Source organism: Kribbella sp. NPDC051952 (assembly GCF_040680855.1).
Lineage (GTDB): Bacteria > Actinomycetota > Actinomycetes > Propionibacteriales > Kribbellaceae > Kribbella.
The window spans coordinates 57417-113219 of the sequence record NZ_JBFAXQ010000023.1 but is presented as its reverse complement, the minus strand read 5'-3'; the positions used below and the strand labels follow the sequence as shown (position 1 = coordinate 113219).

Below are 55803 nucleotides of genomic sequence, written 5' to 3'. Positions count from 1 at the left end.
TCCGCGCGGAGGACCTGGTCGGGGAGCGCTGGATCTGCCAGCCGGCCGGATCGATCTGCCACGAGTGGCTGATCCGGACCATGCGCCGGGCCGGTGTCGAGCCGAACGTCGCCTACTCGGTCGCGGAGTACCAGACCCAGCTCGCCATGCTGGCCAACGGGATCGGCGTCGGCCTGCTCCCCCGGCTCGGCCGGGGCACGATCCCCGACGGCGTGGTCGTCGTACCCCTGCAGCCCGCACCCAGCCGTCGCCTGTACGCCGTCTGGCGCACCACCACGTCCCGCCGGCCGGCGATCTCGGTGACCCTGCAAACGTTGAAGGCCGCCTGGCCGGAGCGCGCTACCGCCTGATCAGCTGACGCGGTCGCCGACGAGGGCCTGGAGTTTGGTTTCGGTGTCCCCGTCGGCGGCGGTGTAGACCGTCGCCCGGAGCTGGCCGAGCTGGGACAACCACATGTTGACCGGCTCGATCCGCAGGACGCCGGCCTTCGCGTTCTCCAGCACCTTGATCCGGTTGCTCGGCGCGCCCACGTCGTACCGCTCCCACAACTCCGCGAAGTGGGTCGACCCGGCGAGCAGCCGTGCGACCAGGTCCTGCCAGGCCGGTTCGCCCAAGTGGTCGGCCATCGCCGCCCGGAAGCCCGCGACCATGTGCATCCGCATCGACTCCGACTCGATGAAGCTGCACCGCCACTCCCGCGACACGAACGTCACCCAGAGCATGTTCCGTTCCTCGACCGGGATCTCGCGCAGGTCCAGCACCACCTGGCAGTACGCCTGGTTGAACGCGAGGATGTCGTAGCGCGCGTTCAGCACCACAGCCGGGTACGGCGAGACCGCGTCGAGCGTCCGCTGGACCGAGTCGGGGATCACCGTGCACTCGGCCCGGGAAGGCCCGAACTGGACGCCGGCCAGGGTGAAGAGGTGGGTGCGCTCCTGCCGGTCGAGTCGCAGCGTGTTGGCGACCGATTCGAGCACCTGGACCGACACGTTGATGTCGCGCCCCTGCTCGAGCCAGGTGTACCAGGTGACGCCCACCCCGGCGAGCAACGCGACCTCCTCCCGCCGCAACCCCGGCGTACGTCGCCGCCCACCCGGCGCGAACCCCACCTCGTCCGGCTGGATCCGCTCCCGCCGACTCCGCAAGAACACCCCGAGCTCCCGCCGGGAAGCGGTGCGCGGAGGACTGTCGGTGGCGGCTGGGAGAGTGGTCATGGTTCCATCATGGGGTGTGTCCGAGCCTGGTTCCAGGTGGTGTGAATACCAGGATAACCAGGCTCTCACTACCTGGCTGCGATCGCGCGCAGGCTGGTGGGCATGACAGACCAGCTCCAAACCGCCACCACCCCGGTTGCCGTCCGGCCGCGTGCCGCGGCGTCGCCGCTGGGGCCGGTCGCGCTGACCACCCTGCTCTTCGGCGCGTTCCTGCCGATGCTCTCCTTCTTCATCATCAACGTCGCACTCCCGGCGATCGGCTCCGATCTGCGCGCCAGCTCCGGCGAGCTCCAGCTCGTGGTCGGCAGCTACGGCATCGCCAACGCGACCCTGCTCGTGGTCGGCGGTCGCCTCGGCGACGGCTTCGGCCGCAAACGCCTGTTCCTGATCGGACTGACCGGCTTCACCGTGATGTCGCTGATCTGCGCGATCGCCCCCACCATCGGCGTACTCCTCGCCGCCCGCGTCGCCCAGGGTGCCGCGGCCGCCGCCATGACTCCGCAGGTCCTGGCGTCGATCTCCAGCCTGCTCACCGGCGAACACCGCGCCCGCGCGATGGCCATGTTCGGTGTCGCCGGCGGCGCCGCGGCCGCCCTCGGCCAGATCCTCGGCGGCATCCTGGTCGAGGCCAACGTCTTCGACCTCGGCTGGCGATCGGTCTTCCTCGTCAACGTCCCGGTCGGCATCCTGGCCATCGCAGCCGCGGTCAGACTGCTCCCAGACACCAGGGCTGACAAGGCACAGCGCGTGGACCTCGTAGGTGCCGCACTGCTCGCGATAACGCTAGTACTGCTGCTCCTGCCACTCACCGAAGGACGTCCGCTCGGCTGGCCGCTCTGGACCTGGCTCTGCCTGGCCGCCACGATCCCGGCCGTAGCCATCCTCGGTCTTCACCAGCACCGCGCCGAGCGTTCCAACCAGGCCCCGCTGATCCCACCGACTGTCCTGCGGCTCAAGGCGATGCGCATCGGCCTCCTGCTCGCAGTGGCGTTCTTCACCACGTTCGGCGGCTTCATGTTCGTGTTCGCCCTCGCCACCCAGGGCGAGGCGCACATGTCCCCACTGGAAGGCGGTCTGAGCCTGCTCCCGATGGCAGTCGGCTTCCTGATCACCTCGATCTACGGCCCACGCCTGCAGGTCCGGTACGGCGCCGGCCTGATCCTGCGCGGGTGGATCATCCAGGCCGTCGGGTACGCCGTACTCGCGGTCGTCGCGCTCACCCTCTGGCCGGACGTGGACCCGTGGAAACTCGCCGTACCGATGCTGATCGCCGGCTTCGGCTCCGGCCTGGTCATGGTCCCGCTGATCGGCGTCGTACTCAGTCAGGTCCCGCCGTCGCAGGCAGGCCTCGGTAGCGGCATCCTGCTCACCAGCCAGCAGACCTGTCTCGCTCTCGGTGCAGCCACCGTCGGTACGGCGTACCTGGCACTGGCGGGCACCTCGTGGGGTCAGGGCAAGGCGCTCGCCGCGGTAGCGATCGCCATCACCGCGATCTCACTACTGATGACGCCGGTCACGCACCAGCTGCGGTCCAGTGGGAAGGGCGCGTAACCGCGTCCGGAAGTTTGGTGGAGAGGTCGCCGCGCGCGGCGTTGACCTGAGCCTGGGTGAGGAACAACGCACCCGTCAGGTCGGCGCCGCGCAGGTCTGCGTCCCGGAGGTCCGCGCCGATCAGATCGGCCTGCCGCAGATCGGCGTCGCGAAGGTCGGCGGCGATCAGGTAGGCACCACGGAGGTTGGCTTTCTGGAGGTCGGCGCCGCGGAGGCGAGCTCCGATCAGGTCCGCGCCGCGGCGGTCCTTCTTCTTGCTCTGCTTGCCACGGACGAGCTGGCTGGTCTTCAGCAACAGCTCGTTGACCACGGCGCGTTCCGCGATCACGTCGACCGTGGTCAGGTCCGCCGTACGACTCACGCTCTCGACGCGGTCGATCACCGCGAGCAGCTCAGGCTCGAAAGCCTTGTATTCAAGGGCTTCGGTCAAATACCAGAGCAGCTCGTGCAGCTGGCGCAGGATCGGTAGCGCGGCGAACATCTCGGCGCCCGGCTGCTCCCGCCAACTCGTGCCGGCCCGGCGGGAGATCTCCTGGCCGGCGCCGAAGCAGTCGTAGACCGTGCAGCCCTGGAAGCCCTTGCTGCGCAGGTCCCGATGGATGGTGCAGCGGAAGTCCTCGCTGAGATTGGGGCAGGCCTCACCGGCGGACTTGTCGATCGCGAAGTCCGCCGACCTGGTGAACGTCAGGGCGACGCAGCAGAGGCCGAAGCAACTGCCGCAGTCGGCCCGGAGGTCAGTTCTGTTCGGCAACCGTGTGGCCGGTGCGGCGCCAGCGGATGCCGGCCTCGATGAACTCGTCGATCTCGCCGTCAAAGACGCCCGAGGTGTTGCCGGACTCGTACTGCGTCCGCAGGTCCTTCACCATCTGGTACGGGTGCAGCACGTAGGACCGCATCTGGTCGCCCCACGAGCCCTGCACGTCACCGCGCAGCGCGTCGATCTGGGCCCGCTCCTCGGCCTTCTTCAGCGCGAGCAGCTTGGCCTTCAGGATGACCATCGCGGAAGCCTTGTTCTGCAGCTGGGACTTCTCGTTCTGGCAGGAGACCACGGTGCCGGTCGGGATGTGCGTGATCCGGACCGCGGAGTCGGTCGTGTTGACGCTCTGACCACCCGGACCGGACGAGCGGTACACGTCGATCCGCAGTTCCTCTTCGGGTACGTCGATCTCGTCGGTCTGCTCGAGCACCGGGACCACCTCGACCGCGGCGAACGAGGTCTGCCGGCGGCCCTGGTTGTCGAACGGCGAGATCCGGACCAGCCGGTGCGTGCCCGACTCCACACTCAGCGTGCCGTACGCGTACGGCGCCTTGACCCCGAAGGTGGTCGACTTGAGTCCGGCCTCTTCGGCGTACGACGTGTCGTAGACCTCGGTCGGGTAGCCGTGCCGCTCGGCCCAGCGCAGGTACATCCGCTGCAGCATCTCCGCGAAGTCGGCCGCATCCACGCCGCCCGCGCCGGACCGGATCGTCACCAGCGCCTCGCGTTCGTCGTACTCACCGGACAGCAGCGTGCGGACCTCGAGGGACTGGATCGCCTTGGCCAGCGAGCCGATCTCCTTCTCCGAGTCGGCCATGCTGGCCGCGTCGTTCTCCTCGCGACCGAGCTCGACCATGACGCCGAGGTCGTCGAGGCGGCTCCGCAGTGCGGTCACGCGCTCCACATCGGCTTGCAGGCTGGACAGCCGCGAGGTCACCTTCTGCGCGTTCGCCTGGTCGTCCCACAGGTCCGGCGCGGCGACGGCCTCACCGAGCTCGGCGATCTCCTTGCGCAGCGCGTCGAGATCAAGCACCTTCTCGATCGAGGTCAACGTCACGTCGAGTTGCTTGATCTCCGCGTCAAAATCCAGTCCAGCCACAACCAAGCAGCCTACCCGCTAGCCGGTAGTAGCCGTTAAGCCATTCCTGAGTACGTCGAACACCCCGGCGACCGATTTCTCCAGATCCTGCTGCGCTGCGGCGACCTGGTCCGCGCTCGCGTCGTCGGGAAGTACGCGCATCAACTCCTCCTCGAGCACCTTCTGCGCGGCCGCGTACTGCGCTGCGATCAGCCGGTTCATCAGGTGCTGCTCAGTGCGCTCGTCGAGGGCGTCGGTCAGCAGAGTCTCCATCTCGGCCGCGTTCAGCCGCCGACGGGCTTGCAGGGCAGGGCTGCTGTCGATCGTGTGGACGAACTGCTTCCAGGTCTCCAGATGCCCGACCTCCATCCGCTCCCGGATCTCGGCCAGGTAGTGGGCTTCCAGCACATCCACCGGATCCGCATCCGCCGGCGCCTCCTGGATCGCCCGCGCCGGACCGAGCCACCACCCGTGCTCGTCGAAGAACAGATCTTCCTTGGCCGGGAAGTGGTTGAACACCGTCTGTACGGCGACATCCGCCGCCCGCGCCACCTCGGCCACGGTCACCGCGTCGAACCCGCGCTCGAGGAACAGGCCGGTCGCGACATCTGAGATGGCCTGCCGCGTCTGCTGCTTCTTCCGCTCGCGCCGCCCGCTCTCCATTCGGCCTTCCATTCGACAGAGCCTAGGGCATGATGCTTTACTTCATCCAATCTTGTAGTCACTACATTTTTGGAGCACATCCAATGACAATTCTCGTCACCGGCGGCCGCGGCACGATCGCCCGCGCCATCACTGCCGGTCTGACCGCCGCCGGCCAGGATGTCCGAGTCGCCTCCCGTGAGGCTTCCGCCGTACCCGGATCCATCACGTACGACCCTGTGGATCCGTCGCCCGCTCTGGACGGCATCAGCCAGGTCTTCCTGTACTCCGACCCGCACTCGGCACCGGCGTTCGTCCGGGCAGCCGAGGCCGCCGGCGTCAAGCAGGTCGTCCTGCTCTCGTCGCTGTCGTCGCTGGGCGGTCCCGAAGATCCGCACGCGAAGACCGAGCGCGTCATCGGCAGCGGTTCGTACGCGACGACGTACCTGCAGCCCGGCGCCTTCATGAGCAACGCGAAGTTCTGGTCGCACATGGTCCGTGCAACCGGTCAGATCCGGCTGCCGTACCTCGACGCCGAGGAGGCGCCGATCCACGAGCAGGACATCGCCGAGGCCGCCCTCCGCGTCCTCCTCGACGGACCCGGCAACGGCCACGACGGCCGTGGCTACCCAATGACCGGCCCGGAGTCGATGACCCGACGCCATCAGATCGCGCTCATCACGGAGCTCACCGGCGCCACCATCGAGCCGGTCGACCTCACCCCGGACCAAGCCCGTGCGGAGCTGCGGATGCGCGACGAGGGCCAACGAGAAACCCTCCTCGCCTACTGGGCCTCCCGCCTCGGACACCCACAGCCGATCGAGCCCGGCGTCGAACAACTGACGGCCCACCCCGCCCGCAGCTGGTCCACCTGGCTCACCGACCACCCGGGCCTGTTCAGCTAAGGCAAAATCGAGTCGACGTAGCCGCCGTCTACTCGGAGGGCGCCGCCGGTGGTGGCGGAGGCCTGGGTGGAGCTCAGGTAGACGACCAGGTTGCCGATTTCTGGGGGCTCGATCAGGCGCTGGATGAGCGAGTACGGGCGGTGTTCCTTCATGAAGCGGCGTTCGGCCTCGTCCCAGGGAAGGTCCTCGCCGACCAGTTCGTGCGCGAAGTCCTCGACGCCCGGGGTGTGGGTGGGGCCGGCGATCACCGAGTTGACCGTCACGCCAGTACCGGCGGCTGTTTTCGCGTAGCCGCGGGTCACGGCGAGCAGGGCGGTCTTCGTCACGCCGTAGTGCACCATCTCGACCGGCGTCACCACGGCGGAGTCGCTGGCGATGTTCATCACCCGGCCGAAGCCGCGGTCCATCATCCCGGGCAGGTACATCCGGATCAGCCGGACCGCGGACAGCACATTCACCTCGAAATACCGGCGCCACTCGTCGTCGTCGATCTCCAGCACCGGCTTGGCCCCGAAGATGCCGAGGTTGTTGACGAGGATGTCCAGCTCGCCGACCTGATCCCGGAGCGCGTCCGCGCCCTCCGCCGAGGCAAGATCCGCTGCCACCGCGGTGACCTCGGCGTCCGGCACCTCCTTGCGCACCTGGTCCGCGGCCGCGTTGGTCTTGTCCGCCCCGCGTCCGTTCACCACCACCGCGGCGCCCGCCCGCGCCAGCTCGGTGGCGATCGCCAAGCCGATCCCCTGACTGGATCCGGAGACCAACGCCCGTCGCCCGCTCAGCTCGATCTTCATACCCTCATCCTCTCAGCGGATCGGTACGACGGCGGCCGCTTCCGACGCGATGTCACTCGAACCCGGCCAGCCAGGCGGTTCGAACGGCAGATCAACTGTCGACGTGAGGCGGACGGTGACCGTCGTACCGTCGACATCGGCCGACCAGTCCAACCCGTCGAAATTGTTGCTGGCAGCAACTTGGTCAAGGTACTCGGCGGTCAGGCGGCGGGCCTGGTCCGGGTCGAGCTCGGCGTTCCCGTCCGCCGCCGGTTGCGCGTAGATCGCCGCCAGCCCGTTGGCGGCCGCGAGCACCGCGCCGTCCGCGGTCGCGTCCAGCTCCCGGCGGACCAGGAACACCTTCGAGATGTCGGTCACGACCACGATCATCAACAGGATGATCGCGGTGAACCCGATGATCAGGACCGTCATCTGGCCCTGCTCATCCCGGCGCTTCATCAGTGTCCCTTGGCTTCGCGGTAGTCGCCGTACGGCTCGGTGTGCGAAGCACTCACGTGGATCGCCGGCGGTTCGCCGCCGAGCGCATCCGGGATCAGCGGGAGCCGCACCTCGGTGTCGAGCGTGACCGTCACCGTCGAGCCCGGCTCCAGGCAGGCGGCATTGCACGTGATCGTGAGCTGAGCGGGGGTGAGCTCCATCCCCTGGTCCTTCATCACCACCCGTGCAGCCTCGAAAGCCCGCGCCCGCGCATCGTCTTCCGACAATCCGTCCGGCACGATGATGAACGCCCGGCCGGCCGCCCGAGTCGCCGCGGTCGCGCCGTACGAAGCCCGCTGTACGTCGAACACCCCGAGCATCACGTAGACCAACGGAACCATCAGCAGGATCGCCAGCCAGGAGAACTCCACCACCGCACTCCCGCGCTCATCCCGCCGCCGCTTCACTCGCCGGTCTCCTTCACGGCGTGCCCCGCAACGCTGAACTCGATCCCGGGACCCCACAAACCCAGCGGCGGCATGTGCGCCTTGACGACCACCTGCACACCCGGCTGACCGTCGACATCGGTCTCCTCGGCCGACACCGAGTCGATCAACTGGTCCCGCACCACGCCGCTCACCAGCTCACGCGTCCGCGCCTCGCCGTCGGCGGGCCCACGGTCCAGCACCGAGGCGTACTGCGCTCCCTCGGACGCGGCGGCCGTCACCGTGTTCCGCACGTACAGGAACAGGCCGACCTGGAGGATGCCGAGGAACAACGGCACCACCAGCATCGCCACCAGAACGAAGTCGACCACCGCGGCGCCGCGCTCGTCGGGCTGGTCGGGCTGGTCGGGCTGGTCGCGTGAACGCCTCACTTGTTGGAGACGGAGTCCAGAGCCGTTTTCAGCATGCGCTGGAGCTGGTCGCCGGCAACACCCCAGATCAGCACGACCAGGCCGGCCGTCATCACGGTGATGAGCACCCAGCCGGGCACGTCGCCGCGCTCCTTGCGCGCCGGACGCGGCCGCAACAGCAGCGCCAGGAACAGTCTGGTGAGTAGTAGGGACATGAATTCTCCTCAATTCATCCGGCGATCAGCCGGATTCCGACAGCGCCTGGATAGAAGGCGAACGCGATGGTCACGGGCAGGACCAGGAAGACAACGGGGACCATCATGGCTACTTCACGACGGGCGCCGGACTCGATCAGTTCGCGCCGTCCCGCCTCACGAATGTCACCGGCCTGCGCCCGCAGGACGTCGGCCAGCGGGGTGCCGCGTTCCAGCGCCACCGCGAGCCCGTCCGCGAAGCGCGAGAGCGCCAGCAAACCTGTGCGGTCCGCGAGCGCGTCCAGCGCGCGGACCAGTGTCTCCCCCGCCCTGGTCTCACCCAGGACCCGTTTCAGTTCATCGGCCAGGTCACCCCGGCACGACCGCGCCACCCGGTCGAGTGCGGCGGCCGGACCCTCACCGGCCGCGACCGACAACGCCAGCAACTCGGCCACGGTCGGCAGCTCGACCAGGAGCCGGCGCTCGCGACGCCGTACCTGCGAGGTGAGATAGGTGTCGCGGGCAAGCACTCCGAGAACGCCGAGCACCCCGCAGAACACCAGCATGCCGATCGGATTCCCCGTGCCGAAGGTCAGCGCGATCACCGAGCCGACCAAACCGGCGCCGAAGGCAACAGTCCCCCAGAGCAGCTGCTCGATCCGGAACTCCTCGACCGTCCGCTCCATCCCGGCCCGCGCCAGCCGCCGCCGGATCGACGCCGCCCCGCCGAGCACCTGCTCCAACCGCCGCGCCCCCGACCGCAACGACGGCCCGAACAACCGCAGGATCGCGTAGAACGGCGAACTCGAGTCCACCACCCCCACGAACACCTCAGGTCCACCAAGATCACGCAGGTACGGCGAGATCCGCTCGTCGGCGGTCGGCCTCCGCAGGAACGGCAACCGCCGTACGACGACCAGTAGACCGGCACCGAACAGCGCACCGACCAGAGCGCCCATCAGGATCGGACTCATCGCAACACCCGCTCGGGCTCGGGCAAGCGGCCGATCCGCAGCATCAACCGGTACGCGATCACGCAGACGAGGGCACCCGCACCGATGATCACCGCACCCATCGGTGAGTTGTACCGCTGGATCACGTCGCCCTGGAACGACAGCAACGCCAGCACCATCCACGGCGCCGCGACCGCAACGCGGGCACCGTTGACCGACCAGGACTGCCGCGACTCGAGCTCGGACCTCGTACGGGCGTCGTCGCGCAGGAACGTCGACAACGAACGCAGCAACCGACCGAGATCGCCACCGCCGACCTCGCGGGCGATCCGCAACGCCTCGACCACGCGATCGCCGACCGGATCCGCGAGCCGCGCCTTCAGCCGGTCAAGTGATTCCGCGAACCGTCCCGTCGACGCGTAGTCCGCACCGAACCGCCGGAACGGTTCGCGCAACGGCAGCGGCCCGCGCTCACCCACCTGCGCCAGCGCCTCGGACAGCGACAGACCGGCCCGGACCGCCGAGGCGATGTTGTCCACCACATCCGGCCACAGCTCACGAAACTCGGCGAGCCGCTTCCGCGCCCGGCTCCGCACTAGCGCGACCGGCAAACCACCAGCCATCAGGCCGAAGACCACGCCCACCGGCCACGCGCCCGAGACCAGGATCATCAGCAGAAACCCGCCCACTCCGGTGATCACGCACGCGCCGATGAACGCACCCGGCGTGACGCCCTCGATCCCGGCGCCGGCGAGCAACTCGCGGGTCCGGACGATCACTCGCCCGTCGGCGGCCGGCTGCGCATCGCCTGGCGCCACGAACGCAGCGATGATCAGCAGCAACCCGATCCCGAAGAACAACCCCAGCAGCAGGCCCATCAGCCCACCCCGCCTGGCAACTCGGTGAGCAACCCGGCCAGGTTGTACCCGGCCTGCAGGAACCGCTCGGGATGCGGAAGCTGCCCTTCGGCCCGGCGCAACTGGCCGTCCACGGTGCCGAACAGCGTCTCGGTCTCGATCGTCTGCTCCTCGATCCGCCCGCTGACCCCGACGATCTCCCGCACCCGTCGCTGCCCGTCCGGCCCGATCCCCAGATGTACGACGAGATCCACACACCCGGCCACAGTCGGCAGCACGAACCGGCTGCCGATGTTCTCGCCCGCCAGCAAGGGCAGCGTGCACATCTTCGTCAACGCCTCGCGCGCCGAGTTCGCATGGATCGTGCACATGCCGGGCAGGCCGCTGTTCAACGCCAGCAACAGGTCCAGGCACTCCTCGCCGCGCACCTCGCCGACGATCAATCGCGACGGCCGCATCCGCAGCGACTCCTTGACCAGGTCGCGCAGGCGCACCTCGCCGGTCCCCTCGAGACCGGCCTGCCTGGTCTGCATCGAAACCCAGTCCGGGATGGGCAGCTTGATCTCGAAGACTTCCTCGCAGCTGATCACCCGTTCGCTGCCGGGGATCGAGCCCGCAAGGGCGTTCAGCATCGTGGTCTTGCCCGCCTGCGTGCCGCCGGAGACGAGGACGTTCAGCCCGCACGCGACCGAGGCCTCCAGCACCGCGCCGGCGTGCGGTGTCAGCGAGCCGAGGGCGACCAGATCCGTCAACCTGGTCGCGCGGACCGTGAACTTCCGGATGTTGATGGCTGCAAAGCGTTGGGTGATGCCGCCTAGCACGATGTGCACCCGGCTCCCGTCCGGCAGCCGCGCGTCCGTGAACGGCTGGGACACATCGATCCGGCGGCCGGTCGTCTTCAGCATCCGCTCGACCAGGTCGCTGACCTCCTCCTCGGTCAGCACGGTCGTGGTCAGCTCATGGCGGCCCTCCCGGGCGATGAACACCCGGCTCGGCTCATTGATCCAGATCTCTTCGACGGTCGGATCGTCCAAGTAGCGCTGGAGCGGGCCGAAGCCGGCGACCCGGTCGTGCACCTCCCGGCTGACCGCGTCCAGGTCGGCGATCGGCGGGACCACACCGGTCAGACTGCGTTCGTCGTACTCGCGGACGACGGTCGCGACGATCGCGTTCACCGCCGCCGGGTCACGGAGGGGATCGATGCCCTCCCGGCGTACGACGTCGCGCACTTGCGCATCGATCAGCTCGACAGCACCGTCCCGGCCCGACCGGCGCGCGGCGAGTCTGTCGGCAGTCATCGGTCTCCCCGTGTGTGTCCCAGGCGGCGATCAGGCGGTCACCGTGAGCAACCATCCTTTCAACTCCGGGGCACCTCGCGCCACTGGCACCGGGAACCCTGTGGATAACCGTGTCATGCGAGGGGCTCACCGAGTGTGTTCGGGGGCTCACCCGGGAGTTGCAGGTTTCTGCCATCCGGGGTGTAACGCGGCGGGCGACTCGAAGCGTCGAAGGGGGTGAGGCGTCGGTGTGTGGCGCGACCGAGATGGGGCGGATGGCTTGCAACGGACCACAGAAGACTTCGAGGAGTTCGCCAGGGCGCGCACTCCACAGCTGTACCGATCGGCCTGGCTGCTGGCGGGCGAGCACCATCGGGCCGAAGACCTCGTGCAGGACACGCTGGCGAAGCTGTACCGCGCCTGGCGCCGGGTCCAGCACGTCGACAACCTGGCGGCGTACGCGCAGACCGTGCTGGTCCGCACCTACGTCTCCCAGCGGCGGCGGCGCAGCTCGTCCGAGCAGCCGGTAGCCGACCTGCCGGAGCGGGTGGAGCGGCCCGGTGACCTCGAGCTCCGGCTGGCTCTCCAGCAGGCGATGGCCGAGCTGTCCGCGCTGGATCGCGCGGTGCTGGTGCTGCGGTTCTTCGAAGATCGCAGCGTCGAGCAGGTCGCGAGCGATCTCGGCAAAAACACCGGGGCGATCAGGACCAGGACGTGGCGGGCGCTCGAGCGTCTCCGTGCCGTCCTCGGCGACGACGCCGTCCAGCTGATCACCCTCTGACCCGAAGGAATCCGATGAACGACATCAACGACACCCTGCCCGGCCTGATGCGCCGGGCGACCGAGAACCTGGAGCCCGCGTCGACCGACCTGGTCGAGCGCGGTATCCGCCGCGGAGCCGCCCAGCGCCGGCACCGGACGATCCTGCAGGCCGCTGCCGGCGTCACCGCCGTCGTGGCCACCGCCGCCGTGGTGGTCACCGGCACACAGGTGTTCGGCGGCCAGGCGCAGAAGTCACCCGCGGCCGGTCCTCCGACCGCCGCCGCAACGACGGCCACCTCGACCGCCAGGTCGCCGGCCGCGAAACCGGTCACCAAGGCCGAGACCTTGCAGACGCTCGTCAGGCTGCTGCCGGCCCGCCTGAAGGTGAAGTCGTCGCAGACGTGGGGCGAGGCCGGCTTCAACGGCGCCTCGGTGGTCGTCGACGACGGTCAGGGCGCCGCGCTGATCTCGGTGGCGCTGTCGGCACCCGGCATGGACGGAACCTGCTACAACCCGTCGCCAGGCAGCTGCGTGGCTCGCCCGGAGGGCTCCAAACTCACCGTCGAAGAAAACAGCCCCACGTACGACAAGGACAACAACCCGGGCGGTGTACTGCGCAACTGGGTCAACGTCATCCGCAAGGGCGGCGGGGGAATCAGCCTGCTCAGCTTCAACGCCGTCCAGGAGAAGCAGACCGAGCACACCCGGAAGCTGCCCGTGCTGACGGTGGCCGAGCAGACCGTGATCGCGGACAGCGACCAGTGGCGGTTCCCGCCGGCGCAGCCGCGGCCGACCGGCGGTCCCAGCAAGCCCGAGCCGAAGGACCCGGGGGCCGGCAAGGCTGCTGTCCCGGTGCAGCAGACACTGCAGACGCTCAAGTCCGTGCTCCCGAAGGGATCGCAGCTCACCAAGCCCGAGACGTGGGGCGGCGGAACGAACGGCTACAACGGCGCCGCGTACGTGACCAACGACGGCCACGGCGCGTCCCGCATCGAGGTTCTGGTCCGGTACGCCGAACCGCTGAAGAAGTGCACGGCTGAGCGCGGCACCACCTTCTGCAAGGTGCGGAAGGACGGTTCGGTCGTCGGCTGGTCCAAGGACGAGGTGGAGTACGCCGATGCCCGCCAGGACAAGTACGGCGTCCTGCACAACAGCGTCACGATCAGCTACCCGGACGGTCGCACCATCGATCTCACGAGCTACAACGGCCCGCAGCAGAAGGGTGTCAAGCACACCCGGGCAAAGGCGCCGTACAGCACCGACCAGCTGATCGAGATGGCCGGCAACGCGGGCTGGAAGTTCCCCGGCTCCGGCAAGTAGCAGTCTCGCCCTCGTGCACCGCGATCCTCTGAGGGGTGGATCAGCGGTGCACGAGGGTGTGCTCGAACGAGTAGCGGCTGGCGCGGTACAGATGGGAGCCGTATTCGACCGGCTGCCCGTGGTCGTCGTACGTGATCCGGGTCGTTGCCAGCAGTGGGGAGCCCGGCTCCTCGGAGAGCATGCGCGCCTGCTCGGGCGAGGCGGGGATCGCGGAGATCGTCTGGTGCGCCACCTTCAGGCGCACGCCCTCTGCCCGGAGCAGTTCGTAGAGACCCCGCTCGGCCAGCGTGGCCGGGTCTGTCTCCAGGAGCTCGGGCGGCAGCCAGTTGCGCATCAGCGCCAGCGGCTCGCCGTCCGCCCGTCTAAGTCGTTCCAGCCGGACCACCCGGTCGCCCTGCTCACACTGCAGCGCGGTAGCGACCTCCGCTGTCGCCGGGGCGACTCCGAACCGCAGTACGTCGGTCTCCGGCTTCCGGTGCGCCGCGGCCAGGTCGTCGTACAGGCTGGTCAGCTCGAGGGAGCGCCGTACCTGGCCGGAGTTGCCCACGACCTGCGTGCCGACGCCACGCTTGCGCACCAGCAGACCCTGGTCGACCAGGCGGGCGATCGCCTGCCGGACGGTGGGCCGGCTGAGCCCGTACGCCTCCGCCAGGTCCACCTCGTTGCTCAGCCGGGATCCCACCGGCAGCTCGCCGCCCTGGATCGCCGCCTCGAGTTGCTGCGCCAACTGCACGTGCAACGGCGTACGGCTGTTCCTGTCGACGCGGACCTGGACGGTGCTCATGGGCACATCCTGAAGCCTCGACCCGATTCCGTCGAGCCACGACCCGGATTTGATCAGATCTCTGCGTTTGTGAACGCCGTCCGGAACCGTTGCAACGCAAGGTCGCTGTCCGTGGCGGCGAACGCCTCCAGCCCGACCGTGCCGTCGTACCCGAGGTCGCGCAGAGTGGCCGCGATCGCGGCGTAATTGATCTCACCGGTCCCCGGCTCACAGCGCGTCGGTACGTCGGCCACCTGGATCTCACCCAGGTGCGGGAACGCCTTGCGGAGCAGGGCGATCAGGTTCCCCTCGCCGATCTGCGCGTGGTACAGGTCCAGCATCACCTTCAGGTGCGGATGATCGACTGCCTCGACCAGCGCGAGTACTTCGGCCGCCTTCCCGAACGGCACGCCGGGATGGTCGACGGGGTTGAGGTTCTCCAGCACGAACATCACGCCGTACCGCTCGCCGAGCTTCGCCAACCGCTCCAGCGTGCGCGCGGCATTCACCCACATCTCCCCGGTGACGTCGTACGTCGGTGTCACCGGCAACCCACGGTCGTCGAGCTCGGTGCCGTGCAGGTTGAGGCGTGGACACCCGAGCTCGAGGGCGACGTGGATCGACTCCTCCGCGGTCGCGAGCAACCGATCCTGCTCGTGGGTCAGCGAGCCGCCGACGTACCCGGTCATCGACGAGAACGTCGCACCGGTCTTCTTCAGCGCGGCCAGGTCCTTGGACATCCACGTCCAGATCTCGACGTCGAACCCGGCGGCATGGATCCGCTCCACCCGCTCGACGAACGGCAGGTCGGTGAAGATCATCTCCGCACAGACAGCGAGCCTCATGACAGCTCCACCGGCCGCTTCTCCTGGCACGACGTCATAGCCGCGAGCGCAACCTCCAACGCGTTGCGGGCATCGTGCCCGGTCACCGGAGGTACGCCGTTCCCGCGCACCACGTCGACGAACTCCGCGAGCTCCTGCACATAGGCGTCATGGAACATCTCCTCGTCACTGCGCAACGTCTGCTGATGCAGGCCGTTCGCGTCGTAATGCACCATCGGGCTGTTCGGTAGCCCGCCGGCCAGGACCATGCCCTTGCTGCCGAACACCTCTGCGCGGACGTCGTAGCCGTACAGCGCGGAGAAGTTTGCCTCCGCGGTCGCGAACGTGCCGTTGTCGAACGTGATCAGTACGACGGCGGTGTCGAGCAGCCCGTCCGCCTTGTACTGCGGGGCAACGAGCGCATCCGCCTTCGCGAAGATCTCGACGGGCCGCGCACCGGGATTGAGCCAGAGCAGCAGGTCGAAGTCGTGGATCAGCGTCTCGCGGAAGATCGTCCACGGCGGGGTGCCGGGTCGCAGACCGGCTGGTCCACCTGGGTCGCGGGTGGTCGAGCGCATGAGCTGCGGCGTACCGATGCCGCCGTTGTCGACGGTCCGGCGGGCTGCGGCGAAGTCCTTCGCGAACCGCCGGTTGAAGCCGACCTGGAAGGGGACCCCGGCCCGCTCGGTTGCGGCGATCGCCTGGTCGATCTCGTCCAGGGTCAGCGAGGCCGGCTTCTCGCACCAAACCGGCTTGCCCGCTGCAGCTGCGCGCTGGATCAGGTCGAGGTGGGCTGCCGCGATCGACGTGATCACCACGGCGTCCACGTCCTGGTCTTTGAGCAGACTGTCCACGTCAGTGGGGTTTGCGCCGTACCGTGCCGCCAGCTTTTGCGCCGCCTCCGGTCTGGCGTCGGCAACCGCCGCAAGCTCCGCACCGGGGACGTGCCGCGCGATGTTGCGCGCATGCATGGTGCCGATCCGGCCGGCCCCGATCAGCCCGAGCCGCACTACCGGCAGTCCGTGGTCTGTGCGCATCCTCCACCCCTTCGCCAGCAAGGACTAGAGCGCTCTAGTCAGCGCAAGCGAACACTGCTTTGATGGTGCTGGTCAAGACCCTGGGAGAATCGCCGAGATGAACCACCGACCGACGATGGAGGACGTGGCTGCCCACGCGGGTGTCTCCCGCGCACTGGTGTCGATCGTCTACCGCGAGGTGCCAGGTGCGAGCGACGAGACCCGGGCACGCGTTTTCGCTGCCGGCGATGAGCTTGGGTACCGCCCTGATCATCGCGCGCGGTTGCTGGGGCGTCAGCGGACCCGCTTGATCGGTGTGGCGTTCGACGTGCGGTACACGTTCCACGGCGACCTGGTCGAGGCGCTGTACCCGGCGGCCGAGTCGCTCGGCTACGACCTCACGTTGAGCGCGGTCACTGGATCCCGGCGGGAGGCAGTGGCCATCCAGTCGTTGCTGGACTACCGCTGCGAGTCCCTCGTGCTGCTTGGTCCCACCTCACCGCCGTCGGCGCTGGCTGCGCTTGCCGAAGCACAGCCGACGGTGGCGGTTGCTCGCAAGGTGCGCGGCGTTCACGTGGCGCGTACTGATGATGCCGCCGGATCACGTCTAGCTGTGGAGCATCTGCTGTCGCTCGGGCACACCCGGATCGCTCATGTCGACGGGGCCCGGGCGCCTGGTGCGGCCGAACGGCGTACGGCGTACCGTCGCGTGATGCGTCGGGCCGGACTCGAGCCACTCGTCGTCCCCGGCGGCCTGACTGAGGCCGCTGGTGCTGCGGCGGCGCGCGAGCTGCCGTCTGACGTCACCGCCGTTGCCGCCTTCAATGACGCCTGCGGCATCGGGCTTCTGCATGCACGGCGCTCCCCGGACCTGTCGATCATCGGGTACGACGACTCGACGCCGGCGCGGCTGGATCACATCCAGCTGACGACCATCGCGCAGAACGCGGACCGGCTGGCGTCGGCCGCGCTCGAACTCGCGACCTGCGAGGACCGTGACCCGCCACAGGAGGTCATCACCGAACCGGACCTGGTGGTGCGCGCGACCACCAAGCCGGTCAGCTGAGCTGTGTGGGCAAGTTGTACGGCGTGACCGGATGCAGGCTGCTTGGCGTCGTACGGACCGCAGGGAGCAGGTGGTGCGCGTGCAGCAGGTGCTGACAGGCGTGATGGAGGTCGGCCGGGAGGTCGTGGTGCAGGACCACGGACAACGCACCGGCTCGTAGCAGCGCCGCGTTGTCGGCGTCGAGGTCATGGGCGACGAAGCAGCGGTACGTGCGCTCGAGGTCGGTGAACGCCTGGACGATCGCCTGGTTGCCGCCGCCGATCGAATAGACCGCGTTGATGGCTGGGTCCGCGGTCAGTGCGGTCAGGGCCTGTCCGTGGATGGTGCTGTCGAGGCCGTCCGTCTCGGCCAGTTCGACGACCGACCGGTCCGGTGCCAACCGGCGCAGCGTGGAGCGGAAGCCCATCTCCCGCTCCTCCTCACCCCGGAACGAGCCCCGGCTCAGTGTGACGAGCACATTGCCCGCCTCAGTGCCCAGCCATTGCGTGAGGAAGTACGCTGCGGTCGCGCCGGCGGATCGGTTGTCGATACCGACGTACGCGCAGCGCTTGCTCGTTGGCAGGTCGGTGACGAGGGTGACGACCGGGATGCCGGCGGCCACCAGGCGGTCTACGGCCTGGATCACCTCGGGTTCGTCCGGCGCCTTGAGGATCACGCCCTGCGAGCCGCGCTTCCGCAGCTTGTCCAGGGTCGCGGTGATGTCAGCCGCGGAGGCAGTCTCACTCAGGTCGAACCGCGCCCGCAGCACCGCCGGGCGCAGGCCGGGCAGAGACGCTTCGAGGGCCTTGCGCACTGCTTGGGAGAAGCGGCCGGGAGCCTGCATGACCAGGTCGATCACGAGCGTGCGGCCACCGAGGCGGATCTGCGTGGTCTGCCGGTCGAGGTCCTGGATCGCCTGCTCGACCTGACGCCGGGCGCGAGCGCTCACGCCGGCCCGGCCGTTCAGCACCCGGTCGACGGTCGTCTCGCTGAGTCCGGCTTGGACCGCGACGTCACGTACTCGGTGCTCGCGTGCCATCGCGCTCCCATTTATCGCTGAATGATGGGTTTTTGGTGGATTCAGGGGATTCCAAACCCGTCAGGAAGCCACCACGCTAGAACAACAGACCGAGAGGAGCCACCCTCATGTGGTTGAACCCCGCCGACGCCAAGCTCGACGACCTGCTGACCGTCCTCAAACAGGAGACGAACCCCGCGGACTACCCGCACGCCGAGCAGATCGAGCAACAGGTCCCGCTGTACGACGCCGACCAGGTCCGGCGGGCTGACCAGCGGGCGGTGCAGACGGAGTTCGCCACCGCCTTCGCCGACGGGCCCGGGATCATCGTCCTGAAAGGGGCTTTCGGCAACGATGAGGTGGACGCAACCACCGCGGAGTTCAACCGGCTGATCGCACAGCAGCACGAGGCCGGGACCGCGGCCGGCGACCACTTCGCCAAGCCGGGTGCGAACGACCGGGTCTGGAATGCCTTGGAGAAGCTGGCGATCGGCGCACCGGAGGTGTTCACGGCGTACTACGGCAACGACCTGCTCGCGCTGGCTGCGTCCGCGTGGCTCGGACCGGCGTACCAGGTCACGTCGCAGGTGAACGTGGTGAATCCGGGTGGCGAGGGCCAGACGGTGCACCGGGACTATCACCTGGGCTTCCAGTCCGACGATGTGGCGGCGCAGTACCCGGCCCATGTGCACCGGTTGTCGTCCGTACTGACGCTGCAGGGCGCGGTGGCGCATTGCGATATGCCGGTGGAGTCGGGGCCGACGCTGTACCTGCCGCACTCGCAGAAGTACGAGCTGGGGTATCTGGCGTACCGGCAGCCGTCGTTCGCGACGTACTTCGAGGAGAACCACGTGCAGTTGCCGCTGGAGAAGGGTGACGCGGTGTTCTTCAACCCGGCACTGTTCCACGCGGCCGGGACCAATCACTCCGCGGAGATCAAGCGGATGGCGAATCTGCTGCAGATCTCGTCGGCGTTCGGGCGGGCGATGGAGAGCATCGACCGGGCCCGGATGATCGAGGCGGTCTATCCCTCGCTACTGCGGTTGACCGATCCGGTGGCCTTGGACAACGTCATCGCGGCCACCGCGGAGGGGTATGCCTTTCCCACGAACCTCGACCGCGATCAGCCGATCGGTGGCCTGGCTCCGCAGTCCCAGGCCGACCTGGTCCGTCAGGCGGTCGCCGAGACCTGGCCCGCGGACCGGTTGGCGCAGGCTCTCGCCGGCAACACCACCCGCCACCAGACCCACTAAGCCCAGGGTGAACGCTCGGTGAACGTGGTCCGGATCACGGGCAGCCGCTGTCGGACCGGCCTGCCCGTCAGGCAGGATGGCACGTTCGCCGTCCGGATCGCGGGCTACGCTTACCGACGCGCCCGCTGTACTCCCGCCTTGTACGGCCGACCCTCGAAGGAGATCGCATGGAACCGTTGCGGATCGGCATTCTCGGTGCCGCCCGGATCGCTGACCGGGCGATCGTCGCCCCGGCCCAGCTGACCGGTGCCCGGCTGGTCGCAATCGCGGCCCGGGATTCCGAACGGGCTGAGGCCTTCGCTGCGGAACACCAGGTCGAACGGGTGCACGCGTCGTACCAGGACGTACTGGACGACCCCGAGATCGAGGCGATCTACAACCCGCTCCCCAACGGCTTGCACGGGCCGTGGAACCTGCGGGCGATTGCCGCAGGCAAGCACGTTCTGACGGAGAAGCCGTCGGCCAGCAACGCGGCCGAGGCGACGCAGGTGCGTGACGCGGTGCAGAAGTCCGGATTGGTCTTCATGGAGGCGTTCCACTACGCCTACCACCCGGTGATGCGCCGCCTGCAGGAGCTACTGGCCAAGGGCGAGCTCGGCGACCTGCAGCACATCGAGGCCACCATGGTGATGCCCCCGCCGCCGGACCAGGACCCGCGGTGGTCGCTGCCGCTTGCCGGTGGAGCCGTGATGGACGTCGGTTGTTACGCCATCCACGCCCAGCGGATGTTCGCGCCGTACGCCGGTGGTGCGCCGAAGCTCGTCAGCGCCCGGGCCGGCGAACGCAAGCGGCTCCCGGGCGTGGACGAGTGGTTGAACGCGGACTTCGAGTTCCCGAGCAGTGCGACCGGCGCGGTCCGGACCAGCATGGCGGCCGAGAACGTGGAGTTCAGCCTCAAGGTCGTCGGCGCCCGTGGTGAGGCGTTCGCGCCGTTCTTCGTGCTGCCGCACAACGACGACCGGGTGATCGTGACGACCAAGGAAGACACCTGGGTCGAGCACCGTGGCACCCGGTCGTCGTACACCTACCAACTCGAAGCCTTCACCGCCGCAATCCGCGACGGCGCCCCGGTCCTCACCGACGCCGAGGACGCGCTCGCGACAATGCACCTGATCGACACCTGCTACCAAACAGCCGGCCTCCCCCTCCGCCCAACCACCACGCTCTAGTACTCAGCCGTCGAGCAGGCGGCTGATGGGTGCTTGGCCCACGACTGCGCTGTGGGCTGTGTGGCCGACCGCCGCGACCGGCCACACAGCCCCATGTCCGGTTGCCAATGGACCTTCGACAGCCACCCGCAACCGGAGATCGTCCCGACGTCAACCCAACCGCGCGATCACCAACCGCATGATCGAGTGCGGCTAGTTCTGTGTGGCCGCCGCGGTGGCGAACGCCTGGATGACTGGGTGCGGGCGGGTGCCGTCGCCGGAGAGTTCGGGCTGAAACAGGGTGGCCAGGTAGAAGGGGTGGCCGGGAAGCTCCGCGATGCGGGGGTCGCCGATGTCGTCGTGCGCGCTGAAGACCAGGCCGTGCTCTTCCAGGAGTCCCATCCGGCTGCTGTCGAGGCCGTAGGAGCAGTGGTACCGCTCCATCGACCGCTCGACGCCGAGGATCTCGGCGGCACGCGTTCCGGGCTTGATCTCGACCGGGCCTTCGTGACCGACGAGTGAGCACGCCAGCGGCACGATCAACAGGTCGTCCGCCGTCGGGTTGTTCTCGGCGTTCTGCGCGTCGACCGCGCCGGCCACGTTGCGCGCGTATTCGAGCATCGCGTGCTGGAACCCGGCGCAGGTGCCGAGGAACGGGATCTGGTTCTCCCGGGCGATCCGGACCGCCTCGATCGCGCCGTCCTCGGACTGGTACGGGCTTCCGGGGAGCAGCCAGATCCCGTCGAATCCCTTCAGCGTCCCGTCGACCTCGTCGGTCGGTACCCAGTAGACGTCGAGGTCCAACTGGTCTCGTTCCTTGAGCCGGTCCAGCAGACCAGGCACGCGGCCATGTGAGCGAACATGCGGCGAGCGGTCGGCAACCAGGGCGATGCGCCCGGAGTATGCGTTCATGCTCTGATCCTGACCGCTGACCCGGTATCAGCGCCAACGATGATCTCTGCACTGCCGATAAGCGATACTGATCCACGTGGATCCCCACCTCCTGCGGACCTTCGTCGCGGTCGCCGAGCACGGCTCGTTCTCCGCCGCCGCCGACCACCTCGGCTACACCCAGTCCGCCGTCTCCCAGCACATCGCCGCCCTCGAACACGACCTCGGTACGCCGCTCCTCCGCCGGCGTCCCGTGGTCCCGACGCCGTCCGGCGAGCGCCTGCTCGAACACGCCGGCCCGATCCTCCTCCGGCTCGACGCCGCCCGCGCCGATATCCGCCGTACGATCGCCGACCCGCCAGGCACCCTCACCATCGCCGCCTCCCCGCTGGCCGCAGCCAGCCGCCTGGCCGCCGCCTTGCGAGAGGTACGCCGTACCCGTCCGGGGACCGAGGTTGCGGTAACGGTCTGCGGCCGCGAAGCGGTCGTCCAAGGCGTCGCCGCGGCAGAGTTCGACCTCGGCCTGGTCGACGGCGTCGCCGCGCCCAGCGATCCACTCCGCTTGTCCGACGCCGGCCCAGTCCGGACCAGCGCCGTAGCCCACGAGGACCTGGTCGCGGCCCTCCCAACCGATCATCCACTGGCCGGTCGCCGGGGCCTGGCGCTGAACGACCTGGCCGACGCCCGCTGGATCGACGCCCCCGACCTCGGCGCGCCTCTTTCCACCCTGCGCGCTGCGACCGGCTCCGACGCCTTCCGGCCCGCGCTCACCTACACGGGCACCGACCTCCAGACCCTGCTGACCTTGGTCATGGCCGGCCACGGCCTGACGGTCCTCCCCCGTTCAGCGGCGACGCCTGTCGCCGCTGTTCCCGTCACCACGCCGCGACTCGTGCACCGAATCGAACTCCTCCACGGCCACCTGGATGCGCCGGCCGGCGCCGCACTGGCGGCGGCGCTGGCCGGCAGCTCAGACGTCGAGTAGTTGCTCCAGGCCCGCACGTGTCATCGGGTACTCGAGGACACCGACGGCTTCCCGCTCCGCGAAGACGGCGCGCTCCGGATCGTCCACGTTGACCGCTTCGCACATCATGTTGAAGGCCCAGTTGAGCCAGCCGGTGACCGCGATGCCGAACGACGACACGTCGAGCTTCGGCCATTCCCGCACCTCGGCATAGCCCTCACGGAATGCGGCGATCCCCTTCCGGTTGATCGACGGCCGCGTGAACCACTGCGTCAGCGCCGAACAGATCTCGAGTTCGGGCGTCAGTGATCCGGTGAAGTCCCACTCGGTGACGATCAGTTCGCCTCGATGCCCCAGCCGTACATTCGACGGGATGAGGTTGCTGATGCACAGGATGAGCTGATCGGACGAGACGTCCGCCTCGATCGCGTGCAGGTCGAGCAGGCCCGGCAGCGCGGCGTCGAGGCGCTCGGTCCATGGTTTGCCGGCAGCGTGAGCTTCGCCGCGCAGCTTGTTCCACTGGGCGGCCGTGCCACGTTCGGTGAGATAGGGATGGATGGGTGCGGCACTCGGGATCGCCAACCCGTGCAGGATCCCGAACGTCGTACCGACCCGACGAGCCAGAGCAGTCGATACAGGCAACGCGGGCGACGGCCGCACCTCGATCCACTCGTGCACTCGCCAGCTCTCGTCCCGCACGCTCTCGATCAGCCGGCCCTGCGGACTCCGCACCGCGATCGGCGCTGCCACTCCAGCCTCGACCGCGGCCTCGCGGAGCCGAGCACCGATCTCCGCCTGTTCCTCGGTGATCCAGTCGTAGACCGTCACCGCCAGCCAGCGGCCTCGATCGGTGGTGATCGCCCAGCACCGGCCCATCGGTGTGAACGACACCGGGCTCGCGGGCTCGCTCACCGCGCCCAGCCCGAAGACCTCGGCCAGCTTCTCGGCCAGGCCCTCGGGCGCGGCGGGCGTGTCCGCGATCCGTCGCTCGACCTCGGCCTTCAGTGCAGGCCAGTCCCGCTCGCCGTACTCGGCAGCCAACGCCCGCTGCGCATCGGCGAGCGAAGCGCCCGCATCGGACTCGCGCAGTACGGCCAGAAGGTCCTTGGCCTCTTTGCGCAGGTACTCGATACTCGGGCGATCCGGCAGCAGTCTCATAACGCGTCCTCTCGTACCCGGACTCGCACGGGCCACAAGAGAGCGTCACGAACCGCGCTCAACCCAATCGGTAGGTGAGGTGGCTTCCAGCCTTCCGGCGAGTCTCGGCGCGTCCCCACTACGCCCTGACGACGCTACCGAAACCGGCCTACTCCGGTCAACGGCTACTTCCGCGCCTGTTTGGTGGGCGGGATGATGGCGTTGTCGCTGGGGTTGGCTTTCGGCTTCTTGGGTTGCTTGGGCTTGCGGACTTCACGTCCGCCTTTGTTCTTCGACATGACAACTCCCGGGGCTCGAGGGGCGGCTGAACTCGAACGGGCCTGCCGGCCCTTCGTACGCCGCGGTACTCCTCATGCCCCGGGGGTTGCCTTCGACGCTACACCCGAACTGTCTGTTTCAGTCGTGAGTCGGGAAGCCCAGGTTGATCCCGCCGTGGCTCGGGTCGAGCCAGCGGGAGGTGACGACCTTGCCCCGGGTGAAGAAGTGCACGCCTTCCATCCCGTGCGCGTGGGTGTCGCCGAACAACGAGTTCTTCCAGCCACCGAATGAGTAGTAGGCCATCGGCACCGGGATCGGCACGTTGATACCGACCATCCCGACCTCGACCTCGTTCTGGAACCGGCGGGCGGCACCACCGTCGTTGGTGAAGATCGCGGTGCCGTTGCCGTACGGGTTGGAGTTCACCAGCCCCAGGGCATCGTCGTACGACGCCTGCCGGATGACGGACAGCACCGGGCCGAAGATCTCGTCGGTGTAGATCGACATCTCCGGCGTCACCTTGTCGAACAGGGTCGGCCCGAGCCAGAACCCGTCGGCCGCGCCGTCGAACTCACCGTCGCGCCCGTCGACGACGAGCTCTGCACCTTCCTCGACGCCGGCGGCGACGTACCCGGCGACCTTGTCACGGTGCGCGCCCGTGACCAGCGGGCCCATGTCGCAGCCGCGCGTACCGTCGCCGGTCCTCAGCTTCGCCATCCGGTCCTTGATCTTGCTGATCAGCTCGTCGGCGATCGGCTCGACCGCGACCAGCGCGGAGATCGCCATGCAGCGCTCACCCGCCGACCCGAAGCCGGCGTTCACCGCGGCGTCGGCGGCCAGGTCCAGATCCGCGTCGGGCAGCACGATCATGTGGTTCTTCGCGCCGCCGAGGGCCTGCACGCGCTTACCGTTCTTGGTGCCGTTCTCGTAGACGTACTTCGCGATCGGAGTCGAACCCACGAACGACACCGACTTGATGTCCGGGTGCTCGAGCAGCCGGTCGACCGCCTCCTTGTCGCCGTGGACGACGTTCACCACGCCGTCGGGCAGACCGGCCTCCTTCCAGAGCTCGGCCATCGCGTTCGCCGCCGACGGGTCCTTCTCGGACGGCTTGATCACCACGCTGTTGCCACAGGCAACAGCGATCGGGACGAACCACATCGGCACCATGGCCGGGAAGTTGAACGGCGAGATGACCGCACTGACGCCGAGCGGCTGGCGGATCGAATACACGTCCACCTTGGTCGACACGCCCTCGCTGAACCCGCCCTTGAGCAGGTGCGGGATGCCACAGGCGAACTCGATCACCTCGAGGCCGCGCGTCACCTCGCCGACCGCATCGGACAGCACCTTGCCGTGCTCGGCGGTGATCAGCGCGGCGATCTGCTCCTTGCGCTCGTTCACCAGCTCACGGAACGCGAACAGCACCTGGGCCCGCTTGGTGAGTGACGTCTGCGCCCAGGCCCGCGACGCCTCGTGGGCGACCTTCACCACCTCGTCGACGGTGGCGGCCGAGGCCAGGTCGAGCTCACCGGTGACCTCGCCCGTCGCCGGGTTGTAGACGTTGCTGGTGCGCTCCGAGACCCCGGTCCACGGGCTCCCGCCGATCAGGTGGGTGATTCGCTGAATACTCACAACCGCATCCCTTGTTTGGTCAGTAGCTCCGTGATCCTGTCCCGCATGAACGTGCTCGACTCGCGAGCCCGTTCCTCCCAGGCGAAGACACAGGTGGTGATGGTCCCGTCGAACCCGGCCGCGGCCAGGCTCGCGAACAGTTCGTCGAAGTCGACCTCGCCCTGGCCGATGTCCAGGTGCTGGTGCACCCGGACAGTCGATCCGGGCGGGTTGACGATGTAGCGCAACCCGGACGATCCGGTGTGGTCGAACGAGTCGGCCACATGGATGTTGGTCAGCAGGTCGCCGGCGTGACTGATGATGCCGGGGGCGTCGTTGCCCATGTGGAACGTGTGCGGCGCGCAGTAAAGGAAGCTGACCAGCGGGTGGTTGATCCCGCGGATCAGGTCGACCGCCGCCTTGCCGTCCTCCTCGAAGTCGTCCGGATGCGGCTCGAGCACCAGCCGCACGCCCTCGGCTTCGAAGACCGGAAGCAGCTCCTCCATCGAGCGCCAGAACTGTGCCTCGCTCCGGGCCGCCTGCTCGGGGCGACCGTTGAACTCGGAGTTCATCACGTCGACCCCGAGAGCCGCGGTGATCCGGATCGCCCGTTTCCAGTAGCGGACCGCGGCCTGTCGCTCGTCCTCGTCCGGCCCCGACCACTTGTACAGCGGAAGCACGGACGAGACCCCGACGCCGGTGGCACCCAGCTCACGCCTGAGCGCGGCAACGCCCTCGTCGCCGACCCGTGGATGGTTGAAGAACGGGAGAAAGTCGTCTCGTGGCGACAACTCCATCCACTGGTACCCGAGCTCCGCGACCAACGCCGGCAGTTCGCGCAACGGCGTACTGCGGAACATGTACGGATCGAGGCTGAGCTTCACCCGAGCACCTCACTCCTCGACACCATCTCGACCTCCACCGGACGCTTCTCCTGCAACGACTGCACGCCTGCCGTGCAGACGGCGGCCGCCGCGTACCCGTCCCAGGCTGCCGGACCGTCGATCGTGCCCTTCGCCACCGCGTTCACCCAGCGCTGGATCTCCAGGTCGTACGCCAGGCCGAAGCGGACCCGGAAGTCGTCCGGCACCGCACCACCCCAGTGTCCGGCCCGCCTGGTCAGCACGTCGACCCCCAGGCCAATGGTGGCGTTGCCCTGCTCGGCCACAGCCTCACAGCGGACCTCGTACCCGACCTGGCAGTTCACGAACACCTCGACGTCGGCCATCGCCCCGCTCGCCATCTCGAACACCGCGAACTGCGGGTCCTGTACGCCGTCCCCCACCAGGCCGGACGGCTTCGGCGAGTGCACGGTGATCCGCGCGATCTCGTCGTCGAACAGCCAGCGCGCGACGTCGACCTCATGGACCATCGAGTCTCGCACGATCATCTCGCTGCGGAACGTCGGCGGGGCTGTCTTGTTCCGGTGGACGTTGTGCAGCAGCAAGGTCCGGCCGAGTTCACCGGAGTCGAGCAGCTGTTTCAGCGCGGCGTACTCCGGGTCGAAGCGGCGCATGAAGCCGACCTGGATCAGCTGCTTGCCGAGCTTGTGCTCCGCCTCGACGATCCTTAGCGACGACTCCGCGTCCATCGTCAACGGCTTCTCGCAGAGCACCGGTTTCGACTGCTCCAGACAGGCCGTCAACTGCTCGGCGTGAGCGAAGCCGGGTGACGCGATGATCACCGCGTCCACGTCGGCGTCACCGATCAACGCCAGCGGGTCGTTGATCGCCCGTACGTCGTCGAAGAACGCGGCCAGCGCGCCCGCACGGTCGGTGTCCGGATCGGACACCGCGACGAGGTGGCCGCCGGAGATCCGGTGCGCCACTCGCTCCGCGTGGTCCGCGCCCATCATCCCGACCCCGACGATCCCGATCCTCAGGTCCCGCATCTCCACCTTCTCTCTGCACCGCTGATGTCTGCACTGCTGATGCCTGTACTAGCGCCGCACGCAAGCCGGCCAGATGATCCTGGCCGGCCCGCGTGGACCGGGGTGTCCTAGATTCCGCCCGGACGGTCGTGCGGTTCGGCCACCACTTCAGGGTCGATCTCGCGCAACTCGTGGCTCAGCGCCTCGAGCTCCGACCCACCGGCCATCTCGTTGGTCAGCTGCGCCAGCGTGATGTCGGCCCGATGCGTGTCGAGCGCGACCCGGCCCAGCTTCAGCACCACGAAGTGGTTGCCGACCAGGTAGGCGTGGTGCGGGTTGTGCGTGATGAACACGACGCCGAGCCCCGCGTCGCGCGCCTTCACGACGTACTTCAGCACCACGCCGGACTGCTTCACGCCGAGCGCGGCCGTCGGCTCGTCCAGGATCAGCACCTTGGCACCGAAGTAGATCGCGCGGGCGATCGCGATGCACTGCCGCTGGCCACCGGACAGCATGCCGACCGGCTGCTCCAGATTGGGAATCGAGATCCCCATCTTGGTCAGTTCCTCGCCGGCGATCTGCTTCATCTGGGCGCTATCCAGCCGGCCGAACGGCGCCTTGGTGATCTCGTTGCCCAGGAAGAAGTTCCGCCAGACCGACATCAGCGGAGCCAATGCCAGATCCTGGTAGACGGTCGCGATCCCGCTGTCCAGCGACTCGCGCGGCGAACTGAACCGGCGCTCCTCACCGTTCACCGACAAGGTCCCGTCAGTGTGCTCGTGCAGGCCGGCGATGATCTTGATCAGCGTCGACTTGCCCGCACCGTTGTCGCCCAGCACACAGGTGATCTCGCCCTGCCGGACGGCCAGCGTGACACCACGCAGCGCATGTACGTTGCCGTAGCTCTTGCCGACGTCCTCCAGATGCACCACCGGCGTGTTCGGACTGCTGACGGCCTCTTCCGCGAAGCTGTCGGTGGTAGTCATCGCGCGTCCGCCCTTCTCTTCACGACCAGGTTGACGATCGTTGCCAGCAGCAACATCACGCCCAGGAAGGCCTTGAACCAGTCGGCGTTCCACCCGGCGTACACGACACCGAGCTGGGTCATGGCGAAGATCAGCGCACCGATCGCCGATCCGACCACGGACCCGTAGCCGCCGGTCAGCAGGCAGCCACCGACCACGGCCGCGATGATGTAGATGAACTCCTTGCCGACGCCCTCACCCGACTGCACGCTGCTCTGGGTGAAGAGCAGGTGCATGCCGGAGAACCAGGCGAAGAAGCCGACCACCATGAAGAGCCCGATCTTGACCCGCTTGACCGGCACACCGACAGCCCGAGCCGCTGCCGCGTCACCACCCACGGCGAAGATCCAGTTGCCGATCTTCGACTTGAGCAGCACCCAGGAGCCGGCGATCACGAACAGGACCCACCAGACGACGAGGATCTTGATGTTGACCGAGCCGATCTTGAACTCCGAGGCGAACACCGACTTCGCCGACTCGTAACCGTCCATGTCGCTGATCGAGTTCGACGCGACCTGGCCGGACACCAGCCGGGTGATCGCGAGGTTCAGGCCCTGCAGGATGAAGAACGTGCCCAGCGTGACCAGGAAGCTGGGCAGACCGGTCTTCATCAGCAGCCACCCGTTGAAGGCGCCGACAGCCACCGCTGCGACCAGCGAGACCAGGACGCCGACCCAGACGTTGACGCTGAACTGATAGGCGAACAACCCGGCGAACAGCCCGGACGTGGTCACCGCCACGCCGGCGGACAGATCGAACTCGCCGCCGATCATCAGCAGCGCCACCGGCACCGCCATCGTGCCGATCAGCGCGGCCTGGTAGAGGACCGTCCCGATCGTGGCCGTGCTGCGGAACTGAGCGGCCACGATCAGGAAGAACACGAGGATGACCGCGGCGCCGACCAGCGACCCGATCTCAGGCCGGCTGAGCAGCCGGGCTCCCAACGAACGCTGCGAGACCCGGTCGTCGACCGATGTCGGCGCCGTGACTGTGGTAGTCATGGCGAGTCCTCAGCGCGTCCCGTTGGCGGCGAACTTCTCCACCGAGGCGACGTTGTCCTTGTCGATGAACGCCGGACCGGTCAGTGTGGCCTGGCCACCACCGATGGTGTTGCCGTTGGTCTTGTACAGCCAGAGGCTGTCGACCGCGAGGTAACCCTGCAGATACGGCTGCTGGTCGACGGCCCACTGCACGCTGCCGTCCTTGATCGCCGCCACCAGGTCCTTGTTGGTGTCGAAGGTCCCGATCTTGGCACTCGACCCAGCGGCCTTGGCGGCCTGAACCGCGGCCAGAGCGAACGGCGCCCCCAGCGTCACGACGTAGTCGACGCTCTTGTCCTGCTGCAGCTTCGACGTCATGGTCGTGGTGCTGCCCGGCATGTCAGTACCGGTGATGTAGATCTTCTCGGTGTTCGGGAACTTGTCCTTCACACCCTGGCACCTGGCCTCCAGGCCGACGTGCCCCTGCTCCTGGATCACGCAGACAGCCTTCTTCGCGCCGAGCTGCGTCAGCTTCTCGCCGGCCGCCTGGCCCGCGATCCGCTCGTCCTGCCCGAAGTACCCCATCGCGCCGGCCTGCTTCCACGCTTCGATACCACCGTTCAGCGCCACCACCGGAATGCCGCCGTCGGCCGCCTTCTTCACGTTCGCCTGCATCGCGTCGGCCTTCGCCAGCGTGACCGCGATGCCGTCGACCTTCGAGTCGATCGCCGTTTGCACCAGGTTGGCCTGGTCGGCCCCCTCCGGCGCACCGGAGTACTGGAGGTCGACGTTGTCCTTCTTCGCCGCGGCCTCGGCACCTCTGCGGACCAGGTCCCAGAAGGTGTCACCAGGCGCCGCGTGCGTGATGAACGCGACCTTCATCCGGGGTGTGTCCGCGACGTTGCCGCCCGAACCCGCTGCCTGCTGCTCCTCCTGCTTGCCGCCGGACGAACTACATGCCGCCAGCGCCGCGACCAGGACGAGCGCCGCCCCCGTGGCCACCGTCTTCTTCTGCCACCGAACCATGACTACAACCAGCCTTTCGTGTTACGCGGTAACACCGCGCTCTTGCCAGTGACCAGAGAGTGAATACTCTGCTGGTCGTCAGACGGATACACCACCCCCGTGCGTCCGCAGATAGCTGAGCGTCCGCTGCGCGATCGGCAGCGGGACGTCCGGTGGGCAGGGATACAGATCCTGCTCGACGATCGCGAACACATCCGCCTCGAGCCCCGCCAGTGCGTCCAGCACCGGCGGCAGCTCGGGTATGCCGTACGGCGGCTCACACATGACGCCGCGTTTGACCGCCTCACCGAAGCCGACTCCGTCGTCCTGCACCGCGGCGAGGATCTTGGGGTCGACCTGCTTGAGATGGACGTATCCAATCCGGTCCGGATGGTCCTGGATCAGTTTCAGGTTGTCGCCACCGCAGTAGCTGATGTGCCCCGTGTCGAGGCACAAGTTCACGTACGCGCCGTCGGTCACCTCGAGGAACCGCTCGACCGACTCCTGTGTGTCCACATGGCCGTCCGCGTGCGGGTGGTACTGCGTCAGCAGTCCGTAGTCCTCGGCGATCCGGCGACCGAGCTCGGTGACCTGCTCCCCGTGCCTGGCCTGACCGTCCTCATCGAGCCGTGCCTCGGTGACCTCTCCCGTCACCGAATCGCGCCACATCGAGGGGATCACGACCAGGTGCTTCGCGCCCATCGCGGCGGTCAACTCGGCCGCCTTGGACACATCACGCCAGGTCGAGTCCCAGGAATCCGGGCGATGCAGGTGCTCGAAGATCGTGCCGGCCGTCATGGTCAGCCCGCGCTTGTCGAGCTCGTCCTTCAACCGGGCCGGATCCGTCGGCAGGTAACCGTACGGCCCCAGTTCGATCCGGGTGTAGCCCGCGCCGGCGACCTCGTCGAGGAATCGCTCCCACGGCGTCTGCTGCGAGTCGTCGGCGAACCACACGCCCCATGAGTCCGGCGCGGTGCCGACGTTGACGTTGCCCATGTCAACGATCTCCTTCGGTCGGCGCCAGGTACGGCTGCTGCGTCTTCTTGGATTCCTCGTACGCCGCCGATGCCGCCTGCGTGGAACCCAGCTCGGAGACCTCGCTGACCGGCACGTCCCACCAGGAGTCGCTGTCCGGCGCACCGATCAGCGGGTCGGTGGTGACGTGGATCGCGATCGGCCCAGTGGCGGCCTTCGCGGTCCCGATCGCCTTCTCCAGCTCGGTCCGGCTGTGCACGTCCAGCACCTCGATACCGAAGCTGCGCACATTGGCGGCCAGGTCGACCGGCAGGTAGTCGCCGTCCAGCCGACCGTCCCCGGTGCGCTTGCGGTACGCCGTGCCGAACCGCTGGGAACCGAGTGACTCCGAGAGTGCGCCGATCGACGCGAAGCCGTGGTTCTGAACGAGAACCACGATGATCTTGATGTTCTCCTGGACCGCGGTCGCGAGCTCACTGGACATCATCAGGTACGACCCGTCGCCGACCATGACGAACACATCGCGATCCGGCGCACCGAGCCGTACGCCGAGGCCGCCGGCGATCTCGTAACCCATGCAGGAGAAGCCATATTCGACGTGGTATCCCTTCGGGTCGCGAGTCCGCCAGAGTTTGTGCAGGTCGCCCGGCATCGAACCGGCCGCGCAGACAACAACATCAGAAGGCTCCGACAATTCGTTCACCGCGCCGAGAACCTGGCCCTGGGTGAGCAGACCTTCGGCCAGCTTGGCGGTCACGTCCTCGGGCGGGTTGTAGGTTGCGTCGACAATGCCGTCCCAGTTCCTTGCGAGTTCCGTGGCCGAGGCCGTGTACTGGTCGTCCACGGACCAGTCACCGAGTGCGGATCCCAACGAAACAAGGGCTTCCCGCGCATCGGACACCATCGGGAGGCCGGAATGCTTACCACCGTCGAAACGCGCGACGTTGATGTTGACGAACTTGACCGCGGGGTTCTGGAAGGCCGTCCGCGACGCAGTCGTGAAGTCCCCGTAGCGGGTGCCGATCCCGATCACCAGGTCGGCGTCGCGCGCGAGCGCGTTCGCGGCCGTGGTTCCGGTGGAGCCGATCGATCCGACCGACTGTGGGTGGTCGTAGCGCAGCGATCCCTTGCCCGCCTGGGATTCCGCGACCGGGATCCCGGTGGCCTCGGCGAACTCGCGCAGCGCGTCCTGCGCACGGGAGTAGGCGACCCCGCCGCCGGCGACGATCAGCGGCCGCTCGGACGCCTTGAGGAGATCTGCCGCTTTGTCGACAATAGATGCCTCGGGCAACGGGCGGGCGACGTACCAGGTGCGCTCCGCGAACAGCTCCTCCGGCCAGTCGTGAGCCTCGGCCTGCACGTCCTGGGGCAGCGCGATCGTGACCGCGCCGGTCTCGACCGGATCCGTGAGTACGCGCATCGCATTCAGCAACGCGGACGGCAGCTGCTCCGGCCGCCAGATCCGGTCGAAGTACTTCGAGACCGGGCGGAAGGCGTCGTTGACCGAGATGTCACCGGCGCTGAAGGACTCCAGTTCCTGCAACACCGGGGTGGCGACCCTGGTGGCGAAGACGTCCGACGGGAGGAGCAGGACCGGCAGCCGGTTGACCGTGGCGAGCGCGGCACCGGTGATCATGTTGGTCGAGCCGGGCCCGATACTCGCCGTACAGGCATAGGTCTGCAGACGGTCGCGGGTCCGGGCGAAGGCGGCGGCGGTGTGCACCATCGCCTGCTCGTTCCGGGCCAGGATGTAAGGCAGTGCGGCCGGATCCTCGAGCTCGGACTGCAGCAGCGCCTGGCCGACGCCGGCGACGTTGCCGTGGCCGAAGATCCCGAAGCAGCCGGCGAACAGCTTCTGCCGCTCGCCATCACGCTCCGAGAACTGGACGCTCAGGAATCGCACCAGCGCCTGCGCGACCGTGAGCCGTACCGTCATCGCTGTCCTCCGGGAAGTAGTGCGTCGGCCTCGGCCCGGCGCAGGTCGGTTACGTCACTCATCGCCGGCCTCGTTCCGTCCGAACGGCAGGCGGGGATCGATGGGCTGGGTGTTCCACAGTTCACGGACCCAGCCGTGCCGCGGGTCGTCACTGATCAGCCAGGCGCGTTCGGTGCCCGGGCCGGCCATCACGTTCAGGTAGTACATGTCGTAGCCGGGCGGCGCCATCGCCGGGCCGTGCCAGCCGTGCGGGACGAGCACCAGGTCGCCACTGCGGACCTCGGCCAGGACATCGATCGGCCGGTCTTCGGTGCCGTAGACCCGCTGGTAGCCGATCGGATCATTGCCTTTGACACCTTCCGGCACATCGTCCGACAGCTGCAGCTCGAAGTAGTAGATCTCCTCGAGCACGCTCTCCTCGCCCGGTTTGTGCTCATCATGCTTGTGCGGCGGGTACGACGACCAGTTGCCGGCCGGCGTCAGCACCTCACAGGCGATGATCGAGTCCGCGTCAAGGACACCCGGCGTACCGAAGTTCCGGACCTGCCGGGAGGCCACGCCGGCACCGCGCAGCTCGGTCTCCACCTGCTCGACCCCGATCCGCCGGAACGGGTAGTCGTTGGCCGCCTTCGCGTGGGGGAAGGCGATCCGCGCACCACCGTGGCTGACGACGGCGACCGTCGTACCACGCGGCACATAGGCGAGATCCGTCGGACCGGCGAAGACATCGGCGCGACCGCCCAGCGGGACGGCCTCGCCGTCGACGATCACCTCCGCCGAGCCGCTCAGCGGAAGGACGAGGTACTCGCAGTCGCCGGTGTCGATCTCGACTGTCTGGCCGGGAAGCAAGGTGCGGACCGACAAGCCGGTGTGATGCCAGCCGGGTTCGCCGGGACGCACCATCAGCTCGAAGCCGTCGCGCGCGGTCGACCCCGCGGGCCTGAACCACTCGTTCATGCGGCACCTCCGTGGACGAGAGCGGCAGCTTGGTCGACGGCCGACGCCACGTTGCCGTCCGGCGGGAAGAGCAGAGCCCGGCCGACCACGAGGCCGCGGACCGAGGGCAGCGTGAGTGCCTTGCCCCACGCGGCGTACGTCTCCTCGGGCGCGCCGGTCGGGTCACCGCCAAGCAGCATCGTCGGCAGGGTCGTGGCCTCCATCACCCGGTCGAGTTCGTCGACGACGGGCAGCTTGAGCCAGGTGTATGCGCTGGTCGCGCCGAGTCCGGCGGCGATCTGGATCGACTTGATCACCGAGTCCGGGTCGAGCAGGTTCGTCACCCGGCCGTCCGTCCGCGTCGACCAGAACGGCTCGACCATCGCCATCAGCTTGTGCTCGGCGAGGCCCGTGACCGCGGCCGCGCTGCTCTCCAGCGTGGCCACTGTGCCCGGGTCGCCGAGATCGATCCGGGTCAGCATCTTGCCGCCGTCGAGGCGACGGTCGGCGATCTCGTCGGCCGAGCGGTATGCGGTGAAGCGGTCGTCCAGTTCGAACGCCGCACCCTGCAGGCCGCCGCGGTTCATCGAGCCGATGACAACCTTGCCTTCGAGCGCACCAAGGAGAAGCAGGTCTTCGAGGATGTCCGGGGTTGCGAGGACACCGTCGACGCCGGGACGCTCCAAGGCAGTCATCAGCCGGCCGATGAGGGCCGGGCGGCTGGCCATTGCCATTCGATCACCACGGACTCCAAGAGCACCTCGGGCCGGGTGATCGGCGGCCACAATCAACAGCCGCCCGTCCTTGCCCACGAGCGCGCGAGTCCGCCGCTGCTGCCATGCCTCGGCAACGCGCTCCGGGTGGCGAACGCGAATCTCGGTCAACTCCGCCAACCGAGCGCCGTACGTCTGCCCACCCCCCAACCCCAAGTCCCCCGCCACCAAATGCCCCGCCGACGGCACAGTCGCTCCCGCCTGCCAACCCACCCGCTGTCGACCAGGAATCCCCTCCGGAATCGCCTGCCAACTAGCCTGCCGATTCCCAACAGCCCGAGCCACAGCCGACTGACCACCCGGAGCTCCGAGCCCGCCGGCAGCAGCCACCTGCGCGGGTCCCTGGTTGGCAGGAGTTGCCGCCTGCGCGGGTGCCTGATCGGCAGGAGCTGGCGGCTGCGTGGGTGGCTGATTGATGGGAGTTGTCTGGTTGGGCTGACCGGCGGGCAGTCCCAGATCTCCGATGACCGTGGTCTGACCGTCAGGAGAGCCCAGGTCCCCACTCGGTGCCTGCTGCGCCTCCGAGGCCGGCGCACTCGAGTCGACGTATCCAGCAGCCGACGGATACGCATCCCCAGTCGTGCCACCCACGTACGGCGCCACCTGGTACGCCTCAGTTGGCTCACCGATGTACGACGACCCCGAACCGCTCTCGACTGTTGGGTCACCGGCGTACGACGCGTCCGCTCGGTGGGCGACGGTTGGGTCGTTGGGGGCGGTTGGGTCTGCGGGTTGCTCGGTGCTGGTTGGGTTTGTCGGAGCCGGCCGGCGGGCGACCACCGTGGGGTCGGTTGGGCTGGCGCGGTGGGCTGCGATCGTTGGGTCGTTCGAGCCTGCCGGCGCCGGACGACGAGCCCCGATGGTCGGGTCATTCGGGCTCGGGGAGGCGGGTCGGCGAGCTACGACGGTCGGGTCGTTCGCACCTGCCTGGAGAGCGGCGGTTGGGTCGTTTGAGCCTGCGTGGTTGGCCGCACCGGGTGGATCGCTCGGGCCCGGCCGACGGTCCGCCGCGGTTGGGTCGTTCGGGGCTGTTGCGGGGCGGCGCGAGACGACGGTGGGGTCGTTCGGGGTCGTGGCGGGGCGGTGGGAAACGACGGTGGGGTCGGTTGGGCTGGACTGGTGGGTTGCGGCTGTGGGGTCGTTGAGGGCTGGGTGGTTGGGGGCGGGGGTGGGGTCTTCGGGGCGGGAGATGATGGTGGGTTCTTCGTCGGGGTTGGGGTCCGCGGGGTGGCGGATGGGGATGGGGCGGCGGGATTCGGGTTCGCGGTTGGTCATGCTTCCTCCCCCATGGAGGTCAGGACTTCCTGGGTAGTGGGCATGGCGGTAGAGCACTCCAGACGGGACGCGACGATCGCGCCGGCGGTGTTGGCAAACCTGATGATCTTCTCCAGCGGCCACCCGGAGAGCAGCCCGTGGCACAGCGCCCCACCGAACCCGTCGCCGGCGCCGAGACCGTTGACAACCTCAACCGGGAACGGAGGCACCTCGACCCGCTCGTCCCGGGTCCGCGCGAGCGTCCCCTTCGGCCCCTGCTTGACCACAGCAAGATCCAGACCACGGTCCAACAGTGCCTGCGCAGCCTTGTCGGGATCCGTCTCACCGACGGCGACCTCACACTCCTCACGGTTGCCAACAGCAACAGTGCAGTGGTCGAGCGCCCGACTGACCTGCGCGTGGGCCTCACTCGGATCCGCCCAGAACATCGGCCGGTAGTCGAGGTCCAGCACCGTGATCGGCTTGCGACCACGAGCCTCCCACGCGGCGAAGTGCGCCGACCGCGACGGTTCAGCGGACAACCCAGTCACCGTCGACCAGTAGATCCGCGCATCCCGGATCGCGTCGAGGTCGAGCTCGGAGGAGTTGATAACCAGATCCGGCGCCTTCGGGAAACGGTAGAAATACAAGGGAAAATTGTCCGGTGGAAAGATCTCGCAGAACGTGATCGGCGTCGGCAACCCATCGACCGAGCTGACGAACCGGTCGTCGACACCCAACTCGAGCAACGTCCGGTGAATGAACGTCCCGAACGGGTCGTTCCCGGTCCGGCTGATCACCGCCGACTTCCGCCCATGCCGAGCCGCGGCGACCGCCACGTTCGTCGCGCTGCCGCCGAGGAACTTCCCGAACGACGTCACGTCCTCCAGATGCGTCCCGGCTTGCAACGGGTAGAGGTCGACACCGATCCGCCCGATCGTCAGTACGTCGTCCATCAGACCCCACTCGCAATCGCCCGAAGATGGTCGATGCTGGCTCGTACGTCGACGACCGGGCCGTCACCGGTCGGACGCTCCGGCAGGATCGTGTCCTGCTCGAGGACGTACCAGCCCTTGTAGCCCGCGCTCTCCAGCGTGCCCACGATCGTCGCGAGGTCGATATCCCCCGCACCCAGCGGGCGGTACATTCCCTGCCGAACGGCGTCGGTGTACGTCACCTCACCGGACTGGACCTTCGCGGCCCAGTGCACGTCAACATCCTTCAAATGCATGTGCTTGATGCGATCGGTAGCCCGAAGCGTAAGCGCGACCGGGTCAACCCCGCCGATCAGCAGGTGCCCGGTGTCCAACGTCAACCCGATCGACGAGCCCGCCAGCACGCGGTCGACATCGTCGGCGTTCTCGACCATGGTCCCGACATGCGGGTGAACCGTGGCAAGCACCCCGTGCGAGGCGGCCAACGCCGACAGCTTGTCCAGATTGGCGAACAGCGTGCTCCAGCCCGCCTCGTCCAGCACCGGGCGATCGTCGTACCCGTCCTGGCCGGTCGCGGCTGCGAGCACCAACGTCGTCGCCCCGGCGGCGACGAATCCTTCGAGGGCCGTGGCAACCTCGGCGGACGGGTCGTGCGACGGGTCGTGCAGGACAACGGGAACGAAACCGCCGACGGCACGTAGTCCCAGGTCTGCGAGCGTCTTCGCCTTCTCGGCCGGGTCCTCGGGCAGGAAACCGTCCGGCCCGAACTCGGTCGCCGCGATGCCGACGTCGCGCATCTCGGTGAGGACCGTCTGTGGGTCGTACTGCCAGCCCCACCCCGGGACCTCGCACACGCCCCACGAAATCGGGGCGCCGGCGATCCGGAGAGCAAGGTCAGTCATCGGCCGATCTCCTCTGCATCTGGTACTGCGGTCTGCGAACGGTGGTGCGGTCAGGCGAGTGGTACTGCGAACGGTGGTGCGGTCAGGCGAGCTCGTCGAGCGTCACGACACGATTCTCGCGACGAGACAGCTCACAGGCGTCAGCGGTACGGAAGGCCTGGTACGCGTCCCGGACCGTGCACGGCACCTCACGCTTGCCGGCGACAACCTCGGTGAAGGCGGACAACTCGGCGACGTACGCCGGTCGGAACCGGTCCATGAACGTGGCATGCGCCTGGCCCTCAGGGAAGCTGACCCCGGCCTCCGCCGAGCGCAACGCCGTGTGCTCGTCCAGCCCGACCGCGACCGAGCCGAGGCTGCCAAGGATCTCCATCCGGACGTCATGACCGGCGGCGTTGTACCGGGTGCCGCTCACCGAGACGAACGTATTGTCGTCCAGCGTGAGCAGGGCAGCTGCCGCGTCGACATCGCCGTACTCGCCGAAGAAGGGTTCGCCGCGGTTCGCGCCCGTGGCGAACACGCTGACCACCTCGCGGCCGGTGACGAACCGGATGATGTCGAAGTCGTGCACGGTGCAGTCGCGGAAGAAGCCGCCACTGGTCGGGATGTACTCCTGCGGCGGCGGGAACGCGTCGTTCGTGTTCGCGCGGATGTGGTGGATGAACCCGAGCTCGCCCGACCGCACCTGCGCGGCCGCGGTCTGGTACCCGGCGTCGAAGCGCCGCTGGAAACCGATGTGCACCGGTACGTCGGAACCCTCGACCAGCTCGACCACCCGCAAGGTCTCGGCGAGGTCGATCGCGACCGGCTTCTCGCAGAACGTCGGGATCCCGGCGCCGACCCCGGCGGCGATCAGGTCCGCGTGTGCCGACGTCGCGGCCGCGATCACGAATCCGTCCAGCCCGCTCGCCAGCAACGCGTCCACGTCCGGGGCGAACTCGACACCCTGCTCCTTGGCCACCAGCTCGGCGCGGCTCGCGTCGGCGTCCGCGACCACCACCTGGTCCACGGCCGGCAAACCCTTCAGCGTCGCGGTGTGGAACGCCCCGATCCGCCCGACCCCGACCAACCCGATCCGCATTCGTCGACCCCTCTGCTCATCCCCTGCACACCACGGCCCAGTGCTCGTTGCCCGCAAGCCTCCCGGCGGACGGAAGGGGTGTCAATAGTTTGTTAACACATTTTGACGTCGAGACATACATACCTCTCTGTTGTAACATCCGTTCATGATCGCCGCCTTGCCGATCCAGCTCGATCGGTCCAGTCCGGTACCGCTGTACCACCAACTGGCCGAGCAGCTGACGGCTGCCATCACCGACGGCACGCTGCGCCCTGGCGACCCGTTCGAGAACGAGATCGGTATGTCCGACCGGCTCAGCCTGTCCCGCCCGACCGTCCGCCGGGCGATCTCCGAGCTGGTGAACCAGGGCCTCCTGGTCCGCCGCCGCGGCATCGGCACCACGGTCGCGAACCAGATGGTGCACCGCAAGGCCGAGCTGACCAGCCTGTACGAGGACCTCGAACGCGAGGGGCGGACACCAAGAACAGAGGTCCTCTCACTCGACTGCGAAGCCCAGGACGACCGCGCCGCCGCCGTCCTCGAGCTCCCACCGGGCACCCCACTGGTCTCGATCGTCCGCCTCCGGTACGCCGACAACCAGCCGCTCGCGATCATGCGCAACTGGTTGCCTCCGGCCCTCAACGACCTGAGCCTCGCAGACCTCACCAGCGCCGGCCTGTACGCCGTCCTGCGCGCCCGCGGGATCCGTCCCACCGTCGCCCGTCAGCGCATCGGCGCCCGCAACGCGACCGCCGAGGAACGCCGTACCCTGCACATGTCCAAGGCCGAGCCCCTGGTCACGATGACCCGCTCCGCGTACGCCGCCGACGGCTCCGCCGTCGAATACGGCAACCACTGCTACCGAGCCGACCAGTACTCGGTAGACGTCATCGTCTCCGAGCGCTGACGTCTACCGCAGCAGACTTCCAACGAAGTCGAATTGTTGGCCTCGGGCGCGCGCAACTGGTTCGATCCGAAGCCTGAATCCGCTTCGTCGCAGAAGGAGAACCAGATGAATCCCTTGATCGATCTGGCGCCCAGGGTCGTCAGCTCCACCACGGTCGAGCCCAGCGTTCGGTTCACCGTCATCGAGTCGAGCAGCGGTCAGGACCGATGCCCGGGCAGTTGCGTCTGGTACGGCGACAACTGTGTGGCAACCGGGCACAGCGGCCTCTAGTGGAACCGGTGTCTGCCGGCCCGGAACGTCCCGGGCCGGCCGGCCCCGGCTTCCAGGCGGAGGAGTTCGTCCGGCGTCTGATCGAGAGTCTGCCGCTGGATGTCTGTCCACAAGTTCATGCCGGTCAGACCTGGTTGTCGGTGATCCCGCCCGGCGCCAGGCTGCCCGCGGCCGGCTGGAAGCTGCACATCTCGGCCCGCAGCGGAAACTTCCGTCAGTTGGCCGAACGCGCCGTACCGCTGCTGCTGAGCGAGGGCTGCGCGTTCAAGCTCGCCCGCTCGGAGGTCACGCTCACCGACCTGAACCAAGGACTGAGCGCCGCCGCTCAGGTGGGCAAGGCGATCACGGTCTACCCCGATCCGGCTCGAGTCGAACTCGTCGGACGGTTCCTCGCCGACGCTCTCGCCGGGATGGAGGGGCCGCGGATCCTCAGCGATCGCAGGGTCGCGGCCGGTGCTCCGGTCTACTATCGCTACGGACCGTTTCAGTCTCAGTGGTCCGCCGGTGATCGCGGCGCACTCAGCCTGCTGCTGCACGGGCCTGCCGGAGAGTCCTTCGAAGCGGCCGCCACCATGGAGTATCGCCAGCCCTCCTGGGTGACCGATCCGTTCGGGGCGGCGGACCCGGCCGGCGACACGATCCTCGGCGGGCGCTACCGGGTCGAGGAGGGGATCTACAAGGCAGCCAAGGGCAACGTGTACCGCGGTGTGGACCTCGGCACAGGCGATCGGGTAGTCGTCAAGCAGGCTCGTGCCTTTGTCGCCGAGAGTACCGACGGCTCCGATGCCCGGACCCGACTGCGGAACGAACGACGGATCCTCGCGACGCTCGGCTCACTGCCGGGCGTCGCCGAGTTCGTCGACCACTTCGCGCACGGCGATGACGAGTTCCTGGTCACCACCGACGTCGGCGAGACCACTTTGCTCGACCACGCGATCCTGTCCGGAAGCTACCGTCCGGCACCGGATCCGGACGACACCGCCGCGGCCACCCAGCGCTTCCTGGACCTGGCAACCGGCCTGGCCGCGATTGTCCGCGGTTTGCACGACCGCCGCGTGATCATGTCGGACCTCACCCCGCGGAACGTCGTGATGACGGGCGAAACCCCAGCGGTGATCGATTTCGGCCTGTCGGCACTGGACGGATTCAGCCTTCCCGGCGCCACTCCCGGCTTCGCCCCCTGGCGGCAGAGCCACGGCGGCGAGTCCGCGGAGTACGACGACTGCCATGCGCTCGGGATGACACTCGGCTTCGCTGCAACCGGTTTGACGCCGGTCGCCGCGGCGGTCGGGCCGGGCATCCCGGCCGATCGGATGCTGCGCTCGGTGGTGGCCGTGCACGGCGAGGACTCGGTCCACCAGGCGGTCGTCGCCACCTTGGTCGACGAGAACAGCGCGAGGCCCGCACTGGCCGAACTGGCGGCGGGCATCGTCCCGAAACCTTCCAGCCGCCGGGTGAGCGGCTTGCCGCACCTGTCCGCTGCCGACGTCGAAGCCCTGATTCCGCTGGTCGTCGACCAGATCCTCGACCAACTGGACGAACGGGTCTTCGCTGACGGCTCCGGCTACAGTGCCGTCGACACCAGCATCTACACCGGCAGTGCCGGAATCGGTCTCGAACTCCTTCACCATCTGGACCACCCGCAGGTCGAGGACGCCGTACGCCGGCTCCTCGATCACGCCGTCACCGGCCTGCATCGGGTCTCGATCATGCCGGGCCTGTACGTCGGCCTGACCGGTGTAGAGCTGTTCGTCCGGCGTGCAGCGGACCTGGGCCTGGAGACCGCTGACATCGGTCCGGCGCCACGCCACGGAGACGGCGGAGGTGACGACCTCATGTACGGCTCAACCGGAGCCGGCGTCGGACATCTGCTGCTGCACGGCCTGACCGGCGACCCTGCGCACCTCGACCTTGCCCGAGAGCGGGTCTATGCGCTGCTCGACACTCCCCGGCCGACCCTGATGGAGCGTGACGAGGAGATACCGGCCGGCGCGGCGATCGACGCACCCTTCGGGTACGCGCACGGCTGGGCGGGCGTGATCGAACTGCTGCGTGCCTTCGTGGAGCTCACCGGTGACGACCGCGCCGCCGAGGCGCTCGAGCACCAGGTACACAGAGTCGCGACCCGGGCCGGACGGCTGGGTGCGGAGGCGCAACGGTCTGCGGCACTGCCGATGAGCGTCTCCTGGTGTCAGGGGCTGGCCGGCATGGCACCAGCTCTGCACCGTGCCGCCGCTGTGGTCACCGACCGTCAGCTGGCGCGGCTCGCCACCCGGGCTGCCGAGGTGGCCGCCGAGGCCACGGCGCAGTGGATTCCGCGGCTGGACAACACGATCCGGTGCTGCGGGGTCGCGGGTGTCGGTGAGATGTTCGTCGACCTCTGGCTCGCGACCGGAGACGAGCGGTACCGCGCCTCGGCCTATCGAGCGGCCGGTCAACTCCTGCTGCGCAACCAGGGCCGGGACGACGCCCCGATCTTCGTGTCACTCGATCGGGACGCCCCGTTGTCCTGGGGCATGGGCAGCGCCGGTGTGCTGGCGTTCCTTCGCCGCCTGCACACCGGCACCGCCTTCGACCTGATTCCTCAGGCCTGATTTGCCAGCAGGGTGCGGACCAGCCGTAGACCGACGGACAGGTGAGCGAGCTCCGGGCCTTCCGTGTCGACGATCTCCTCGAGCATCGTTGCGGCCCTCGCCAGGGCGGCCGCGTTCTGGTCCTGCCAGGTGATGACGCGGTCCTCGGGCTCGGCAGATGCGTCCGTCGTGGCGAGCACCTGGCGGGTCAGTCGCGCGTGCACGGCGTGCAGGTCGTCGCGTAGTGCGGCGCGGGCCATCGTCTGCCAGCGGTCGGTACGCGGCAGGCCGATGATGCGCTCCAGGAAACGGCCCAGCTGCAGCCGCTCGCCCAAGGCGAAGTGCACCTTGGCAACCTCGAGGATGTCGATATCGTCCTGCGACGCCGTCTCGACCACACCCAGCCCCGCGTACGCCGGTGGCAGTACGGCGATCCTGGTCGCGAAATCGGCCGGAACCCCCTTCTGCACAAGGGCTTCCCGCCGCTGCTCGAACAGCGCCAGCTCACGACCGCGCAACACGTCAGGCAGCGCCGTGGTGAGCTTGGCGATCCCCGGACCGAAGAACTCGATCAGCTCGGCGATGTCGAGCGGTGGACGCCGGTTGCTGACCAGCCACCGGGTCGCGCGCTCGACCAGCGTGCGGGTCTCCAGTCGCATATGCGTCTGCGTTGCGGCGTCGACGATGTGATCCAGCTCGGCGTTCGTCGACAGCAGCTCCGGCTGCGCGAAGATCCGCGACGCCGCAAGGTTGCCGCGGACAACATCCTCGACCGAACCACCGGTCTCCAGCGAGAGCCGGTGGAACGCCGTGATGCCCGAGGTGTTCACAAACTCGTTCACCACCTGGGTGGTGATGATCTCGCGACGCAGCTGGTGGCTCTGGATCTGGTCGGCGAACCGCTCCTGCATCGCCTTCGGGAAGTAGCTGGCCAGCTTGTGCGCCAGGAACGGGTCGTCCGGCAACGCCGTCTGCAGCAGCTCGGCCTCGAGCACGATCTTGGTGTAGGCCATCAGCACCGACAGCTCCGGCGACGTCAGCCCGCGCCCGTCGGCCTTGCGCCGCTTGAACTCCGCGACGCTCGGCAGGAACTCCAGTTCGCGGTCCAGCAGTCCTTGCTTCTCGAGGCGCCGTACCCAGTCCTGATGGACGTGCATCAAGGCCGCGGCCTGCGCGCCCGCGTTGGCCAGCGCGATGTTCTGCCGGTAGTTGCTCTTGAGTACGAGCGCGCCGACCTCGTCGGTCATCGACGCGATGATGTCGTTGCGCTGCTTCTCGGTCAGGTCGCCGTCCGCGACCACCTTGTCCAGCAGGATCTTGATGTTCACCTCGTGGTCGGAGGTGTCCACGCCGGCCACGTTGTCGATGAAGTCGGTGTTGATCCGGCCACCGCCGGCGGCGTACTCGATCCGGCCGAGCTGGGTGAAGCCGAGGTTGCCGCCCTCGCCGACCGCACGGGCGCGCAGGTCGACGCCGTTGATCCGGATCGCGTCGTTGGCCTTGTCGCCGACATCGGCGTTCGACTCGGTCGACGACTTCACGTAGGTGCCGATGCCGCCGTTCCAGAACAGGTCGACCGGCGCCTTCAGGATCGCGTTCATCAGCTCGGCCGGCGTCAGCTTCGCCGGGGAACCCTCGAGACCGAGCGCGTCGCGCACCTCGGCCGAGATCGGGATCGCCTTGTCGGTCCGCGGGAAGATCCCGCCACCCGCGGAGATCAACGACGCGTCGTAGTCCGCCCAGGACGACCGCGGCAGGTCGAACAGCCGGCGGCGCTCTGTGAACGAGCTGGCCGCAACGGGGTTGGGGTCCAGGAAGATGTGCCGGTGGTCGAACGCCGCGACCAGCCGGATGTGCTCCGACAGCAACATCCCGTTGCCGAACACGTCACCGGACATGTCGCCGACACCGACGACGGTGAAGTCCTCGTTCTGGCAGTCGTGACCGAGCTCGCGGAAGTGCCGCTTGACCGACTCCCACGCGCCGCGGGCGGTGATGCCCATCGCCTTGTGGTCGTAGCCGACCGAGCCGCCGGACGCGAACGCGTCACCCAGCCAGAACCCGTAGTCCTTCGCCACCCCGTTCGCGATGTCCGAAAATGTCGCGGTGCCCTTGTCCGCGGCAACTACCAGGTACGCGTCGTCGCCGTCGTACCGGACCACGTCCCGGGGCGCAACGATGCCCCCGGCAACGATGTTGTCGGTGATGTCGAGCAGCCCGGAGATGAAGGTCTTGTACGACGCGATGCCCTCAGCCATCCACGCGTCCCGGTCGGACGGATCCGGCAGCTGCTTGGCGTAGAACCCACCCTTCGCGCCGACCGGCACGATCACCGAGTTCTTCACCATCTGCGCCTTCACCAGGCCGAGCACCTCGGTCCGGAAGTCCTCGCGCCGGTCCGACCAGCGCAGACCACCACGGGCGACCGCGCCGAAGCGCAGGTGCACACCTTCGACCTGCGGCGAGTACACGAAGATCTCGTACGCCGGTCGCGGCTGCGGCAGGTCCGGGATCGCCTTCGGCTCCAGCTTGATCGAGATGTAGTCCCGCGGCTGACCGTCCGCGATCCGGGGCTGGAAGTAGTTCGTCCGCAGCGTCGCCTTCATCACCGTCAGGTAGGACCGCAGGATCCTGTCCTCGTCCAGGCTCTGCACCGTGTCCAGCGTGGCCAGGATCTCCTTCTCCAGCTGGTCGGTCCGCATGATCCGGTCCGGATCGTCGGCCGCACCACGGGCCGGGTCGAAGCTGGTCTCGAACAGCTGGACCAGCAGCCTGGCCACGTCCACGTGGTTGAGGAAGGTGTTCTGGATGTAGTCCTGGCTGAACGGCGTACCGCCCTGCCGGATGTACCGCTGGTACGCGCGCAGGATCGACACCTGCCGCCAGCTCAGGTTGCCGCGCAGCACCAGTGCGTTCAGCTTGTCGGACTCGGCCTTGCCCTCCCAGATCGCCTTGAACGTGTCGCAGAACAGCTGCCGCAGCTCTTCACGCTCCTCGGTGTCCTCGGGCGCCTTCAGGCCGAAGTCGTAGATGTACGCCGTACTGCCGTCCTCGCACCGGATCTCGTACGGGCGCTCGTCGATCACCTCGACGCCCATGTGGGTCAGGTGCGGCAGGACCTGGGACAGGGACAGCGCCGAACCGGTCCGGTAGACCTTGAAGCGGCGTTCGCCCTCCCACTCCTCGTCGATCGGGCTGTAGAGGGACATGGCCAGACCGTTCTCGGCCGGCAGGCCCTCCAGCACCGTCACGTCGTTGACCGCGACGCGGGCGTCGAAGTCCTCCTTGTACGCCTCGGGGAAGGCGCTCGCGTACCGGCGGGCGAGCTTGGTGACCGCGCCGTCGCCGCCCTTGGCGTGCAGGGCCGCGGTGAAGTCGTCCGCCCAGGCCCGGGTCGCCTCGACCACCCGCTGCTCGAGCAGGTCCGCGTCGTACTCCCCGACCGTCTCGCCCTGCTTCATCCGGACCACGAAGTGGACCCGGGCCAGCACGGACTCGGTCACATAGGCGGCGTACGTGACGGACTCGGCGCCGATCGCGTCCTGCAGGATCTGCTGCATCTTCAGCCGGACCGCGGTCGTGTAGCGATCGCGGGGCAGGTAGACGAGGCAGGACAGGTACCGGTTGTAGACATCGCGCCGTACGAACAGCTTGACCGCGCGCCGCTCCTGCAGGTGCAGCACGGACTGCACGATCGGCAGCAGGTCCTCGACCGGCGCCTGCAGCAGCTCGTCGCGCGGGTAGGTCTCCAGGACGTCGAGCAGACCCTTGCCGCTGTGGCTGTTCGGGTCGAACCCGGTCATCCGGAACAGCTCCAGCGCCTTGCGCCGCAGCACCGGCACCTGCATGACGCTCTCGGTGTACGCCGTCGACGAGAGCAGCCCGATGAATCGGCACTCCCGGACCGGCTCACCGTTCTCGTCGAACTGCTTGATGCCGACATAGTCCAGGTACGTCGACCGGTGCACAGTGGACCGTGAGTTCGCCTTGGTCAGGATCAGCAGCTTCCGCTCCTGGGCCCTGGCGCTCGCCTCGGGGGGCAGCTTGCCCGACCCCGGCTTCGGGTCCGGCCGGAGGATGCCCAGCCCGGTCCCGGGACGGCCGCGCAGGATGCCCTGCTCGCCCTCCATGGTGAAGTCGTACTCGCGGTACCCGAGGAAGGTGAAGTGCTCGTCGGCGAGCCACTCGAGCAGCTCGCGCGCCTCCTCCACCTCGTTCTCCCCGACCGGGAGGTTGTCGGCGTTCAGGCCGGCGGCGATCGAGACCGCCTTCTCGTGCATCTTCGGCCAGTCCTCGACCGCCTCGCGCACGTCGTTCAGGACCTTCTGCAGCGCCTGCTCGAGGGAGCGTTGCTCGGCGACGTCGGCGATCCGCTCGACCTCGAGGTGCATCCAGCTCTCGCGGACCAGGTCGTGTGCGTCCGAGGCCGCGGTGTCGTCGAGGACCTCCTGCAGGGTGCCGGCGATGTCGCGCCGGACCACGAACTGGGGGTGGATCAGCAGCTGCAGCTCGAGGTTGTGCTCGGTGATCGCCATCGCGGCGCTGTCGACCAGGAACGGCATGTCGTCGACGACGATCTCGACCACGGACCGGCCGTTCGCGGACCAGCCGTGCTCCTCCAGGGTCGGCGTGAAGACATGCACCTTCGCCGTGCCCTGCGGGCGGGACATCGCGGTCTTGTAGTGGTGCTTGGCGGCGCCGAGGCAGTCGTTCGCCTCGCGCTCGGCCACGTCCTCGGCGGCAACGTGACGGTAGTACCGCTCCAGGAAGGTTTTGAGCTTCGCCGGATCGACCGACTTGTCATGCCCCTGTGTCCCCACGGCTACCGCCTTGGCGAGCACGTCTGCCTTCTGGACGTCCAGCTTGCTCTGCATTCCCCACCGTCTCCACACGCGTGACATCGGCGCCGCACGCCGGACGACACGACGTTGTGCCGTCACTCAGAGACTAGTCCACCATTGTCACTGGTGTGATGTCGGGACGTGCCTGTCATCAACGGTTAACAGGACCGTTGAGTCGTAGCGCGAGAGCCGGGCAGGCCAGGACTGCGCGGCGCGCGTCCGGGAGCTCACCGGCGGTGATTTCGCGGTTGCGAAGCACCGGGTATCCCCACTCGTCGAGGACGACGTCGTCGGGCAGCAGCGTCGCGCAGAGCCCGTGCCCGTCGCACCTGGTCCAGTCGATCTCCACCCTATTCACCAGGCACCTCCAGGACTCCGTGGACCGGGCGACCACAGCCGCCGGCGAAGTGACGCTGTACGTCGGCTGCGAACACCTCGAGCGCCGACGCGAGGAAGCGCGCCGAGCCGTCCGGGTGCGCGCAGGCCCCACGCCCCGGGATCAGACCGAGATGCCGGTGCGCGTCGTGCCAGCCGGACGGGTCGCCCTTGACCAGCCGGTCGAAGTCGTCGACCAGCGAGGCCAGTCCGAACACGCACGGCCCGCACTGCCCAGCCGATTGACTCGACAGCCACTGTGTGACGCGATGCACCTCGCCGAGCGGGCACGTGTCCGTGCCGAGCGCCAGGATGATGCCCGCGGACACCTCCGGTCGCTGCAGCGTCAGGCCGTCGGTCCGCGCCAGCCAGCGGCCGTGGTACCCGCCAAGCAGCACCGGCCCAGGTTCCGCGCCGGCGAACTGCAGAACGGTGTCGAGCGGCACTCCGGTCGGCGTCTCGATCACCCCGGGCCGCTGCACGGCCCCACCGATCGTCAGCAGCTGTGTCCCGGGCTCACTGATCAGTCCGGTACTGCTGAACCCCTTGGCCCCAAGCCGCGCGAGTACGGCGAGCTGCGCGAACGTCTCCACATTTGACAGGAAGGTGGGCCGCCGGTGGTATCCCTTCCGTGTCGGCAGCACGCGTCGACCAGGTGGTACGGCGGGACCACCTTCCAACGCACTCAACACCGCGCGGGCCTCACCTGCGACAAAGCGAGCCGGTGTGTCACGCACCTCGATCGCCAGGCCGTCGTTGCGCTCCATCAGCGCTTCACGAAGGGACATGGCAGCAGTTGCATCGTGTACGGCGATCAGCAGGTGCGGCGCACCGAGTGCACGAGCCAGGCCGGTCGCACCGTCGAGAACCAGATGCGGCGCGAGCGTGAGGAGCAGGCGGTCCTTGCGACTGACCGGTTCGCTCTCCGAGCCGTTGACGACCACGGCTTCGATGCGCTTGGCCGGGAGGTCCGCGAGCTTCAGTGCGACCGGGAAGGCTGCACCACCGCGTCCCCTGAGCCCGACTGCCTCGGAGAGCTTGGTGTAGTCCGCGCGGGTGAGTTGCGGGGCGTCTCCGTGGGTCCAGGTATGACGCTGCCGATCCAGTCGGCCTTGGTCGAGTCCAGCGAGCACTCGGGCCTCGCCGATGACGCTGGTCGCGTGCATGGTGATCATCGGGTCCTCACAAGGATGGGTGCCGTCGTGGCGCGGGCCCGGTAGGCACCAGCCGCAGCCACTGAGGTCAGGCACGAGAGCGTGATGGCGAGCATCCACGGCGCACCGCGGTCGGTGCCGGCCAGGAGTGCGTGCCCGATGGACAGCAGCCAGCCGACCGATGCGGCGATGTGGATCGTGCGCCAGTGCTTGGTGAACGACTCGGACCGGGCCAGTCGACCGCGGGCAGCTCCGACGACGGAGGTGAGCACCAAGGCGTGGAGCGCGAGGACGCCGACCGCCACGGCGAAGGGGCGGTAGCCGGAACCGAAAGGCCAGACCAGGACGGTCGGACTGATGGCAACGTAAGTGTCGGCCATCACAGCGACGACGTGAGTGGTCAGCAGGACCAGTCCGGTCGCAGCGGCCGAGCGGTGCACGTACTGCAGCCAGAACCGGCGCTCGGGCCGGCGGTTGGCGGACATCACGATGCCGAGCGTGGCCGACAACGTGAACATGATCATGGCGAAGATCCCGGCCGCCCGGGCCAGGTACCACAGTGTCATCAGGCTGCCCTGCTCGCGGCCGGCCAACCCAACAGCTCGGTGACCTCACCGTCGTCGGCGACCAGTCGAGCCGGGTGGCCCGCCAGCTTCAGTCGCCCGAGTGCGCCGTCGCCTGTCGCGACAAGCGCCGTACTGAAGGTGTTTGCACGTACGGCGGTTGGCGCCCAGACGGATGCGGTACGCCAGGGACCGTCCGCGGGGTGTCCGGTGCGAGGGTCGATGACGTGGTGGGCGTAGCCGGTTGGCGTCTGCCAGCGGCGTACTGTCCGGGTCGACGTGGTCAGGCCGCCGTGCGCGAGGGTCACGAGGACGCCGGGGTCTCCGGCGCGTTCGGCGACCGTGATGACCCACGGCTTGGCCGGCTGTCCCGCGGCGCGCAGGTCCCCGCCGATCTCGACAAGTACGGCGCAGCCGTAGCGCTTGCTGAGCACGTTGGCGGCTCGGTCGGCGGTCCACGCTTTCGCGGTCGCACCGAGGTCGAGTGCGGAGTCCTTGGGGACGCCGAGCAGGGCGAGTTTGCGGTTGAGGCGGACGCGCTGCCAGCCCGCGACCGGGGCTGCGTCGGGCAGTTCCTTCGGGAAGCGTCGGCGTACGGCCTCGATGTCGTCGTCGTAGCCGGCGGCGATCACCGCGGGGCCGACGGTCGGGTCGACCGCGCCGCCGCTCATCGAGGCGGCGACCAGGCTCACGTCGACCAGGTCGACCAGCAGCCGCGAGACCGGTACGAATGCGCCGGACCGATTGTTGACAATCGACAGCTCGGAGTCGGGGCGGAACCGGCTGGCCGCCTTGTCGACGCGATCCATCAACGCCTTCAGCTCACCGCAGGCAGCCCCGAGTACGGCGGGGTCGTCGACGGTCAGGCGGACCGTGCAGCTCCACGCGGTCCAGGTCCGCGAGGCGGTCATGATCCGTTGCTCCCGCCTTGCGACGTCGAACCGGAATCGCTCGAGCCGAGACCGCTGCTGCTGCTCGAACCGGAGTCGTCGGAGGAGCTCGACCCCGAGCCGCCTGAGCTGGATCCGGAGCCGCTTGAGCTGCTGGAGCCTGAGTCGTCCGAGCTCGTGGAGGTTGCCGTCGTACCGGAGCTGTCGGGTTGCTTGGCGGACAGGACGGCGACGGACAGTCCGGTGCCGCCGATCCCGATGACGGCGGTCGCAATCGCGGCGACGCCGGCCCGGCGTATCCACCGGCTGCGCGCAGTGGGCTTGGACTCGTCGAAAGCGTCTGTGGTGACCATGGCAGCAGCCTCGCCGGAGGCTCCTCAGCCGCACTCCAAGAGAAGGTCAAGCGACCGTCAAGTTCTGCTGAAAGCTCTCTGAGAGCTGTCCTCAGGTTGCGTCGAGACCGCTGACCTCGGGCGGGCAGTCGGTCGCGCAGTGCTGGCCGATCTTCGCCACGATGTCGTCCGACACCTCACCGAGCACGGCCAGCCGGTCCGGCCCGAAGATGTCGACGAAGAACTCCCGGACCCGGGCCGCATGCGCCGGCGCACACGCCTTGATCGCGGCCATCCCCTCCTCGGTGATGGCGATCTCCGGGTAGCGGGCCTGGCACGACTCCTTGCGGATCAGGCCGCGCTTCTCCATCCGGCTCAGGTGATGCGACATCCGGCTCTTCTCCCACTGGGTCGCCCTGCCCAGCTCGAAGGCCCGCATCCGGCCGGACTCCGACTCGGACAGATTGACCAGGATCTCGAAGTCGGACTTGGACAGGCCGAACTCCCGCTGGAGATGACGCTCGAGGTGCGTCTCCAGCGTCCGGTTCATCAGCAGATAGCTACGCCACGCCTGCTGCTCGTCCTCGTCGAGCCACGGTCCCTTACTCACGCACACCATCCTACCTGACCGGGTTGACACATCAACCAAACGAGCTACGATCGTTGAGTTGACACATCAACCCAAGATTTCCTGGAGTGAATATGAGCGACAAGAAGCTGATAGCCGTCGTCGGTGCCACTGGATCACAGGGTGGCGGACTGGCCCGGGCGATCCTGGCCGACACGTCCGGTGAGTTCGCCGTACGGGCGCTGACCCGGAACCCGGAATCCGCCAAGGCCAAGGAACTCGCGGCCGCCGGCGCCGAGGTGGTCAAGGCCGACCTCGACGACGAGGCGAGCGTGCGGGCCGCGTTCGGGGGTGCGTACGGCGCCTTCGTGGTGACGAACTACTGGGCCGAGCGGACCCCGGAGCAGGACGCGAAGCAGAGCCGCGCCGAGATGGAGCTCGCGCAGGCCGAGGTCGCCGCCCAGGCAGCTCGCGACGCCGGTCTCACCCACGTGGTCTGGTCGACGCTCGAGGACACCAGGCCGTTCTTCACCGGACGGGACGACGTACCGAGCCTCGACGACGGGGTCTACAAGGTCCCCCACTTCGACGCGAAGGGCGAGGCGGACGCGATCTTCACGCGGTACGGCGTACCGACGACGAACCTGCGTACGACGTTCTACTTCGACTCACTGATCGCCGGCATGGAGCCGAGCCGCAACGCCGAAGGCAAACTCGTCCTCAACCTGCCGATGGCCGACCAGCCCCTCTCCGGCATCGCCTCCGAAGACATCGGCCGGACCGCGTACGGCGTCTTCAAGCGCGGCACCGACCTCGTCGGTCAGACCGTCAGCATCGCCGGCGACCACCTGACCGGCGACCAGTACGCCGCGGCCCTGACCGCCGCGCTCCGCGACACCCTGGGCGAGGACATCACCTACGAGCCCCTCACCTGGGACCAGTACCGAGCCCTCCAATTCCCCCTGGCCGTAGAAATCGCCAACATGTTCCAGTTCTACGCCGAAGACTCAGCCCGCTTCACCGCCGACCGCGACCTGACAAAGGTCCGCGAGCTCAACCCTGGCCTGCAGTCCCTTGCAGACTGGCTGTCCAACCACAAGCACGACTTCAAACTCGAGCCCACGCTGTAACCCTCTCGGTTCAAGGGCAGCTCGACGAGCTGCCCTTGAACCAGCCATCCATGCTCACCAGATCACAACACTGACCATCATTTGGCAGCACCTCACGGAGCAGTGACGGAGCAGGGCACACCTGATCGACTAGAACATGCGTTCGAAGAACATGTACTCTGATGCCCTGCTCGGTGGGTTCACAGTGCGCCCGTCCGACGACAGGTTCATCACATTTTGGTCGGTACCGTCTGGCGCGGCTGATCAGAACGAGAGCCGACCGGGCGGGATCCGCTTGGGGAGCTCTCCGTTCAGCAGCGCCAGGGCTCGAGGACGACCTGCCGACACCGGTCGAAGCACACTGATCGCGCAGAGCCGTCACGACAACTCCGCTACGGCAACCAGGCCAGTAGGGTCGGCGTACCGGGCAATCCGGTCCGGGTCCAGTTGCACGCCCAACCCAGGCCCGTCCGGCACGGCCAGCATGCCGTCGTCGTCGAGCTTCCAACCTTCAGCTGTGAGGTCGTCGACGTACGGCGAACCTGCGATGTACTCCACAAGATCCGTGCCTGGCAGGGCCGAGGCGAGGTGTAGGTCGGCAGCGAGTCCGATGGCGGTGTTCCAGCCATGCGGGATGAGCGTGATCCCGTTGTCGTATGCCATCCAGCCGATCCGGCGCTGCTCGCTGAGACCGCCCACCTTCGTGGTATCTGGCTGGACTACGTCGAGCGCGTGACCCTGTAGCCATGGCAGGTAGCTCTGCCGGCGCGTCAGCACCTCACCCGCCGCGATGTCGACCCGGCCGGCCAGCCGGAGTGCCGCGTAGTCCTCCAGCGCGTCGGGCCGCAGCGGCTCTTCGAACCAGCGGACGCCGTACGCCGCGAGCATGTCCGCGGTCCTCAGCGCCCACTTGTACCCATGGGGCCAGAACGCGTCACTACCGCCGGCGTCGACCATCAACGACGCGTCCGGACCGACGGCCTCCCGCGCAGCCGCGACGATCTGCTCGTCAAGTGCGTGGCTGCCACGGCCGAACGGCCCCCAGCCGATCTTGAACGCCTGGAATCCGGCGTCCCGCACCGCCGTCAACTGGTCGGCCAGCACATCAGGCTGATCCATCAGCAAGGACGCGTACGGCTGGACGCGCCGACGGTACCGACCACCCAGCAACCGGCCCACGGGTTGGCCGGTCGCCTTACCGAACAGATCCCACAGCGCGACATCGATACCGCTGATCGCATGGGTGACCGATCCGCCGCGGCCCAACCAGAACGTGCTCTGGTGCAGCTTCTCGCTCACCCGCTCCGGCTCGAGCGCGGACTCCCCCAGGTACAGCGGCCGCAGTACGTCGAGCGCTGCCCGAACCAGATGATGGCTCGTGAACACGCTGCCGACGCCGGTCGCCCCTTCGTCGGTGTGCACCAGCACGATGGTGTGCACCGCGTCGTCGGGTCGAAGCTCCTCGGTCCAGCCACCGGCCGGGGTCGCCCCCGTCAGGCCGACCGCGTCGATCCGATCGATCTTCATCGTTCCTCCTCGCTGATGTTCGTCACCTGTACCTCGTACGGCGCCAGATCACCGGCCGGTTCGGCCGACAGGTTGACCCGCACCAGCCACGCTTGATCCTGAGTACGCCGTACCACCGCGAAGACCGACTCCTCGCTGTCGCGGTCGTACTCGACCGAGGCGCCGCCCATCCGCCGGCGCAGCTCGAGCATCCGGCTGAGCTCGTTCTCGATCCCGGTCTCGCCGCCGACATAGGTCATGAAGGCGCCGCCGCTCAACGCGAACACGGCCAGCAACGCCTTCGTCGCGGCGAGCCCGTGCTGTTCGCGCCGCCATTTCTGACCGGGCAGGGGCCACCAGAACGTGTCGTGCGAGTCGATGTGGTGGGCGATCAGCGATCCGGGCGGAAGCACGGCGTCACGAGCAGCGAGCCAGGCCGCGAGCTCTCGTCCGCTGCGGATCACACCGCCGCCGCCGACCACGGACGGGATCAGCCATTGCTCGTCATAGTTGTACGTGACGTCGATCGCCTGCCGGAACAGGACGCCGGTCGGCTCGGTGTACAGCATCGTCGATTCCTTGAGCCGTTTGAGCCGTGGTCGCAGCCGATCGAAGAGCTCCAGACAGCCGAGCGGCGAGTAGCTCGCCCGCCGGCGTGTCCGGGAAGACCAGTTCGGCAGGTCGTTGTACGTCGGCGCGTCGATCCGGAAGCCGTCGACGTCGAGCCGCCGGACCAGGTTCTCCATCGCGGCGCAGAAGTACTCCTGCCACTCGGCGTTCGCGACATCGAACGCCTTTGTGTAGATACCGATGATCTCCTGCGCGGAGTCGCGCAGGAACCACTCCGGATGCTCGTCGACCAACTGGTGGTGCTTCGGCGCGGCCATCCAGTATGGCTCGAAGTCGAGGATGTGCCGGGCCCACGAGATCAGCTCCGCGGTCTTCGCGGCGACGCTGGTGCCCTGTGAGCTGGTCGTGTCCTCGCCGAGCCGTGCGTACAGGTCGCTGTCACGAATCTGCTGTGCGGTCCGGGCTAACACGTCCTGATCGATCACGCCGTGCATGAGGACGTCGAGGATCAGCCGCATCCCACGGTCGTGGCAGGCCGTCACCAGGTCGCGCAGCTCCTCCTCATCGCCGTACGTCGTGGCGATGTCCTCGTAACCGTGCACGTTGTAGCTCGGGTACGGATGACGCGGCATCAGCTGCAGTACGTCGAAGCCGAGGCCGGCGATCCGATCCAGGTCGGCCCGCAGCGCGGCGAGATCCGGGTACGGCTCGTATCCGTAGCCGTTCGAGAACGGGGCTCTGCCGACGTGCACCTCGTAGATGGTTGCTGACAGCACCCAGTCCGGCCGGTCCGCGGGCGTCGAGATCCCGAGTCCGCGGTACCAGGACGGGACCAGCGCCCGGGTCTCCTCCCAGCCGGTGTCGAGGGCGTCGAGGTGGATCGCCTCGTACCGGATCGTCTGGCCGTCCAGCTGCCCGGCCAGACCGGTATCGAGCGTGAGGTGCAGGTCGTCACCGCCGCGAATCGT

The 55803-nt window shown here is 68.1% G+C and carries 53 protein-coding genes (2 of these 53 running past the window's edge); 13 read left to right on the top strand and 40 right to left on the bottom strand.

Annotated features, from left to right (window positions below; all coding sequences use genetic code 11):
• Positions 1–350: the 3' end of a LysR family transcriptional regulator gene (locus AB0L70_RS33040; protein ID WP_363690712.1), read on the top strand. It extends 559 nt beyond the left edge of the window; the window shows 350 of its 909 coding nt (coding positions 560–909); its start codon lies beyond the left edge, outside the window; the stop codon is at positions 348–350.
• On the opposite strand, the gene AB0L70_RS33035 is transcribed toward AB0L70_RS33040, so the two are convergent.
• A complete protein-coding gene (locus AB0L70_RS33035; RefSeq protein WP_363690711.1) occupies positions 351–1214 on the bottom strand; it encodes a helix-turn-helix transcriptional regulator in 864 nt (287 codons plus the stop codon).
• A gap of 102 nt (positions 1215–1316) precedes the next feature.
• Here AB0L70_RS33035 and AB0L70_RS33030 point away from each other — a divergent pair, with 102 nt between their 5' ends.
• A complete protein-coding gene (locus tag AB0L70_RS33030) occupies positions 1317–2765 on the top strand; it encodes an MFS transporter (RefSeq protein WP_363690710.1) in 1449 nt (482 codons plus the stop codon).
• Here AB0L70_RS33030 and AB0L70_RS33025 read toward each other — a convergent pair.
• Genes AB0L70_RS33025 through AB0L70_RS33015 form a run of 3 tightly spaced genes read right to left on the bottom strand, consistent with a single transcriptional unit; the run spans position 2728 to position 5275 of the window.
• Entirely contained in the window at positions 2728–3516 is a 789-nt protein-coding gene (locus AB0L70_RS33025) for a pentapeptide repeat-containing protein (protein WP_363690709.1), read from the bottom strand. The genes AB0L70_RS33030 and AB0L70_RS33025 overlap by 38 nt on opposite strands.
• Complete coding sequence (gene prfB / locus AB0L70_RS33020; protein ID WP_363690708.1) at positions 3500–4621, bottom strand: peptide chain release factor 2; 1122 nt, start codon at positions 4619–4621, stop codon at positions 3500–3502. The genes AB0L70_RS33025 and prfB overlap by 17 nt, the downstream gene beginning before the upstream one ends.
• Positions 4622–4639: 18 nt before the next feature.
• Complete coding sequence (locus AB0L70_RS33015; protein WP_363690707.1) at positions 4640–5275, bottom strand: TetR/AcrR family transcriptional regulator; 636 nt, start codon at positions 5273–5275, stop codon at positions 4640–4642.
• 71 nt (positions 5276–5346) lie between these two features.
• Here AB0L70_RS33015 and AB0L70_RS33010 point away from each other — a divergent pair, with 71 nt between their 5' ends.
• Positions 5347–6147 carry a hypothetical protein gene (locus AB0L70_RS33010; RefSeq protein WP_363690706.1) on the top strand — a complete coding sequence of 267 codons (801 nt, stop codon included), beginning with the start codon at positions 5347–5349 and terminating at the stop codon, positions 6145–6147.
• Here the strand turns inward: AB0L70_RS33010 and AB0L70_RS33005 are convergent.
• The 8 genes from AB0L70_RS33005 to AB0L70_RS32970 are packed head-to-tail and all read right to left on the bottom strand — an operon-like array spanning position 6144 to position 11513.
• Positions 6144–6938 carry an SDR family oxidoreductase gene (locus AB0L70_RS33005; RefSeq protein WP_363690705.1) on the bottom strand — a complete coding sequence of 265 codons (795 nt, stop codon included), beginning with the start codon at positions 6936–6938 and terminating at the stop codon, positions 6144–6146. The two genes, AB0L70_RS33010 and AB0L70_RS33005, sit on opposite strands and share 4 nt — an antisense overlap.
• 12 nt (positions 6939–6950) lie before the next feature.
• The gene (locus tag AB0L70_RS33000; protein ID WP_363690704.1) at positions 6951–7376 is read right to left on the bottom strand and encodes a Tad domain-containing protein; all 426 of its coding nucleotides are present in this window, start codon (positions 7374–7376) and stop codon (positions 6951–6953) included.
• Positions 7376–7822 (bottom strand): hypothetical protein, encoded by a 447-nt coding sequence (locus tag AB0L70_RS32995; protein WP_363690703.1) that lies wholly within the window; start codon positions 7820–7822, stop codon positions 7376–7378. Before AB0L70_RS32995 ends, AB0L70_RS33000 begins: the two co-directional genes overlap by 1 nt.
• Complete coding sequence (locus AB0L70_RS32990) at positions 7819–8232, bottom strand: TadE family protein (RefSeq protein WP_363690702.1); 414 nt, start codon at positions 8230–8232, stop codon at positions 7819–7821. Before AB0L70_RS32990 ends, AB0L70_RS32995 begins: the two co-directional genes overlap by 4 nt.
• On the bottom strand, positions 8229–8426 hold the full coding sequence (locus AB0L70_RS32985; protein ID WP_363690701.1) for a hypothetical protein: 198 nt from the start codon (positions 8424–8426) through the stop codon (positions 8229–8231). The genes AB0L70_RS32990 and AB0L70_RS32985 overlap by 4 nt, the downstream gene beginning before the upstream one ends.
• 14 nt (positions 8427–8440) lie before the next feature.
• Positions 8441–9379: a type II secretion system F family protein gene (locus AB0L70_RS32980; protein WP_363690700.1), complete on the bottom strand. Its 939-nt coding sequence runs from the start codon at positions 9377–9379 to the stop codon at positions 8441–8443.
• The gene (locus AB0L70_RS32975) at positions 9376–10236 is read right to left on the bottom strand and encodes a type II secretion system F family protein (protein ID WP_363690699.1); all 861 of its coding nucleotides are present in this window, start codon (positions 10234–10236) and stop codon (positions 9376–9378) included. Before AB0L70_RS32975 ends, AB0L70_RS32980 begins: the two co-directional genes overlap by 4 nt.
• A complete protein-coding gene (locus AB0L70_RS32970; protein ID WP_363690698.1) occupies positions 10236–11513 on the bottom strand; it encodes an ATPase, T2SS/T4P/T4SS family in 1278 nt (425 codons plus the stop codon). Before AB0L70_RS32970 ends, AB0L70_RS32975 begins: the two co-directional genes overlap by 1 nt.
• 259 nt (positions 11514–11772) lie before the next feature.
• Here AB0L70_RS32970 and AB0L70_RS32965 point away from each other — a divergent pair, with 259 nt between their 5' ends.
• Together AB0L70_RS32965 and AB0L70_RS32960 are read left to right on the top strand one after the other, a co-directional pair.
• A complete protein-coding gene (locus tag AB0L70_RS32965) occupies positions 11773–12273 on the top strand; it encodes a SigE family RNA polymerase sigma factor (RefSeq protein ID WP_363690697.1) in 501 nt (166 codons plus the stop codon).
• Positions 12274–12287: 14 nt separating this feature from the next.
• A complete protein-coding gene (locus AB0L70_RS32960; protein WP_363690696.1) occupies positions 12288–13574 on the top strand; it encodes a hypothetical protein in 1287 nt (428 codons plus the stop codon).
• A gap of 40 nt (positions 13575–13614) precedes the next feature.
• Here the strand turns inward: AB0L70_RS32960 and AB0L70_RS32955 are convergent, their stop codons facing one another.
• From AB0L70_RS32955 to AB0L70_RS32945, 3 genes are read right to left on the bottom strand one after another with little or no spacing between them, the layout of a single operon-like run.
• Entirely contained in the window at positions 13615–14358 is a 744-nt protein-coding gene (locus AB0L70_RS32955; RefSeq protein ID WP_363690695.1) for a GntR family transcriptional regulator, read from the bottom strand.
• A gap of 53 nt (positions 14359–14411) precedes the next feature.
• Positions 14412–15182, bottom strand: a complete 771-nt coding sequence (locus tag AB0L70_RS32950; RefSeq protein WP_363690694.1) for a TIM barrel protein — start codon at positions 15180–15182, stop codon at positions 14412–14414.
• Entirely contained in the window at positions 15179–16198 is a 1020-nt protein-coding gene (locus AB0L70_RS32945) for a Gfo/Idh/MocA family oxidoreductase (protein WP_363690693.1), read from the bottom strand. Before AB0L70_RS32945 ends, AB0L70_RS32950 begins: the two co-directional genes overlap by 4 nt.
• A gap of 97 nt (positions 16199–16295) precedes the next feature.
• On the opposite strand from AB0L70_RS32945, the gene AB0L70_RS32940 reads away from it, so the two are divergent.
• Positions 16296–17243, top strand: a complete 948-nt coding sequence (locus AB0L70_RS32940) for a LacI family DNA-binding transcriptional regulator (protein WP_363690692.1) — start codon at positions 16296–16298, stop codon at positions 17241–17243.
• Here the strand turns inward: AB0L70_RS32940 and AB0L70_RS32935 are convergent.
• The gene (locus AB0L70_RS32935; protein WP_363690691.1) at positions 17236–18261 is read right to left on the bottom strand and encodes a LacI family DNA-binding transcriptional regulator; all 1026 of its coding nucleotides are present in this window, start codon (positions 18259–18261) and stop codon (positions 17236–17238) included. The genes AB0L70_RS32940 and AB0L70_RS32935 overlap by 8 nt on opposite strands.
• Positions 18262–18368: 107 nt before the next feature.
• Between AB0L70_RS32935 and AB0L70_RS32930 the strand changes: the two genes are divergently transcribed.
• Together AB0L70_RS32930 and AB0L70_RS32925 are read left to right on the top strand one after the other, a co-directional pair.
• Positions 18369–19493, top strand: a complete 1125-nt coding sequence (locus AB0L70_RS32930) for a phytanoyl-CoA dioxygenase family protein (protein WP_363690690.1) — start codon at positions 18369–18371, stop codon at positions 19491–19493.
• Positions 19494–19660: 167 nt separating this feature from the next.
• On the top strand, positions 19661–20662 hold the full coding sequence (locus AB0L70_RS32925; protein WP_363690689.1) for a Gfo/Idh/MocA family oxidoreductase: 1002 nt from the start codon (positions 19661–19663) through the stop codon (positions 20660–20662).
• Between the two features lie 192 nt (positions 20663–20854).
• Here the strand turns inward: AB0L70_RS32925 and AB0L70_RS32920 are convergent, their stop codons facing one another.
• A complete protein-coding gene (locus AB0L70_RS32920) occupies positions 20855–21553 on the bottom strand; it encodes a hypothetical protein (RefSeq protein ID WP_363690688.1) in 699 nt (232 codons plus the stop codon).
• Between the two features lie 76 nt (positions 21554–21629).
• Here AB0L70_RS32920 and AB0L70_RS32915 point away from each other — a divergent pair, with 76 nt between their 5' ends.
• Positions 21630–22517 (top strand): LysR family transcriptional regulator, encoded by an 888-nt coding sequence (locus AB0L70_RS32915; RefSeq protein WP_363690687.1) that lies wholly within the window; start codon positions 21630–21632, stop codon positions 22515–22517.
• On the opposite strand, the gene AB0L70_RS32910 is transcribed toward AB0L70_RS32915, so the two are convergent.
• The 14 genes from AB0L70_RS32910 to AB0L70_RS32845 form a co-directional block, all read right to left on the bottom strand.
• Positions 22503–23654, bottom strand: coding sequence for a hypothetical protein (locus tag AB0L70_RS32910; protein WP_363690686.1), 1152 nt, complete (start codon positions 23652–23654; stop codon positions 22503–22505). The genes AB0L70_RS32915 and AB0L70_RS32910 overlap by 15 nt on opposite strands.
• A 396-nt stretch (positions 23655–24050) precedes the next feature.
• Entirely contained in the window at positions 24051–25547 is a 1497-nt protein-coding gene (locus AB0L70_RS32905; RefSeq protein ID WP_363690685.1) for a CoA-acylating methylmalonate-semialdehyde dehydrogenase, read from the bottom strand.
• Positions 25544–26410, bottom strand: coding sequence for a sugar phosphate isomerase/epimerase (locus AB0L70_RS32900; protein ID WP_363690684.1), 867 nt, complete (start codon positions 26408–26410; stop codon positions 25544–25546). Before AB0L70_RS32900 ends, AB0L70_RS32905 begins: the two co-directional genes overlap by 4 nt.
• On the bottom strand, positions 26407–27417 hold the full coding sequence (locus AB0L70_RS32895) for a Gfo/Idh/MocA family oxidoreductase (protein ID WP_363690683.1): 1011 nt from the start codon (positions 27415–27417) through the stop codon (positions 26407–26409). Before AB0L70_RS32895 ends, AB0L70_RS32900 begins: the two co-directional genes overlap by 4 nt.
• 107 nt (positions 27418–27524) lie before the next feature.
• Positions 27525–28382, bottom strand: a complete 858-nt coding sequence (locus AB0L70_RS32890) for an ATP-binding cassette domain-containing protein (protein ID WP_363690682.1) — start codon at positions 28380–28382, stop codon at positions 27525–27527.
• Positions 28379–29422, bottom strand: a complete 1044-nt coding sequence (locus AB0L70_RS32885) for an ABC transporter permease (RefSeq protein ID WP_363690681.1) — start codon at positions 29420–29422, stop codon at positions 28379–28381. Before AB0L70_RS32885 ends, AB0L70_RS32890 begins: the two co-directional genes overlap by 4 nt.
• A 9-nt stretch (positions 29423–29431) precedes the next feature.
• Positions 29432–30427 carry a substrate-binding domain-containing protein gene (locus tag AB0L70_RS32880; RefSeq protein ID WP_363690680.1) on the bottom strand — a complete coding sequence of 332 codons (996 nt, stop codon included), beginning with the start codon at positions 30425–30427 and terminating at the stop codon, positions 29432–29434.
• 78 nt (positions 30428–30505) lie between these two features.
• Complete coding sequence (locus AB0L70_RS32875) at positions 30506–31402, bottom strand: TIM barrel protein (RefSeq protein ID WP_363690679.1); 897 nt, start codon at positions 31400–31402, stop codon at positions 30506–30508.
• Position 31403: 1 nt separating this feature from the next.
• Positions 31404–33317 carry a 3D-(3,5/4)-trihydroxycyclohexane-1,2-dione acylhydrolase (decyclizing) gene (gene iolD, locus AB0L70_RS32870; RefSeq protein ID WP_363690678.1) on the bottom strand — a complete coding sequence of 638 codons (1914 nt, stop codon included), beginning with the start codon at positions 33315–33317 and terminating at the stop codon, positions 31404–31406.
• 54 nt (positions 33318–33371) lie between these two features.
• On the bottom strand, positions 33372–34274 hold the full coding sequence (gene iolB, locus AB0L70_RS32865) for a 5-deoxy-glucuronate isomerase (protein WP_363690677.1): 903 nt from the start codon (positions 34272–34274) through the stop codon (positions 33372–33374).
• Positions 34271–35146, bottom strand: a complete 876-nt coding sequence (locus AB0L70_RS32860) for a deoxyribose-phosphate aldolase (RefSeq protein WP_363690714.1) — start codon at positions 35144–35146, stop codon at positions 34271–34273. The genes iolB and AB0L70_RS32860 overlap by 4 nt, the downstream gene beginning before the upstream one ends.
• A gap of 1151 nt (positions 35147–36297) precedes the next feature.
• Positions 36298–37236 (bottom strand): 5-dehydro-2-deoxygluconokinase, encoded by a 939-nt coding sequence (iolC, locus tag AB0L70_RS32855; RefSeq protein WP_363690676.1) that lies wholly within the window; start codon positions 37234–37236, stop codon positions 36298–36300.
• On the bottom strand, positions 37236–38117 hold the full coding sequence (locus AB0L70_RS32850; protein ID WP_363690675.1) for a TIM barrel protein: 882 nt from the start codon (positions 38115–38117) through the stop codon (positions 37236–37238). The genes iolC and AB0L70_RS32850 overlap by 1 nt, the downstream gene beginning before the upstream one ends.
• Before the next feature lie 82 nt (positions 38118–38199).
• Positions 38200–39198 carry a Gfo/Idh/MocA family oxidoreductase gene (locus AB0L70_RS32845; RefSeq protein WP_363690674.1) on the bottom strand — a complete coding sequence of 333 codons (999 nt, stop codon included), beginning with the start codon at positions 39196–39198 and terminating at the stop codon, positions 38200–38202.
• Positions 39199–39343: 145 nt separating this feature from the next.
• Between AB0L70_RS32845 and AB0L70_RS32840 the strand changes: the two genes are divergently transcribed.
• From AB0L70_RS32840 to AB0L70_RS32830, 3 genes are all read left to right on the top strand, one after another.
• Positions 39344–40084, top strand: a complete 741-nt coding sequence (locus AB0L70_RS32840; protein WP_363690673.1) for a GntR family transcriptional regulator — start codon at positions 39344–39346, stop codon at positions 40082–40084.
• A gap of 105 nt (positions 40085–40189) precedes the next feature.
• Positions 40190–40354, top strand: coding sequence for a hypothetical protein (locus tag AB0L70_RS32835; protein ID WP_363690672.1), 165 nt, complete (start codon positions 40190–40192; stop codon positions 40352–40354).
• An 8-nt stretch (positions 40355–40362) separates the two neighbouring features.
• Positions 40363–42948: a lanthionine synthetase LanC family protein gene (locus AB0L70_RS32830; RefSeq protein WP_363690671.1), complete on the top strand. Its 2586-nt coding sequence runs from the start codon at positions 40363–40365 to the stop codon at positions 42946–42948.
• Here the strand turns inward: AB0L70_RS32830 and AB0L70_RS32825 are convergent.
• The 7 genes from AB0L70_RS32825 to AB0L70_RS32795 all read right to left on the bottom strand — a co-directional run bounded on the left by AB0L70_RS32825 (position 42939) and on the right by AB0L70_RS32795 (position 51701).
• Complete coding sequence (locus AB0L70_RS32825; protein ID WP_363690670.1) at positions 42939–47801, bottom strand: NAD-glutamate dehydrogenase; 4863 nt, start codon at positions 47799–47801, stop codon at positions 42939–42941. The two genes, AB0L70_RS32830 and AB0L70_RS32825, sit on opposite strands and share 10 nt — an antisense overlap.
• Positions 47802–47919: 118 nt before the next feature.
• Complete coding sequence (locus AB0L70_RS32820; protein ID WP_363690669.1) at positions 47920–48126, bottom strand: ferredoxin; 207 nt, start codon at positions 48124–48126, stop codon at positions 47920–47922.
• Complete coding sequence (locus tag AB0L70_RS32815; protein ID WP_363690668.1) at positions 48119–49318, bottom strand: NADH-ubiquinone oxidoreductase-F iron-sulfur binding region domain-containing protein; 1200 nt, start codon at positions 49316–49318, stop codon at positions 48119–48121. The genes AB0L70_RS32820 and AB0L70_RS32815 overlap by 8 nt, the downstream gene beginning before the upstream one ends.
• A complete protein-coding gene (locus AB0L70_RS32810) occupies positions 49315–49863 on the bottom strand; it encodes a hypothetical protein (RefSeq protein ID WP_363690667.1) in 549 nt (182 codons plus the stop codon). Before AB0L70_RS32810 ends, AB0L70_RS32815 begins: the two co-directional genes overlap by 4 nt.
• The gene (locus AB0L70_RS32805; protein WP_363690666.1) at positions 49863–50771 is read right to left on the bottom strand and encodes an FAD:protein FMN transferase; all 909 of its coding nucleotides are present in this window, start codon (positions 50769–50771) and stop codon (positions 49863–49865) included. Before AB0L70_RS32805 ends, AB0L70_RS32810 begins: the two co-directional genes overlap by 1 nt.
• A complete protein-coding gene (locus AB0L70_RS32800) occupies positions 50768–51103 on the bottom strand; it encodes a hypothetical protein (protein WP_363690665.1) in 336 nt (111 codons plus the stop codon). The genes AB0L70_RS32805 and AB0L70_RS32800 overlap by 4 nt, the downstream gene beginning before the upstream one ends.
• A gap of 91 nt (positions 51104–51194) precedes the next feature.
• Positions 51195–51701: a MarR family winged helix-turn-helix transcriptional regulator gene (locus AB0L70_RS32795; protein ID WP_363690664.1), complete on the bottom strand. Its 507-nt coding sequence runs from the start codon at positions 51699–51701 to the stop codon at positions 51195–51197.
• 83 nt (positions 51702–51784) lie between these two features.
• Between AB0L70_RS32795 and AB0L70_RS32790 the strand changes: the two genes are divergently transcribed.
• Positions 51785–52780 carry an NmrA/HSCARG family protein gene (locus AB0L70_RS32790; RefSeq protein ID WP_363690663.1) on the top strand — a complete coding sequence of 332 codons (996 nt, stop codon included), beginning with the start codon at positions 51785–51787 and terminating at the stop codon, positions 52778–52780.
• A 357-nt stretch (positions 52781–53137) separates the two neighbouring features.
• On the opposite strand, the gene AB0L70_RS32785 is transcribed toward AB0L70_RS32790, so the two are convergent.
• Both AB0L70_RS32785 and AB0L70_RS32780 read right to left on the bottom strand, forming a co-directional pair.
• Entirely contained in the window at positions 53138–54286 is a 1149-nt protein-coding gene (locus AB0L70_RS32785) for a mandelate racemase/muconate lactonizing enzyme family protein (protein WP_363690662.1), read from the bottom strand.
• A protein-coding gene (locus AB0L70_RS32780) for an alpha-amylase family glycosyl hydrolase (protein ID WP_363690661.1) crosses the window boundary here: on the bottom strand, positions 54283–55803 show its 3' portion. Its footprint extends 534 nt past the window's final position; 1521 of the gene's 2055 nt are visible here — the last part of the coding sequence; its start codon lies off the right edge, out of view — the gene reads right to left on this strand; it ends in the stop codon at positions 54283–54285. Before AB0L70_RS32780 ends, AB0L70_RS32785 begins: the two co-directional genes overlap by 4 nt.

What these genes read in the sequence shown, in the direction of transcription:
- AB0L70_RS33035 (WP_363690711.1), bottom strand. Translation starts at nt 1,214, where the DNA reads ATGACCACTCTCCCAGCCGCCACCGACAGTCCTCCGCGCACCGCTTCC.
- AB0L70_RS33030 (WP_363690710.1), top strand. Translation starts at nt 1,317, where the DNA reads ATGACAGACCAGCTCCAAACCGCCACCACCCCGGTTGCCGTCCGGCCG.
- AB0L70_RS33015 (WP_363690707.1), bottom strand. Translation starts at nt 5,275, where the DNA reads ATGGAAGGCCGAATGGAGAGCGGGCGGCGCGAGCGGAAGAAGCAGCAG.
- AB0L70_RS33010 (WP_363690706.1), top strand. Translation starts at nt 5,347, where the DNA reads ATGACAATTCTCGTCACCGGCGGCCGCGGCACGATCGCCCGCGCCATC.
- AB0L70_RS33005 (WP_363690705.1), bottom strand. Translation starts at nt 6,938, where the DNA reads ATGAAGATCGAGCTGAGCGGGCGACGGGCGTTGGTCTCCGGATCCAGT.
- AB0L70_RS33000 (WP_363690704.1), bottom strand. Translation starts at nt 7,376, where the DNA reads ATGAAGCGCCGGGATGAGCAGGGCCAGATGACGGTCCTGATCATCGGG.
- AB0L70_RS32985 (WP_363690701.1), bottom strand. Translation starts at nt 8,426, where the DNA reads ATGTCCCTACTACTCACCAGACTGTTCCTGGCGCTGCTGTTGCGGCCG.
- AB0L70_RS32980 (WP_363690700.1), bottom strand. Translation starts at nt 9,379, where the DNA reads ATGAGTCCGATCCTGATGGGCGCTCTGGTCGGTGCGCTGTTCGGTGCC.
- AB0L70_RS32975 (WP_363690699.1), bottom strand. Translation starts at nt 10,236, where the DNA reads ATGGGCCTGCTGCTGGGGTTGTTCTTCGGGATCGGGTTGCTGCTGATC.
- AB0L70_RS32970 (WP_363690698.1), bottom strand. Translation starts at nt 11,513, where the DNA reads ATGACTGCCGACAGACTCGCCGCGCGCCGGTCGGGCCGGGACGGTGCT.
- AB0L70_RS32960 (WP_363690696.1), top strand. Translation starts at nt 12,288, where the DNA reads ATGAACGACATCAACGACACCCTGCCCGGCCTGATGCGCCGGGCGACC.
- AB0L70_RS32955 (WP_363690695.1), bottom strand. Translation starts at nt 14,358, where the DNA reads ATGAGCACCGTCCAGGTCCGCGTCGACAGGAACAGCCGTACGCCGTTG.
- AB0L70_RS32950 (WP_363690694.1), bottom strand. Translation starts at nt 15,182, where the DNA reads ATGAGGCTCGCTGTCTGTGCGGAGATGATCTTCACCGACCTGCCGTTC.
- AB0L70_RS32945 (WP_363690693.1), bottom strand. Translation starts at nt 16,198, where the DNA reads ATGCGCACAGACCACGGACTGCCGGTAGTGCGGCTCGGGCTGATCGGG.
- AB0L70_RS32940 (WP_363690692.1), top strand. Translation starts at nt 16,296, where the DNA reads ATGAACCACCGACCGACGATGGAGGACGTGGCTGCCCACGCGGGTGTC.
- AB0L70_RS32935 (WP_363690691.1), bottom strand. Translation starts at nt 18,261, where the DNA reads ATGGCACGCGAGCACCGAGTACGTGACGTCGCGGTCCAAGCCGGACTC.
- AB0L70_RS32930 (WP_363690690.1), top strand. Translation starts at nt 18,369, where the DNA reads ATGTGGTTGAACCCCGCCGACGCCAAGCTCGACGACCTGCTGACCGTC.
- AB0L70_RS32925 (WP_363690689.1), top strand. Translation starts at nt 19,661, where the DNA reads ATGGAACCGTTGCGGATCGGCATTCTCGGTGCCGCCCGGATCGCTGAC.
- AB0L70_RS32920 (WP_363690688.1), bottom strand. Translation starts at nt 21,553, where the DNA reads ATGAACGCATACTCCGGGCGCATCGCCCTGGTTGCCGACCGCTCGCCG.
- AB0L70_RS32910 (WP_363690686.1), bottom strand. Translation starts at nt 23,654, where the DNA reads ATGAGACTGCTGCCGGATCGCCCGAGTATCGAGTACCTGCGCAAAGAG.
- AB0L70_RS32895 (WP_363690683.1), bottom strand. Translation starts at nt 27,417, where the DNA reads ATGCGGGACCTGAGGATCGGGATCGTCGGGGTCGGGATGATGGGCGCG.
- AB0L70_RS32890 (WP_363690682.1), bottom strand. Translation starts at nt 28,382, where the DNA reads ATGACTACCACCGACAGCTTCGCGGAAGAGGCCGTCAGCAGTCCGAAC.
- AB0L70_RS32885 (WP_363690681.1), bottom strand. Translation starts at nt 29,422, where the DNA reads ATGACTACCACAGTCACGGCGCCGACATCGGTCGACGACCGGGTCTCG.
- AB0L70_RS32880 (WP_363690680.1), bottom strand. Translation starts at nt 30,427, where the DNA reads ATGGTTCGGTGGCAGAAGAAGACGGTGGCCACGGGGGCGGCGCTCGTC.
- AB0L70_RS32875 (WP_363690679.1), bottom strand. Translation starts at nt 31,402, where the DNA reads ATGGGCAACGTCAACGTCGGCACCGCGCCGGACTCATGGGGCGTGTGG.
- iolD (WP_363690678.1), bottom strand. Translation starts at nt 33,317, where the DNA reads ATGACGGTACGGCTCACGGTCGCGCAGGCGCTGGTGCGATTCCTGAGC.
- iolB (WP_363690677.1), bottom strand. Translation starts at nt 34,274, where the DNA reads ATGAACGAGTGGTTCAGGCCCGCGGGGTCGACCGCGCGCGACGGCTTC.
- iolC (WP_363690676.1), bottom strand. Translation starts at nt 37,236, where the DNA reads ATGGACGACGTACTGACGATCGGGCGGATCGGTGTCGACCTCTACCCG.
- AB0L70_RS32850 (WP_363690675.1), bottom strand. Translation starts at nt 38,117, where the DNA reads ATGACTGACCTTGCTCTCCGGATCGCCGGCGCCCCGATTTCGTGGGGC.
- AB0L70_RS32845 (WP_363690674.1), bottom strand. Translation starts at nt 39,198, where the DNA reads ATGCGGATCGGGTTGGTCGGGGTCGGGCGGATCGGGGCGTTCCACACC.
- AB0L70_RS32840 (WP_363690673.1), top strand. Translation starts at nt 39,344, where the DNA reads ATGATCGCCGCCTTGCCGATCCAGCTCGATCGGTCCAGTCCGGTACCG.
- AB0L70_RS32835 (WP_363690672.1), top strand. Translation starts at nt 40,190, where the DNA reads ATGAATCCCTTGATCGATCTGGCGCCCAGGGTCGTCAGCTCCACCACG.
- AB0L70_RS32825 (WP_363690670.1), bottom strand. Translation starts at nt 47,801, where the DNA reads ATGCAGAGCAAGCTGGACGTCCAGAAGGCAGACGTGCTCGCCAAGGCG.
- AB0L70_RS32815 (WP_363690668.1), bottom strand. Translation starts at nt 49,318, where the DNA reads ATGATCACCATGCACGCGACCAGCGTCATCGGCGAGGCCCGAGTGCTC.
- AB0L70_RS32810 (WP_363690667.1), bottom strand. Translation starts at nt 49,863, where the DNA reads ATGACACTGTGGTACCTGGCCCGGGCGGCCGGGATCTTCGCCATGATC.
- AB0L70_RS32805 (WP_363690666.1), bottom strand. Translation starts at nt 50,771, where the DNA reads ATGACCGCCTCGCGGACCTGGACCGCGTGGAGCTGCACGGTCCGCCTG.
- AB0L70_RS32800 (WP_363690665.1), bottom strand. Translation starts at nt 51,103, where the DNA reads ATGGTCACCACAGACGCTTTCGACGAGTCCAAGCCCACTGCGCGCAGC.
- AB0L70_RS32795 (WP_363690664.1), bottom strand. Translation starts at nt 51,701, where the DNA reads ATGGTGTGCGTGAGTAAGGGACCGTGGCTCGACGAGGACGAGCAGCAG.
- AB0L70_RS32790 (WP_363690663.1), top strand. Translation starts at nt 51,785, where the DNA reads ATGAGCGACAAGAAGCTGATAGCCGTCGTCGGTGCCACTGGATCACAG.
- AB0L70_RS32785 (WP_363690662.1), bottom strand. Translation starts at nt 54,286, where the DNA reads ATGAAGATCGATCGGATCGACGCGGTCGGCCTGACGGGGGCGACCCCG.